Origin of the sequence: Psychrobacter sp. UBA3480 (assembly GCF_002377945.1) — a bacterium.
Taxonomy (GTDB): domain Bacteria; phylum Pseudomonadota; class Gammaproteobacteria; order Pseudomonadales; family Moraxellaceae; genus Psychrobacter.
Genome location: NZ_DFQV01000009.1, coordinates 103096 through 160766, shown reverse-complemented (window position 1 = coordinate 160766; position 57671 = coordinate 103096). Strand labels below are relative to the sequence as shown.

Here is a 57671-nt window from a genome sequence, read left to right as displayed (position 1 = left end):
GTCCTTCTTTTGGAATAAGCTTGTTACCTTCAAAGGTTACTTCAGCGATCGTTGGACGCTCAATGACGTCAAATCTTAGCTTGCCACCTTCGACACGGCTTTGAATATCAGCAAAGTTCTCAGTTGCATATAGCGCCTTAATACTGGCAGCTAAGCTACTATCATTCACCGTATCGCCTACCGTAACAGGTAAGACCGGATAGAGGCTATCAGGGGTTAGGCGTTGTAAGCCATTAAAACCGATGTCAGTTACTACAAATTCTGCAGCCTGTACTGGCATACTCATCATCGCTACAACTAACGGCAACCCAGCCGCGCTCATAATTAAAGGCGTACGCATAAACACTATCCGTCAATAAAAAAATTGCTTAAGTTAAGTTAAAAGGCACGTATTGTTTAACCCGTGCGCATAAAGTTATAAACCCATGCAAGGGTAACTCAGAACACTTTATATAAATTGCATCACAAAATAAACTAAAAATTACGATTAGTACAGAGGCTGCGACACAGAGTAGCATGCCTATCATAACAATAATCAGCCTATAATAGGCGTAAAACCATTAGTATATCGTGCTTTATCAGCCATATTGCTCATCAGCCGATCAAAATAGCCGGCTGATGTCATTACCAATTGCTAACACCATGAAACCTGCCAGCAAGAGTAAACCGATATTTAGACCGACCATTTGCACACCTTCAGACAGTGGCTTACCACGAATCAGCTCGATAAAATGATAGACAATATGACCACCATCTAATACTGGAATCGGCAAAAGGTTTAAGACGGCAAGACTCAAGCTAATTAGCGCCGCTGTCGATAATACCATTTGCCAACTGATATCAAAGCTTTGTTTGGCGACCTTAGCAATAGTAATTGGCCCTGATAAATTGTCTAAACCAATCATACCTGACAGCATTTTCCCCATCGAGCTTACCGTCATTACTGCTAGCTGCTCAGTCTTTTCAAACGACTTAACTAACGACTCACTAGGACCGTAGACCACGGTAGTCTTGTAATCATCAGGAATCACAATCTCAGTCTGATCTACCATCGCACCAATCTGTCCGTAATCATTACCCAAGTTGTCTTTTTTACCTTGAGGCATAATCTGCAACTGTACAGACTTATCATCACGCAACACCGTAAAGTTCAATAGCGTTTCAGGATTATCACGGATGATACGTGTGGCAGTAATCCAATCTTCGATTGACTCATTATTAATAGCAGTAATGCGGTCGCCAACCTTTAGACCTTGGCGGCTAGCGGCACCATCGGGAGCCAAACCGCCTACAATCGGCGCAATCTGCGGCTGCCACGGCAACATACCAAAGCTGGTCAGTGCGTCTTTGCCTTGAGCCTTACCTTGCATAAACTGCGTAACTGGTGCTTGATAGGTCTTAGTCGACTGATTGGTTTGGGCGTCTGACTGCAAGGTAATGCTGACATTATCCGTCTCACCCATACGTCCTGCAAGGCGATAGTTAATACCTTCCCATGTCTGCACATCATGTCCATCAATCGCAACAATCTTATCACCGACTGGTAACTGTGCCATTGCAGCAGGCGTATCTGGTAGTACCTGTCCAATCTTAGTCGCCAACTGCTCAGATGGGGTCATAAATAGTACCCAAAATAGCGCGATAGCGATAACAAAATTCATGATAGGGCCAGCTGCAACGATAGCAATTTTCTTGAGCGGATGTTGCCGATTAAACGCAAGGTGCTGCTCATCTTTTGCGACATTACCTTCACGCTCATCTAGCATCTTCACATAACCGCCAAGTGGCAATGCTGAGATACGATAGTCGATGCCGCTCTTTTTACTGGTCCAACCAAAAACTTTAGGACCAAAACCGATAGAGTACGTTAGCACTTTGACACCGCAAAGCCGCGCCACAATATAATGTCCCCACTCGTGTAAGGCAATAAGCGGGCCTAAAACAAATATGGCGGCAAGAAGTGTTAGTAAAAACGTCATGATTTTTTCTCATTATTATCTCTCAGCATTTTTATTAACATCTTCGCTAATATCGTTTATCAATGTCATGTATCAGCTAAGAGACGCTTGCTATGATTATGTCAGCTTTGCTACCAACTTATCAGTCAAGTGGCGTGCAATCTTATCGATTGCCAATATATCTTCTATGTCAGCGGTTTCTTTCAATGGTGGCAGCTGTATGTCATTTAAGGCTTGTTCGTTAATATTAGCAATATCCGTCAAACGAATTTTCCCATCGAGGAACGCCGCCACTGCAATTTCATTTGCCGCATTAAGCACAATAGTAGCTTGTGTTCCAGCTTGCATGGCTTGGCGAGCCAAACGCAGGCAGGCAAATTTTTGTAGATCTGGCTCAATAAACTCTAAACCACTAAGTGCGAATAAATCTAATGGCTGCGAGCCACTATCAATCCGATCAGGGTAACTCAGCGCGTGCGCAATGGGCGTTTTCATGTCTGGACTACCCAACTGCGCCAAAAAGCTGCCATCGCTATATTCTACCATTGAGTGAATGATACTTTGTGGATGAATAACCACATTTATCTTATCTTCAGGCAAGTCAAATAAGTGACAGGCTTCTATCAGCTCAAGCCCCTTGTTCATCATCGTCGCCGAATCGACGGATATCTTTTGACCCATTGACCAATTCGGATGTTTGACCGCTTCTGCGACGCTTGCCTGCTGCATCTGCTCAAACGACTGCTGCAAAAATGGCCCACCAGAAGCTGTTAACCACAGTTTGCGGACACCATGATTTGACTGATGGATTTGCGTATTGTCTTGCTGAATAGCAAGTGGCAAGCACTGAAAAATAGCATTGTGTTCAGAATCCAGCGGCAGCAAAGTGGCTTTATGCGTCTTGACCGCATCGATCATGACCTTACCTGCCATAACTAAAGCTTCTTTGTTGGCCAATAAGATACGTTTGCCTGCACGTGCTGCTGCCAATGTAGACGGCAACCCTGCCGCCCCTACAATCGCTGCTACCACCGTATCAGTCTGCGAGTCAGTAGCGATATCTACCAATCCTGCCTCGCCTCCTACGACATCACTAGCAATCCCTGCGGCTTTAAGCCTGTTAGCAAAATCATCCACGGCTGACGTCGGCACACTGACGCGTTTCGGCAAAAACTGCTGACAAAGTGCAAATAGCTTATCTAAGCGATGATAGCCTGACAAAGCATAGACTTCATAAGTGTGCGGTTGCGCCGCTAATATTGCTAAAGTGCTATCGCCAATCGAGCCTGTCGCGCCTAGTACGGCGATGCGTTGCGTCATAACCATCAATGCCCATGATACTTAAAAATAATAAAAATAAAATATCGTCTGTTAACTATAAAATCACTGCTCTGATAACTTCGCTTGTCATACCAACGCATTGCTCGCTGTCTGACTTATACCAACATTATGGTGGACTGACTACAGAACAGGTTTAAATAGAACAGTGCTGCTATAAACCTTATACCACTATCAAACCAAGCTGCTGTATCGCCCAAAAACCAAGGGCAAATATCGGTGTGGCAGACAACAGAGAATCGATACGATCAAGGATACCACCATGACCTGGCAAGATAGTGCCTGAATCTTTTACATCAGCACGGCGCTTGAGCATTGACTCAAACAAGTCTCCAAGTACAGAGGCAAGAATAGTGATGGCCGATAACGCTACAAATGCGATTAACGGTACACCGGTCAGCTGTAATTTAAAGACGCTGATAGCTATCACAACTAACAGCCCTGTGACGAGGCCACCAGCCAACCCTTCCATGCTCTTATTGGGCGAAACATTGGGTGCCATTTTTCGGCGACCAAGCTTGCGTCCAACGAAATATGCGCCACTATCTGCACACCATACTAATAAGAACACATACAGCAGCCACCATGCCGACAGTTGCCAGAGATAGAACATCGCCGTGATAGATGCCGTCAAAATAACCGCGCCCATCATTGCCAGCTGGTTGCCGTACCACCTCGTTTGTGTCGGGAAAACTCGAACCCAAGACAGCGCCATCAGCCATATTACTAACGAAGCCACCCACCAAAACAACCAAGTTACCTTGAACATCAGTGAGAGTATAGTAAGCGCTAAAATCAATAGAACGAATACCGCAGGCTGGCGCCACTTAGGCATCAATTTAGCCCACTCATGAGCGGCGATAATGACCCCAATGGCCAACAGTGGTGCAAATAAAATAGGCGTTTGGCTCGCAAACATTGCAATACCAACGATAATAACGAGAACAATTGCCGTCTTAATTCGTTGCCACATACTTATCGAGCCTTATAATAATGAAGAACAGATGGTCAAAAAATGCATTATAGCAGCTAACTAACGATGGCCTAGTGATAGCATTCAATACTAATTCAAGCCGTTTATCATTGCATAAACCAACCCTATTGACCAGTTATACAATACTAACTGAACTGAACCGACTAAACTTATCTATCAACTCATTGCTCAGTGACCTTGCTGCTCTACCACTACCTGCTCGCTGGTTTTGCCAAAACGGCGTTGGCGTTTAGCAAACTCTGCGATCATCAAAGCCAGCTCTTCTGCTGTAAAATTTGGCCATAATGTGGGAGTGAAAAACAGCTCAGCATAAGCAGATTGCCACAATAAGAAATTAGAAATACGATACTCGCCGCCCGTACGTACCAGCATATCTACTGCCGGGGTATCAGCTAATTGCACGTAGTTACCTAACAGCTCTTCATTGACATCTTCAGCTTTTAATTCGCCAGCTTGCACTTGCTGAGCCAGCTGTTTTGCTGCATTTGCGATATCCCACTGCCCACCGTAGCTAATCGCAATTACCAGCGTCATCGCATCAAACTCTGCCGTCTTTTCTTCCGCATCAGCCATTAGCGTTTGTAATGACTCACTAAGTTGACTGCGATCACCGATGAAACGCAAGCGAATACGATACTCATTCATACGCGGCATTTGCTCATGAATCGTCGATGTGAGCAGCTGCATCAACAGTGCCACTTCACTAGGCGGTCTCTGCCAATTTTCACTAGAAAATGCAAATACGGTCAGCACTTCAATGCCTGTATTGACACAATACTCAACGATAGGATCGAGCGCGTCTTTGCCAGCCACATGCCCTTGACCGTGGCCCAAATCATTGGCCTTACCATAGCGATTATTACCATCCATAATGATGGCGATATGACGAGGAAGAATAGCGGGCGCCAAAACGGCTGAAGTGGACATAGGCGAACTTGCTTATTGTTGAGGTAAAATAATAATAAAGTGTGCAACAGCGATTAAAAAGCGCCATTTATATAATTCACTAACTTATCACAATTGCGTCGTTAGTTTTCAGTGCTCAGAATGCGATGAATCCAGTTCAATCAATCACATCTTTGGCTTGCCTTGAGATGGCTTCATATAGTTGATTCAGTTTAAAAGAGAGACAAGGCAACCGAGTGCAGATGTAACTGTGATACTTTAAGCGAGGTTAACGCTGTCACTCTTTTATAAAGGATTGACTATATCAGTCTACACAATAATAAACAGCCAATAGCTACAAAGTATTGGCTGCTCAATTACAGATAATCTACCGAACTGATTCTTGCTATAAATGACAAGTATATTAGTCTTAAACTTCCATCAAATCGCTTTCTTTTTTGCTTAAGCGAGCATCGATTGTTTCGATATACTTGTCAGTGATTTTTTGGATGTCATCGTTAGCACGGCGCTCATCATCTTCTGAGATTTCTTTCTCTTTGGCTAACTCTTTGATGTCATTCATCATATCACGGCGGATATTACGGATAGACACACGGCTGCTCTCTGCTTCTCCGCGAGCAAGTTTTTGCATATCGCGGCGGGTGTCTTCGGTCAACGCTGGCATTGGCACACGAATCACATCAGCCGTCATCGGGTTTAGGCCCAAATCTGCTTCGCGAATAGCTTTGTCTACTGCTTGTACCATCGTACGGTCAAACGGTTGAACCAATAACGTACGTGAGTCTTCAACGTTGACGCTGGCTACTTGGTTTAGCGGTGTATCAGAACCATAGTAGCTGACCATCACGCCTGACAACATGCCTGGGTGTGCACGTCCAGTGCGAACTTTACTGAAAGTACTTTCAAGCGCTTCCAATGTTTTTTGCATGCGTGCTTCGCCGTCTTGCTTAATCTCTTTAATCATTGTGTATCCTTATTTATCGTTACCGACAAATTTTTTATTTGCTATTGGGATATTAATTATTTATTGCTAATCGTTAGCTATTTACTGACGTTAATTACCAGTATCGCATCAATTAATGAAAAACTCGTGTACCTTCATTTTCACCCATAATGACATTCAACAATGCATTAGGCTTAGTCATGTCAAACACTTGTAGCGGTACGTTATGCTCACGGCATAATGCGATAGCCGTTAAATCCATGACGCCTAGCTTTTGCTCTAGTACTTCATCAAAAGTCAGACCATCATATTTGACTGCATCGTCATGCAGACTTGGGTCTTTGTCATAAACGCCATCGACCTTAGTCGCTTTTAAAATCAAACCAGCTTCGATTTCGATACCGCGCAAACATGCAGCGGTGTCAGTGGTAAAGAATGGGTTGCCCGTACCTGCGACAAAGATACAAACTTCACCGTTTTTAAGATAACGAATGGCATTACGACTGCTATAGCTTTCGGTGACTTCACCAATTGGCAATGCAGACATCAAGCGAGTTTTTATGTTGCGACGCTCAAGCGCATCACGCATCGCCAGTCCGTTCATAACGGTCGCTAGCATGCCCATCTGATCACCAGTAACACGGCCAACCAGACCTTCTTTTTGTAATTGCGCACCGCGATATAAGTTACCACCACCGACCACGATACCAACTTGGACACCAAGTCCACGCAAGTGAGCGATAGACAAGCTCATTTTATCAAGCACTTCGGTATCAATACCCATGTCTTTACTACCAGCTAAGGCTTCACCGGAGAGTTTTAGCAAGATACGAGCGTAACGCGGGTTTTTGTCAGACATGAGGTCACCTTGTTATCATGAAATTATAAAGAAAATTATCGGTAAAATACAAATCGAGTTTGGCCACAACGCCACACTTACAGCTAAGCGTATTAAAAAGGCTAAATTGCGCTAATTGTAGCAAAAACTGCCCGCCATTGGGCAATTTTCACTCGCATATCTTATTGGATATCTAGCCTTGATAACTGGCGAATAGATCGTATTCGCTAGCATCGTCGATAGTCACGGTTAAGAACTGCCCTACTTTGACTTGAGCGTTGATGTCATCAACATAGACATGACCATCAATTTCAGGTGCATCAGCATAGCTACGGCAAATAGCAATATTTTCATCGCTATCAATTTCATCGACCAATACCGTTAAAGTCTTGCCGACTTTTTCTTGTAGCTTTTGCGCTGAAATATCTTGCTGTAGCGCCATTAAACGCTCATAGCGAGATTGCTTGACGTCTTCAGGCACATGATCAGGCAAGTCATTGGCCACTGCGCCTTCTACTTCTGAATAAGTAAATGCGCCCACGCGATCGAGGCGTGCTTCAACTAACCAGTCAAGCAAGCACTGAAAATCTTCTTCTGTTTCGCCAGGGAAGCCAACCACAAAGGTCGAACGAATCACGATATCAGGACAGATATCACGCCACGCTTTGATACGAGCCAAGGTGTTTTCGCTATGCGCAGGACGTTTCATCGCCTTTAGGATACGATGGCTGGCATGCTGGAACGGAATGTCCAGATAAGGCAGTAGTTTCTTCTCAGCCATCAACTCAACGACTTTGTCTACGTGTGGATACGGATAGACATAATGCAGGCGTACCCAAATGCCCAAATCGTTCAATGCTTGGCATAAGTCATAAAACTTAGACTTGAGCGGCATGCCATTCCAAAAGCTGGTCTTGTACTTTAGGTCAAGGCCATATGCCGAGGTATCTTGCGAGATGATAAGTAACTCTTTCACGCCAGCTTTTTTGAGCGCCAGTGCTTCGTTCATCACATTATCAATCGGGCGCGATACCAAATCACCGCGCAAGCTTGGAATAATGCAGAACGTACAACGGTGATTACAGCCTTCTGATATTTTTAGATAAGCATAATGGCTTGGGGTCAGTTTGATACCCGCTTCATTAATCAAATCTATTTTTGGATCATAGTTGGCGTCCTGACTGCGATTTGGCTTAGGCACATGCTGCGCCACTGCCGTAATCACTTCGTCATAGGCATGCGCGCCCGTCACTGCTAGTACAGCCGGATGCATCTCACGGATTTTGTCCGCTTCTTTGCCCAGACAGCCAGTGACAATCACTTTACCATTTTTGCTAATGGCCTCGCCGATCGCATCAAGTGACTCTTGTACCGCTGACTCAATAAAGCCGCAAGTGTTTACCACGACCAAGTCAGCACCATCATAATCACTGGCCACTTGATAGCCGTCACGGCTTAGCTCAGTGATAATACGCTCACTATCTACCAATGCTTTTGGACAACCTAGTGACACAAAACCAATCTTTGGCGCCGCACTAACTGGCATCGTAGCAGTCGCATTGGCAGTCGTAACATCACTGCTTTGGGCTACACTACGGTTCTGATTGTGATTGGCTTTATGATGGTAAGGTTGTTTAGCATCTGTTTGACTGACATCTGCCTGACTCTGCGCTTGTACTATGGTAGGCGCGGCAGGATTGAAGATAGTGGCAGTGTCTTTTACGGCAGATAGAGGAGCTGTTGCTGTCGTATTCACTGACTCGGTAGAAGTTTTGGACATGGCTGACCTTGCTAGAGATAAATTGGCTGAGCGCATTGTACGTTTTTTTTGCAAAAATCACCAGTTTTGCCGCTCTATAGTCTTGATTTGTGGTTAAATATTATCTCAAGCATCTGACTTTTTTGGGCCCTACTGATGAACGCTGATTTTATAACCGCCAAAACAACCCCTGACCTCGCATTTATATCTCAGCATTTATTCACCGCTATTTTATGGGTTAACGATGAGCTATCAATCACACGGTTGAATGCTCAAGCCGAGCAGCTACTCGCCATTAGTAGCGGCAGACTAATCAATCAATCAATATTGACACTGCTCGCACCTGATGAATTAAAGACTAAAGATACTGCATTTATCGATAATGATAGTGGTGATATAAATGAAAACGAGGCTTCGAGCGAGCCAGCATATTCGTTGACGGAGCGCTTTGTGCAAGCGCAGAACTATCAGCAGCCTTTTATCGATCATGACCACATCATAAAAACACCGTTAAACGGTAATTTATCATTGTCAGTCGACTATAGCGTCACACCAGTCATCTATGAACAGCAGCCTTATTTTATTATCGAGATGTGGGGTAAAGATCGGCAAAGTCGTATTTCTGAGGAGCAGCGTCAACAGCAGCAATACACAGTTGCCCGTCATATGCTACGCTCGGTAGCACACGAAATAAAGAACCCTCTTGCTGGTATTCGCGGGGCAGCCCAACTGTTGCAACGGCAGTTTATTAAATTCAGCGACGCATCTACCACTAGCACCTCTAGTGTTGATAATGCTTTGACAACTACTAACATTGACGCGCAGCATGATTTGCAAAAAATGAATCAAAAACTGCGCAACTATACGGACATTATTATTTCAGAGACTGATCGGTTAACCCATCTTATTGGGCAGCTTCTGGGTTCCAATCAACTGCCAAACTGGCAAACGCTCAATATCCATGAGCCTTTAGAGCATGTCTTAACCTTAGTGACCAATCAGTATCCACAGGTAGTGTTACAGCGTGATTATGATTTATCATTGCCAGAGTTGTGTGCAGATAAGGATCAGCTGATTCAAGTGTTTTTAAACCTTATTAATAATGCTTGTGAGTCGATGACTGAGTTCGAACAAACGCTACAACAGAATAAAATCTCAGAGTCTCAAGAATCACCACAATCTGCCATACAAACTGAGGGCAATTCTGATTATCAACCGACATTGCATATTCAAACGCGGGTTGCCTTTCAGCATACGATCGTCGGGCAGCAGCACAAGCAAGTGATGCAAATTACTATTACTGATAATGGCTCAGGTATTGATCCAGCATTGATCGGTCAGATATTTTTCCCAATGGTCACTAGCCGTGCAGCCGGTACAGGTCTTGGATTATCCATCGTCCAAGATATTATCAGTCATCATCATGGTATGATTGATGTGAGCTCGACAAAAGAGCAAGAAGATAAGCAAACCCGATTTACGCTATATCTACCATTTACTCAACCCATCACTGAGACATAAAATAAATTATGAATTAAAGGCTGCTAAGTTTCATAACGCCAACTCCCAATCCCCAACTTACCATCAATAATTGCTGATTAGGCCCAATACATGACTGAATATAGCGACGACCTCCAACCTAAAAGCGATGATCAATCACCACAATCACAAATAGTAACTGTGAATAATGCACCCAGCGACCACCCTGCAACATTGTGGTTAATCGATGACGATGCAGCCCTACGTATGGTGTTGGCCGACACGTTTGAAGATGCTGGATTGACCGTTATCAGTTTTACTCAAGCACAAGCAGCATGGACTCGCCTTAACGATGTGTTAAAACAGCAAGAGTCAGCTGAGCAATTACCTGACGTCATACTGACCGATATTCGTATGCCAATGATGGATGGATTGTCTTTTAGCGACTGGGTCCATCAGCATTTCCCCAAAATGCCAATCGTAATTATGACGGCACATTCAGACCTGACCTCTGCTATCAATAGCTATCAGACTGGTGCTTTTGAATACCTGCCCAAGCCTTTTGACTTAGATGATGCAGTTGCAACGATTTATAAAGCCATCAATTATCAGCCCAATTTAGAAACAACGACTGTTTCCCTTTCTGATGAACCCAATACCAATACAACGTCTGACACGTCTACCGAAGACCTGATAAAACCTAAAGCCGCATCTTCTAGTAAGACAACCAAAGACAATAAGAACAAAAGTGCCGGCGTAACCAAAGATAATGGGAACCCTAGCGGCATCATTGGACAGTCTCCAGCCATGCAAACGGTGTTTCGTGCTATTGGCAGGCTGGCACAATCTCCCATTTCCGTCTTAATCACTGGTGAGTCTGGAACAGGTAAAGAATTGGTGGCCAGTGCATTGCACCAACACTCTCCGCGTAAACAGCAACCATTTATTGCGCTTAATATGGCAGCCATACCACATGACTTGATCGAGTCTGAGCTATTTGGTCACGAAAAAGGCGCGTTCACTGGTGCAACGACGATGCGTCAAGGCCGTTTTGAGCAGGCAGATGGCGGTACTCTATTTTTAGATGAAATCGGTGACATGCCTTTTAGCACTCAGACACGGCTGTTACGCGTACTGGCCAATGGTGAGTTTTATCGTGTTGGTGGTCAGCAGCCAATCAAGGTCGACGTGCGTATCATCGCAGCCACCCACCAAAACTTAGAAGAGCTGGTAAAACAAAGCCGATTCCGCGAAGACTTATTTTATCGCCTCAATGTCATTCGATTACCCCTACCACCATTACGTACACGTCCTGAAGACATTCCTGCATTAGCCCTCTACTTTATGCAGTCTGCCGCAGAGCAAATGAGTACTACCCCGAAGCATCTCCATCCTGCCGCATTGCAAATTATGCAGACGTTTGACTGGCGCGGTAATGTGCGTCAATTAGAAAACGTCTGCTTGTGGCTCACGGTGATGGCCACTGGTGATACGGTGATGGCGACAGACTTGCCACCAGAGCTACTTGAAAACATCTCACCTAATACGGTGCTTTATGAAGAGCATGGCTCATTGAAGGAAGATGCTCAAGAGCATTTGGCACAAAGCAGCGATGTACTAAAAGGCAGTGCGTTAAATAATCATCAAAATGATCGAAGTAACCAGTTGCCTAAAAGCCAAAGTTGGCAGCAAGCATTGGCTGATTGGGCTGAGCAGTCGCTAAACACGGGCGAAACTGATATTCTGCAAACAGCAACTCCTGAGTTCGAGCGCGTTTTATTGACAGCAGCACTCAATCATAGCGGTGGTAAAAAGATAGAAGCAGCAAGCTTACTCGGCTGGGGACGCAATACTCTGACACGCAAATTGCAGCAGTTGGAGATTTCTGCCCCAAGAGTACCCACTAAAGAATAAATAAACGCATAAAACACGATATTAAATTATTATTAATATCAATTACTTAAAATTAATATCGAAAATATTCAAAAATAATTGCAAATAGGGGTTGCCAAACAATTAAAACTCTATATAATAGCCAACCACTGAGACGCACTACCGAATCAGTTAACTATTTAGATAGCATTTGAGTTTAATTGCTTTTGATGATAGAGTAACGAAAATGGGGCTGTGGCGGAATTGGTAGACGCACCAGATTTAGGTTCTGGCGCCGCAAGGTGTGAGAGTTCGAGTCTCTCCAGCCCCACCATTTTCGGATAGTACATCTTAGACCAAATATCAAAACCTGCTTTTTAGCAGGTTTTTTTGTGTCTGGAATTTGGTGTTAAAACTATAAAATAACTCCCCAGATGTATTAATCTGTTTTTATGACCTTTCTAAGTCCTTCAACACCTCATCCATACTCTGATAGCGCCTCTCTACCCGCTGCATCAATGCTTTCATACACTTGCTATAGGCAGAACTAATTAATAGAAAGGTTTCCCTCACTATTATTGAATAATGCACTACGTTGATTTTTACGGAGGGTTTCACGTTGAATGATATTTTTTGCATCGACTTTTTCTAAAGGTAATCTTGTTTCGCGAGAAAGATCGCCATCGGCTATTAAAGACAAATAACGAGAACAACAAACTCTTAAAAAAGAGGTAAAGTTGCCAATATCATGATCAGCATCGAGAGATTCAAGGTATAGCTTAGTGATCAGTTGATTAACCGTCATTTGATCCCGAAATGACAACTCTTCTAATATATCCCAAAAAAACACTTCTAAACGAATTGAGGTGACAACTCCCTGAATTCGAAGTGATTTGGTTTTAGAGCTCCACAAGCTGTCGTCAGCCCTGATAAAAAGTTGGCACATATAATATCCTCTCTCGATACTAATTTAAGCTTATAGCAAGGCAACAAATTGCTTCAGCATAGCTGGATGTGCAGGCCATGCAGGAGCCGTTACTAGCTTGCCATCTGTAATAGCGCCATCCATAGGTAACTCGACATACTCAGCGCCAGCCATTTCTATTTCTGGCTGACACGCAGGATAAGCAGATACTTTTTTACCTTTCAATACGCCAGCAGCCGTCAGCATTTGTGGCCCATGGCAAACTGAGGCAATCGGTTTATCAGTATTTGCGAAATGCTGAATCATTGCAATGACCTTAGCATTCAAGCGCAAGTATTCTGGCGCACGTCCACCTGGTAAATACAAGGCATCGTAATCTTCTACATTGATATCAGCAAAAGACGCATTAAGAACAAAGTTATGACCGCGTTTTTCGGTATAAGTTTGATCACCTTCGAAGTCGTGTATTGAGGTAGCAATGCTATCACCTGCCACTCTATCTGGGCAGACCGCATTAACGTCATGCCCCATCGCTAGTAGCGCTTGGAACGGAACCATGTTTTCATAGTCTTCAACAAAATCACCAGTTATGATAAGTACTTTAGCCATGATATTCTCACTGTATTGTAATAAAACACTGTAATGAAATACGGGAACCCAAATTAGTTTATAGCGACTTCGCTTAAAATGAGCCTGAATATCCATTCAAACATAAAAAACAACGACTGGGTAATATGTGAATACTACAAACAATCACTTTTTGAAAATAAAATCATAAACTTAGTGATTGTCTAATAACTTTAAATCTATCAATATCTTATCCATCTCCTGATACCGTCTCTCTACACGCTTCGCCAATGCTTTTTCGACCATATATTGATAGTGACTATATTCTGCTGGTAACGTTGGAATGGGTTGTTGGCAATGCTGAATCGCCCACGCTTTCGATTTCTCATTGCTATTGGCGCTTACTTTAAACGGGCGTTTTCCTGTTAGTATCTCAACCATCATTACGCCAAACGCGTAGATATCACTTTGTACCGTTGCACTCTGACCTTGCCAGCGCTCAGGTGCGAGATACGCTGGTGTACCAGCAGGATTTGGTTGGCTATTAGCCCCCGTCATACGTTGTGCTAAAGCAAAATCAGTGAGTAATAATCTAGGAGGCAGACCATTACTCATAGTATCTGCAAGCCATTTATCGTCAGAACCTTTAATCAAAATATTGCTGGGCTTGATATCATTATGTAGCCAACCAGCCTGATGCAAATTAGCTATCAAGCATGCAGCCTGAGTGATGAAATGATGCTTTTGTGATGCTATTAGTGACAGGTGTTTTGAAGCGGTCAGCTGACTCACCAAGCTACCATTAGAGTAATAAGGTGTGACTACTATAACTAGGTGTTGCAACTGCTCTAGTATTTGGACGTTTAGACAATGATGCGCCAGTAGTGGCGGTGCGATAGTATTATCTGTGATTTTTAATGAAGCATTTACAGCAGCTAAAATATCCGCTTCATGAGTTAAATCAGAAGCGATAGGATAAGTGCCATCACTCAACTGCCATTTAATCATCACACTGCCAAATTGCGGATGCTGGGCACGTGTTAAACCTTGAAAGTAAGTATTTTCGATATGTTGCGTTTTGACATCTTGCGTTTGTTCTGTGCTTTGCTGAGCAATACGTTGATTCACTATTTCCCTAAAATATTGTGCGTCCAGTTCTTGGTTGATAATAGGTAATAGCTGCATCGCCTGCGCTTGCAAAGCTTGCGTAATAGACGGATTACTGGCACTATTTTCCATGGTATTGTTTCTCATAATATAGTGAGATTATTGCCTTCCCATTCGTATCATTTCCAAAGATAATAATAGCGCGAATAATGATTACAAGTACTACGATTAATAGGTACTAAGATTGTAGGCACTAAAATTTCAGCAGCGTTAATTGTATTTTTGGGTATGGTATTAAAGACAACCTTAACTGCTAGAGCCACTATGTCACAACCAACTATCCCGACCACGCCATCTGAGCAACCTACTTACACCCTACCCGCACCATTGCTAGATTTGCTCAGTCAGTACTTACAAGAGCGAGTCACACCAACTATTGAAATCGATCCAAGCCAGCTTGCTTATCGCTGGGTTGGTGGACGCACTGGTCACCTGCAGCCTTTGTCGGTCAACCTGTTTTTGAGCTTAGATGACTTGCATGGTATCGATACGCAAAAATCGAAACTGGTACAAAATACCCGCCAGTTTATTAAAGGTTACCCTGCCAACCATATATTGATGTCAGGCACACGCGGTGCCGGTAAGTCATCATTGATTCGCGCTTTGCTACAAGCCCATCATAGTGAAGGCTTGCGTATTATTGAGGTTGCGCGCGATGATCTGCAAGTATTGGATAAGATTCGTGCTGCTATTAATGCCCTGCCAGCAGATTGCAATTGCCGCTATATCGTATACTGTGATGACCTCGCTTTTAATGGTCAAGACGAAAGCTATCGTGCGCTAAAGAGCGTGCTCGATGGCTCGCTAGACTCTGAGCAAGACAAACTACTGGTCTACGCCACTAGTAATCGTCGTCGCCTGCTACCGCAGATGATGAAAGACAATGTCGATATCTATAATGGGCAGACGGATGAAGTCAATCCCTATGAGGCCATTGATGAAACCGTGTCATTATCAGATCGGTTCGGTTTGTCCCTTACTTTCCATCCTATGGATCAGCAGACTTATCTGCAAATCGTTCAGCATTATCTGAATTTAGAGCAGCAAAAAATCTCAGCTGATATAGATAATGATGCTAAGGACATTTTAGCAAGTCAGTCTATGCCTGATAAGATCAGAAAGGATGCGCTACGTTGGGCCTCAGAACGTGGTGGACGCTCAGGACGAGTTGCTTACCAGTTCAGCCGCTTTTGGAGTGGTGAAACACAATTGGCTATCGAAGACAGTAAGCGCTAGGTCATATTTAACGCTCAATTATATCTAAGCTTAGCCATATCTAATCACTGCGTGCAGAGCCTATATACTGCACGCGACTATCCTCTTGACTGTCCTTTTGACTGCCCTCTTGATTGCTTACTAATTCAATTGCACCATCAACCATATATTGGTCAAAATCTGCCGCCAGCCAGAGATTGCCTTTATAAATGTTCTCAGCATCTAAACGAATATGTGCCATGTTTGGTGTCTTGCTATTAGGATTATCAAAACCCTGATAACGGGCGCTAAAGTGCGTCAAAATTATATTTTTAAGTCCAGCCGCTTGGGCAAATTCGCCGAGCAATTGCGCACTGCTATGCATCGGATCATAGTTTGGGTTTTTGGCTTGAATCTTAGTCAGTACTTCATGGGTATAAGTCGCTTCATGCACCAATAAATCCGCATTGATAACGGCTTTGCTTAACAAATTTGGCGCATCATTGTCTCCTGCCACTACCACTCGCGTCCGCTGTATCTCATTGTCAACATAATCTACTGAGCGCAATTGTCTATTACCCTCAGTCGTGACATCTTCGCCTTGCTGTAACTTGCCCCATAGTGCACTGGCTGGAATACCATCAGCCACAAGCTTATCTGTATTAAGGAGGCGGCGGCTAATAGTCTGAGTAATACCAAAGGCATGAGAAGCAACCCGATGTGATAGCGGCGTGATATCAATATCAAGCTGATGTTGGTCGCTTAAGCTAATATTGACTTTGTTCGTATCACCTTGCTCAGCTAACACCTCTTCAATCGCTACAAAATTAAGAGCAAAAGGTAAATACAGCTCTGTAGTGGCGGTAATGGCTTCGAGCAGTGTCGCGATTGCTTTTGGGGCAATCAAAGTTAATGGCTCACGGCGTCCTGACATGGCAGCACTAGCTAATAGCCCTGGTAGACCATAGCAATGATCACCATGTACATGAGTGATGCAGATAGCAGCCAATTGATGTAAGGAGAGCTTAGTATGTAGCAATTGCTGCTGCGTGCCCTCTCCGCAATCAATCAGCACCCATGGACGCGATTTCTTACTCTGAGTGTTCCGTTGATGACTTCCTTGCTGTCCACCAGAGGTATGCGGATTCAGACACTCTATTGCCAGTGCAGTCACATTGCGCTGTTTGGTCGGTACACCTGCAGAGGTACCCAAAAAGGTTAGCTTTAGCATAATGATGCCTTTTATTTATCAGGAGTACTTTCTGAGAAGTACGAGAGCATCTCTTCATCCTAAATCAATGACAGAATAAGATAAACGAAGAATACGCCCTAGCTATGATAATTGGCATATCATGGTTTTTTGACCTTCAACCATTTGTCCACCATTGGCGGTGCACTCGTTTACCATATTTGATTCGTAAGATTTCCAACCACCATAAAAGCTCGCTGCACACAGAATTACCACTAGAATTTTCTGTGACCACGATTTGATAGAAACTTGTTGGCTATTAATCTGTTGTCTATTATTTTCTTGCATACTGGTATCTTGCTTATTAAGTGATGTTTTATTTGCTGACTGATTGTCATCTTTGTCTAGGCTATCTTGTTTCAGATGGTCTTTATTCGAGGTGTTTAAGTCTGTCATAACATTATCCTAAAAAAGGCTTTGTTTATTCATAAACAAAGCCTTTAGTCTACATGGCTACTTAAGCGTTGAGAGAGGATTATACCAGTATCCTCTAAAAATTCAGACGGCCACCCTTTTTTTCTGCTCGCTTAAAGGCATCTCGCTCTTCGCAGCGTTTGAGCCAGTTCAAAAGATTGGTATATTTACTCTGATCTAAACCTGCACCAGCATTGGCACCCAAGACCGCAAGATGCATTTGAATATCAGCGGCGCTAAATTCACTACCTGCAAACCAATGATTTTCATGTAGATGACGCTCCATCATATCTAGCATCTTCTCCAAACCGCTACTGATCATATTTTTTTCAATCTGACCTTGGATTTTTTTGCTGATAGGTTTAATTAGCATCGGCGACTGAGACACCACTTTTGTGAATACCAAACGCATGACCAACAGTGGCATTAATGAAGCCTCTGCAAAGTGTAGCCAAAACGTATAGGCTTCCCATGCTGCTTCGTTATTATCATCAGGTTTGAACTGCTTTTCTTTATCGTAGTGCTTAATCAAATACTCAATGATAAACCCTGATTCAATCAGCACACGATCGTCTTCTTCTAATATCGGCGCATTACCAATTGGATGCACTTGCTTTAGGCTATCAGGAGCACGGTATGCTTTATTGCGCTCATAGCAAGTCAGTTTATAATCGGCGTCGAGCTCTTCCAACAGCCAGATAATACGAAACGAGCGCGAGTTTGCTAAATGATGAAGATGTAACATAAACCGTCCTAGTTATATATTGTAGTAAATCAGCCATAATATCTCAGATATAGCGCCATACGTTCACTCAATCGTGGCCCTACTGCTCTCGATAATAGCGTAATTTCTACTTCTTTAATACTGTGAGTTGGCAGACATGCTGGAAAACCATGCCTACCGAATCGATACTATCTAAGACGGTATACTCTTCAACATCAATCTAAATGTAATGCTTCAATCTTGCGCGTCATTTTATCTATTTTTTGCTGATACTTCTTGATCTGACGGAATCGATGCGCGATTAGTACACCTTTGATACGGCGGTTTTTCAGGCGGCGACGTGGTGGAAAACTGCCTACTTGTGGCTCATTGTAGCCATGTAAACGGTCTTCACGTTTACGCGCCATATAACCCAATGCGCTATCAGCAATCATAATCAGCAGTGCGATGAAAATCATGCTGTACATCAGCATGGAGCCACCATCATGTAAGTTACGATCTAAAATTGCGATTGAGAAGATGAACAAGAATATTGGCTCAAGGTAGCACAAAGTCCCAAATAGTGAGACAGGCAGCTTCTGACTCGCTACCATTGTGAGTGACATTGCAGCGGTACTGATGATGCCTAATAACGGCAACAGATACCAAAGCTTGTGGTTGGTGATTGCTACTTCAAAACCACCATTCATATACAGCGCGACCAATACCACTGGTAACAACAATACAAGGTCTGAAATCAGACCAGTAATAGGCGGTACTGCCAACTTGCGACGCAGTAGATAATAAGGAGGATAACCCAAGCAAACAAATAAAGTCGCCCAAGAAATAGCACCATACTCAAAAATATCGTAAGCGATACCGAGACCTGCACATACAATAGCAGCCCACTGAAGTAAGCTCATGTCTTCGTTGTAAAAGAACCTGCCGACAACGATCATAATCATCGGATATAGGAAATAACCCAACGTTACCTCAAGCCCCAAGCCATTAACTGGCGCCCACATAAATATCCAGATTTGCGCGCCCAAAATCGGTGTGGGTAATATAAATAAAAACCACTCTTTTGCGTTCTTTAGTGTTTTTAGATAATCAAAAATGTGCTGCCATTGCTTTAGTACACTGACCAGCAGCACGAGACTAAAAAACATTGTCAGCACACGCCACGAAGCGACTTGCGTACCTGATAATGGTTGCAGCAGTAGACCAAATAAAAACAGTAATGAGTATAAAAAATTTGCAGCGACAGCGGTGATTGTACCCTGCGAGGTTTGGTTAGTAGTCAGCATCACAACAGCCTTTAAAGATTGGGGCACATCCATGGCAATTTTTAAAAAAAACAAAAGCCTCAGACGAGAACGTCTGAGGCTTTTGCATATAAGGTCGTCGCGCAATCTAAGTTGAACGCTTTTGATGTGTTAGGCTTACATCATGGTCGGCATTATGTCAAAGTCAGAATGAATAAGCAATGCCACTGTTCATCTAGTGTCTAAACTTTTAAATTGAGTAAATTTAATGCAGGTAAGTGCTTATTTTGCATCGAGTTGTTCAATTTTTTGCTGTATCTTATCCATCTTCTTTTGGTAACGACGAATCTTGCGAAAACGATGGGCTTTTAGCACGCCGTCGATACGCTGATTGATAAAATGACGACGCGGTGGGAAGCCGCCAATTTGAAGCTCTCTATAGCCATGCAAGCGGTCATTACGCTGACGAACGAGATAGCCTTTTATACTATCAGCCATCATGACCAGTAGCGCAAGCGTAATCATGCCATACATAAAGAGCGAACCACCTTCTTCAAGGCTTTGACTCAAAATGGTGATAGACAACACAAATAACAGCATCGGCTCTATATAACTTAATGCCCCAAACAGTGATACTGGCAGCTTGCTACTAGCAATCATCGTCAGCGACATCGCAAGCGCACTAAAAGCACCAAGCAGCGGCAATAGATACCAGAACTTCATATCTTGCACCGCAACATCAAAACCGCCCGTCATATAGAGCACGATGAGCACGACTGGTGTCAACAGTGTCAAATCAAACAACAACCCTGTAATGGGCGGTACAGAAAGGGTGCGGCGTAGCAGATAATACGGTGGATAACCCAAGCATACAAACAGTGTCACCCAAGATACTGAACCATACTGAACAATATCGTAGCCGATACCGAGTGCTGCAAATATCGCGGCAGCCCATTGAAAGATGCTCATATACTCATGGTAAAAGAATCGACCAAGCACAATCATCACTAGCGGCAATAAAAAATAGCCCAACGTGACATCGAGACCAAACCCATTGACCGGTGCCCACATGAATAACCAAATCTGCCCACCTAGGATTGGCGCAGGCAGTATAAATATTAACCACTCCTTGATTGTCTTTAGCGTCTTTATATAATCAAAAACACGTTGCCACTGCTTAGTCAAACTGACCAAAACTACCAAACTGAGCAACATCATGAGCACACGCCATGACGCTACCTGCGTCCCTGTTAAGGGCAGCATAAACAGTCCAAACAAAAACATCATCGAGAATAAAAAGCTCGATGTTACCGAAGCAACCGTTCCCTGAAAAGTTTGATTGGTCGTAAGCATAACAACAGCCTTAAAAAATAGAACCTTATTTACAGTATTGAAAAAATGAGAGTTAAAAAACAAAAGCCTCCGACGATAACGTCAGAGGCTTTTTTCTAGAAAAATGCTAAGAGACTAGACTCAAAAGCTAATTACCAAGACTATTACTCGTCATCGTCTTATGCATAGTTAGTCTATTATAGATTGTCACTTGGTTTATGATCGTTTGCAATATCAATCGCATCATCGACGTCGGTAGTTGCAGTATTGTCAGTTGTCGCATCAATATCTATCTGCTCCTGACCTGCCACCTCAAACGTACCGTCTTCTCTCATGGCATCGATAAGCTCGTCATCACTTTCTTCGTGCTCAACACGCGCCATGGCAACCAGTTTTTCGTCTTTTGACAGACGAATCAGTGTCACGCCTTGCGTATTACGACCAGAGCTAGCAACATGCTCAACTGGGGTACGAACCAACGTACCTTTATCAGAGATTAAGATAATATCATCAGTAGAGTCAACCTTAGTCGCTCGTACTAACGCGCCATTACGCTCGCTGGTCTTGATAGCGATCACACCGCCACCACCACGATTTTGCGTATTGAACTCATCAATAAAGGTACGTTTACCGAAGCCATTTTCACAAGCAATCAAGATTTCACGTACGTCATCTTCGATAACGACTAATGATTTGATAAATTCATCAGTAGCCAGACGCATACCGCGGACGCCTTTTGCCGTACGGCCCATCGCACGCGCATCATTCTCATCAAAACGAATGGCTTTACCACTTGAAGCAAACAACATCACTTCTTGGCTACCGTTAGTGATACGAGCGCTGACCAATTTATCACCATCTTCTAGTCCAACCGCAATCAAACCGTTCGAGCGAATATTGGCAAACTGCTTCAGCTCTACCCGCTTCACTGTACCGTTGGCCGTGGCAAAGAATACAAAAGGTGGCTCTGCTTGGTTGCTATCTTCTACCGAATCGTCATCATTGCTTACTTCTGATACCTCACTTACTACTGATGTATCTTCCACGATTTTTGGAATTGGCAATATCGTCGTAACGGTTTCGTCGCTATTTAGACCAATTAGATTGACCAATGGACGACCGCGAGCACCACGACTGGCAATCGGTACTTCAAAACCACGTAAACTAAAGACGCGTCCACTATCAGTGAAACACAGTACCGTCGAATGCGTTGATGTCACGACTAAATGATCGATTACATCATCTTCTTTCATTGCTGTGGCAGACTTACCTTTACCGCCACGTTTTTGTGCTACATAGTCGTCAATCGGCTGAGTTTTGGCGTAGCCAGTACGCGATACCGTCATAACGACCGTTTGCTCAGGAATAAGGTCTTCGCGACTAAAGTCCATACGTGAATCGATAATATCGGTACGGCGCTCATCACCAAAGTTATCACGAATCTCAATCATCTCATTAGAGATAATTGCCATCAGCTTATCAAAATCACCAAGAATAGACTCTAAATGCGCGATTTCACGCAGTAAGTCTTGGTACTCTTCGGTCAATTTATCTTGCTCAAGACCAGTCAAACGATGCAATTGCATATCTAAAATCGCATTGACCTGCTCGAGTGACAAGCGATAACGCTCTTCGCCTTCGATCAGACCAAACGGCGCTTTAGGATCTTCGCCATCGATAAACTCAGGACGTACTGACTGACTACCAGCAGCTGTGAGCATCGCAACGACGCTACCTGAACCCCATGTATTATTTAATAGACTTTCACGAGCCAAGCCACGGTTTGCAGAGGCTTTAATCGTCGCGATAATCTCATCAATATTGGCTAGAGCAACCGTCAGACCTTCGAGTAAATGACCACGAACGCGAGCTTTGTTCAATTCATAAATCGTACGGCGGGTCACCACTTCTTGACGATGACGGACAAATGCAGCGATAAGCTGACGCAAGGTCAATAGTTTTGGCTGACCATTATCGAGTGCCACCATATTGATACTAAAGCTAGACTCTAGTGGCGTTTGTAGAAATAGGTTATTAACGATAACTTCAGCTGTCTCGCCGCGACGCAAGTCAATAGCGATACGCATACCATCTTTATCAGACTCATCACGAATTTCGCTAATGCCTTCGATTTTTTTATCACGAACCAGCTCTGCGATACGCTCAATCAGTTTGGCTTTGTTGGCCTGATAAGGTACTTCGGTAAATACGATGCGCTCACGATCACGGTTGACGCCAGAATTGCTCATCGGCTCGATATGATAACGACCACGAATATGCAAACGGCCTTTACCCGTACGATAAGCATCTAAAATGCCCGCGCGGCCATAGATAATACCGCCCGTAGGAAAATCAGGACCTGAGATATGCGACATCAGCTCTTCGGCTGAAACTTGTGGGTTTTCAGCATAGGCCAGACAAGCATTAATCACTTCGGTCAGATTATGCGGGGCCATATTGGTCGCCATACCAACGGCAATACCCGTCGCACCATTGACCAATAGGTTAGGAATACGCGCTGGCATCACGCTTGGCATGCGCTCAGAGCCGTCGTAGTTGTCTTCCCAATCGACCGTGTCTTTGTCCAAATCAGCAAGCATCTGGTGGGTCAGTTTGGTCATACGTACTTCGGTATAACGCATCGCTGCCGGAGGATCATCATCGATCGAGCCAAAGTTACCTTGACCATCAACCATTGGATAACGCAAGCTGAAATCCTGCGCCATACGTACGATGGCATCATAGACTGCACTATCGCCATGTGGATGGTACTTACCGATAACATCACCAACCACACGTGCTGATTTTTTGTACGGTTTATTATAATCGTTTGATAGCACGTGCATGGCATACATCACGCGGCGGTGTACAGGTTTGAACCCATCACGCACATCAGGCAGCGCACGCGAGACGATCACGCTCATCGCATAATCCAAATACGACTGCTTTAGTTCATCTACGATGCCAATAGGACTGACCGATTCGCTCATATACACTCCTTCACTCACATTTTTTTCTAACGTTGACACATCGCTTATGGCACCCATAGATCATATAAAAATACTGCCACATAAATGGGCAGTCATGACCAAAATAGATACCATAAAAAAACACTGCTACACGTGCAAAACAATAGGAAAATAGCGATAGTTTTAATGTTTAATAAAAGAAGCTATTTTAGCACAAATTTGCTGATTTAGGGGGTTCTGACCACCATTAAAATCAAGCTAGGCGGTTCATTTGCAGTGATATTTTGAATTATTGACACACGCTAAAATAATTCTAATGGCAGGTTTTTTTTGATTGGCTGATTTTGCCATTTTTACAGACGAACTTACCATCTGCTGAGCAATGAGATACCCCGCCCATTTTACCTGAACAAGGCGTATTTCGAGCTTGGGCTTGGCTCGTAGATGTGAAGGCAAATACTAGGGCGAGTAGCGCTGTGCTGATTGATTTCATTGTTTATTCTCCGTATCTGATGGATATTAAATAGAAAAATACTATACTCATTCAGTACAGCTCGACAAGATTTATTTTGATTAACTGAGTAGATACTTATATTTCTATCTACAGTTCAACACGACATTTAATTTAACGCTAAAATCTTGAGCATAGAGCTCATATGTGGTTTGCATATAAGCTCTATCGACCAAACAACTAGGATGATGAAGATATTTAGCCAATACAACAACACCTACAACTGTCTCTGACGTGAAATGATTATTGTTATGGCCATATTGTTTTCATAAGCAGACTGTATTTCAAAATCATAATGTTTTCAAAATCATATTATTTTAATGAGCACATTATGATTTAAACCACTTTGATGCAGCTATTTTTTGAGTGATACTGGACAAAAAATTTCTAAACGCTACACTACCTCATCTTTTATAGCACTTACATAACGACCTAACAGGCTACTATTACTATGGATATCATTCTTGCAATTGTTTGGATTTTAGCAATGGTGCTATACAGCTTTTCGAGCGATTACGTTGCTAGCTTTCCTAACCATAACAATCGCGCTGTCCCTTATGTCCGTTGGGGAGCACTTTTAGTCGCTATGGCTTTATCAGCATATTTATCAAAAGCCTATCAAGAAAATTTACAAGGCAATGGTATGTGGGTGTTTGTTATCGTGGTATTTGTCGTTATTGTATTAGCGAAGGTCGTTTTTAAATGGGTAATTAACAGACGCCTGAAACGCTAGTTAATACTGAATAGTTTTATTAATTTGACCCTCTTAATTATTGATTTAAATACCTATGACAACTAAACATCAAGATAGTCAGCCTGACTCAAACCTTTCTATACCAGCAGAAAACGAGCGAGCAGATCGTAGCTTCGATGCTATCGCCGATCATTTTGAAAAGAAAGTGTATGGTGGTTTAAAAGGCGAGATTCGATTGGCCGTATTACGACGTGATATTTTTGAATATAGCGCGCAGATGAGTGAGGCACTCGGGCGACCTTTACGTATCTTGGATGTAGGTGCAGGGCTTGCACAAATTGCGATAGAACTTGCTGCTCAAGGTCATAGCGTAGTCATCAATGATATATCAGCAAATATGCTTGAGAAGGCGAAAGCGAGCGCAGAAAAAATTGATAAAAAGCTAGATATCACATGGTATGTTTGCCCTTATCAAGCGCTTGAGGAAAAACTGGCTCAGGCAGAGGCAGAAAAATTTGATTTGATTATGTCGCACGCGCTACTTGAATGGTTGGCAGAACCAGCGGCAGTCATGGACTTTTTTGATAAGCACTTAATAGATGGTGGCGCGCTATCCGTCTGCTTCTATAATCCAGCGAGTTTTGATTATCGTAACCTTATCATGGGGAATTTTAACTTACTCGATAGCTTACTTGATGGTAACGATTACAAAGCGGACAATAAGAAAAGCCTCACCCCCAACCATCCCGTGGCCAAAGAAGAGGTCGAGTCTTGGCTCAAAGCGCATAATTATCAGACGGTACGTAGCAGTGGTTTACGAGTGTTTCATGACTATGCACCACTCAAACGTGGCGGTCATAACGATCCAGATGCAGTGATTAGGATGGAGTTACGCTACTCACAGTTAGAGCCGTACAAGTGGCTTGGGCGTTACTTACACATTTTGGCTAAACGGTAAATTTAGAAGATTGCCCAAGAATGATGAAGGCTACTAAACCTCTTCATCCATTCTCGATGATCTATCGTATTCTGACCAAGTAGTGGCATTGATGTCTTTTTCATCAAAGACTACGACATGCTCAAGTAAAGGCAGAATGCCAATATGCGAGCCGATTGCATGATTATGATGGCTCGCAACCAAGGATAAGACAGTCTGTCCGTCGTCTAACTGCAGACGGTATAAATAGTTGGCACCGCGAAACACACGTCCAATAACTAAAGCTGTCTGTGTACTGTCGTCATCATGAATAATATCATCAGGGCGCACGAGTACTTTAATGGGCGTGCCATTTGGATAATCATATTCGCAGTACTGTGGCTGGCCTGATTCGTCATAGACTTCCATGCGGCGATAGATATTACCTAGCGCTGTCTCAACATGACCTTCTTTGATAATGCCGTCTATCATCGCGCCTTCGCCTACGAATTCAGCGACAAAAGGACTGACAGGCTCATGATACAGCTCGCTTGGTCGCGCCCACTGTACCAATCGTCCTTTATCCATTACCCCTACTTTATCCGCTAGCGCAAACGCTTCATTTTGATCATGAGTGACCAAAATCGCTGTGGTATTAGTACGTTTGAGAATATCACGGACATTCATTGCCAATGACTCACGCAGTACCACATCTAGATTAGAGAATGGTTCATCAAGTAATAGTAGTTTTGGTTTGGGTGCTAGCGCTCTTGCAAGAGCCACACGCTGCTGCTGACCACCAGAGAGCTCATTAGGACGTTTATCCGCATGCTCAGTCAATTCGACTAAGCTTAGCATCTCAGCCACACGTGCTTTTTTGTCAGCAGCTGACCATTTATTGAGACCAAAGGCGATGTTCTTTACCACGCTTAAATGACCAAAAAGCGCATAGTCTTGAAACACCATGCCCATGCCACGTTTGGCTGGCGCAACTGCGAATGATTGGCGAGCAGTTTTTTCTGTTAGGCGTTGATTGTTTAGGTAGATAGTGCCGCCGCGACTTTGCTCCAGTCCCGCGATTGCTCGAAGCGCTGTGGTCTTTCCGCAGCCGCTATAACCTAAGAAGCAACCAATCTCGCCTTGTTCTAGCATCAACGATAGACCATTGACGACGATAGTATCATCGTAGCCTACGATGAGATTTTGCACACTAAAGTAAGGATCTGTCGCGATATGTTTCTCAGTATTTTGTTGTGAGGTACTGCTCTGCTCTACAGTTTTATTCAGCTGAACTGGATTGATTCTATTTTGTGACAGTGGTGATTTTGCTACAGGCATGTGGTTAGCCCGAGCCTTTTCTGACTTAGAATTTGTAGAGTCGTTCATTGAATCAGTGTACATAGACGGTACCAGTTCGCTATTAGTAAGTAAAACCATCGATAAAACAGAGCAAATTATAATATAGCTGACACTACGAGTGTGCTGTTAAACTTATACCAAATTATTGCTATTAACTTTGTTGCTATTAGCTGTGTTTATCGCTTTGACGCAGTAGTATCCAGACAGGAAGCAAGCCAACTAACACGATTAGCAAACTCGGCAATGCGGCTCGTCCCCACATACCTTCGCTCGTCATTTCAAATACTCGTACCGCAAGCGTATCCCAGCCTTGACGCCGTGTCATCAGCGTAATGGGCATCTCTTTCATCACTTCGACAAAACCCATCAATAATGCAGTCAATACGCCAGGGCTAAGCACAGGTAGCATTACATGACGCCATCGCTGATAAGGACTGTCACTCAGTAATTTTGCAGCAGCTTCTTGATTGACTGTCAATCGCTGCAATTGTCTGTCAACTGGCTGAAAACTCACTGTCATAAAACGCGTCGATAACGCCAATAGCATAACAATGACACTGCCAGAAAGCACTTGCTGTGAGGTGATACCAAAGGCAATCATTTGATTATCAAGCCATGCAATAGGTATAAATATCCCTACCGCCAACACAGTCCCCGGTACGACATAGCCCAAATTGGCTAAAGTGGTCATTAGCTTAGTCGATTTATCAGGATACTGCCGTTTAATCCACGCAATGATAATGGCCAAAAAGGCAATGAATAGCGTGGTCATACTAGCAATCATGAGGCTGTTGGTGACAAAATCAATGTAACGTGCATCAAAATCTTGGCGAAAATTAAGTGCTGTCCAATAGATAAGCTGCAAGAAAGGAATTAAAAAGGCGATTAAAAAAATGAGCGTACACAGCAGTGTCATGGCGAGCTTGGCAGGTTTACTGGCGTCAAAGCGTTGGCTGCTACCTTGGGTAAGTGAACTACCACGCTTCGCTTGCCAATACTGCTCAAACAATACCACAATAAATATCACACCAATGAGCAAGGCTGCTAGCTGCGCGGCAGTGGTTAGACTAAAGAAACCAAACCATGCTTTATAAATGGCGGTAGTAAAAGTATCGACATTGAATACCGATACTGCACCGAAATCCGCTAAGGTTTCCATACTGGCTAGCAACAAGCCGCCAATGATCCACGGTAGTGCTTGCGGTAGCGCCAGACGAAAAAATACACGGCTACGACTCAAACCAAGCATCTGCCCCGCTTCTATCGCTCGCCTGCCTTGTGACAAAAATGCCTGACGCGCTAGCAAATATACATAAGGGTAAAACGCCAACGATAATACCAATCCTGCGCCCCATACATTCCTTATCGACGGTATGGCAGTACTGATACCAGAATCGCGCAACGCGGTCTGTAGCGGCCCACTAAAATCAACAATGCCGATAGTGACAAATGCCAATACATAAGCAGGGATGGCAAGTGGCAACATCAACGCCCACGAAAAGAAACGCTGACCAGGGAAACGGTACATACTAGTGACCCAAGCCAGAGCAGTACCAATAGTGCCTGAAACGACAGTCACCATAAGCAATAAAATCGCCGTGTTTTTGAGCACTTGCGGCAGTACATAATCTGCCATGTGTGTCCAAATCTCTGCCACTGGCTGTGTCCAAGACAGCAGCACGATTAAAATCGGTACTAGCATAAACAACGAAATCAGCCCTAAGACTGATTTCGAGATAATACGTTTACGAAGGGCGTGGTCTTGGCTGACAGTCTGCTGGTCATTAACACCGTCATTGACAGTATCGTTTTGACTAACAGACGCATCTGGCGTTGTGATCATATTATCATTACCGTGTCATACGTATAGAGACCTTGTAAGCTTATACCAACCTCAAAATCGTCATTACCCAAATAACTGATCTGTAATAACTAACCTTTGAACCCATTCTTTAAAAGCTGTTGTTTAAAAGCTATTGTTTAAGAACTATTGTCTCGAAGTTATGATTTTGCGATTGGTATCAGTATTACTGGCGATCCCTTATTTATAACCCGCTTTATCCATCATTTGGATAGCTTGAGTTTGTAGTTCACCGAATTTCTGTACATTGATATCGTCTTTTTTGAACTCACCCCATGATCTGAGCATGTCTGACTCATCGATACCTACTTTTACTGGGAATTCTTTGTCAGAACTGGCATAAAGACCTTGAGCTTCGTCAGATGACAACCACTCTATCAGTTTAAGCGTACCATCTGGATTGTCTGAACCTGCAACCACGCCAGCGCCTGAGATGTTTACGTGCGTACCAGTCGTATCTTGGTTTGACCAGAATATCTTAACAGGGAAGTTGGGGTTTTCGTCCAATAGACGACCATAGTAGTAGCTATTGGCGATACCCACTTCACACTGACCAGCAGCGATAGCTTCTAGCATCGCAACGTCATCACTGAACACGTCAGTCGCTAGGTTATCAACCCACCCTTTGATAACCGCTTCGGTCTTCTCTTCGCCCAAATGCTCCATCATGCTAGCAACAAGCGATTGGTTATAGACCTTTTTAGAGGTGCGTAAGCATAGTTTGCCTTTCCATTTTGGATCGGCCAAATCTGCATAAGTAGACAACTGGTCGGCAGTAACTTTGTTTGGGTCATAAAAGATAGTACGTGCACGTAGTGACAGACCTGTCCACTGACCTTTTGGATCACGGTATTTTGCAGGGACGTTAGCTTCTAATACATTAGACGATACTGGTTGTAATAGGCCTTGCTCTGCAGCCTGCCATAAGTTACCAGCATCAACGGTCAATAGCATATCAGCTGGAGTATTCTGACCTTCAGCTTGCAAACGCGCCATGAGTGGACCTGTTTTGTCCGTGACCAACTCAACTTTTACGCCTGTTTGCTCAGTATAGCGATCTAACAGTGGCTTAATTAGCTGCTCATTACGTGATGAGTAGATAGTAATCGTCTGACCATCAGCAGTCGTAGCTTCGTCATTTGCTGCTTGCTGCTCAGCACCTGTTTCTGTTGACTCTACTTCTACGCTTTCTTCTGTGGTTGAAGAATTACTACAACCCGCCAGACCCAACATCATGCCAAATACGGCTGCAGGTAGGATAAGCTTCGTAGAGGTTAGATTAGCGCTGATAGCGTTCAATGACATGGTTTTCCCCATAGTAATGCTATAAAAAAAGTAAGACGGATGGTGAGACAAAATAACAGTGATTATAACGATGACTTGCTAAGCGCTAGCAGTAATCAGGCCATAATATATCAAAGCAACATACTAATGGAAGTGAGATTAATTATCAATACATTTGTTTAACTGGTAAATATACCTGTGATGAGTCTTTAGCATTGATTTTTAAGAACTATTTTTTACCAGCTCTTCCAATAGTTTGGTCTAGTGACGCGTTTTAGTGTCAATCTAAAGCAACCATTGCCCTAAAATCGCATTGACCGCAGCTTCTGTTCGCAAGATACGAGAGCCTATATGTACAGGCGTGCAGCCTTGTGCTGACAGTAGCTCTATCTCATAATCAATCCAGCCACCTTCAGCGCCTATGCAGACTATACTCGGTAGCTCTCGTGATGGTTGCTGTTGTAAAAATTCCGAAAAGGACTGCTGACTGTAGGGATGCGCGACTATCGCTCGCTTGCTCATTAAGCTTGCCAGTGTGTCTTCAACAAATGGCTTAAAACGTTTTTGTAGCCTAATACTAGGAACAATCGTATCGATGCTTTGCTGTAGACCTTCTAATACAAACTCGTCAATCCGCTCAAGCATTGGACTTTGCCAATAGCTTTTTTGGGTGCGGTAGCTATTGATAAGAATGATATCGCGTACACCAAGCGCCGTCATATCCATGATCAATCGCCGTAGCACCTTAGGACGCGGTAACGCCAAAATGACAGTTAAGTCCAATTTGGCTGGCGGCGCAGTATTCAACTGGACGTTACCTAGCCGAATACTGTCAGCGGTAATATCTTCGATAACAGCAGTACCAAGATTGCCACCGATTTGGCCAATTTTAAGCGTATCACCGACTTTTGCGCCCAGCACTTTAGTCACATGGCTGACTTGAGACAAGGCATCGATGTGCGCTGTGTCTGATGAGAAGTTTTTAGCGGGCAATAATATACAGTTCATAAATTATCTTGGTTAGAAGACATCTCGATTGCATCTTCAATCATAGTAAATTGGCGAGTCAATACCGCCTGCTGCTGTATCGTCATTTGCTCGCCAGCTTGCCCTGCCTGCACGGCCAATGGCAAATTGCGTAGCCAAGTCTCTAGCTGCGTATAAATGCTCGCAGCGTCTTCACGGTTATAAGCTGTTTTTTTGCGAGAGGATTTTTTATTCACCTTTAACTGATCATCACTGACTATCTGTGCATCCGAACTACTTGAGTTATTTAACTCGATTGGACGATAGAAGTCATTATTTGGCTGATATACAGCACCTACGCTAGCCAATTTATCTATCACGCTTTGGCAAGACTGAGTATAACGACCCATCAGTACAGGCGTAGCCACACTTGCAGGCTCCACTGGATTATGCCCACCAATATCTACCAGCGAGCCGCCCACAAATGCTACATTTGCCAATGTATACCAAGTCATCATCTCACCCATGCTATCTGCTAGATAGACTTGCGTATCTGCACCAATCATGTCTTCATCACTGCGCCGAGCCATATTTAACCCAGTTTTCTGAATGAGATCTGCTACTTCGTCAAAACGCTCAGGATGCCTAGGCACGATAACAAGCAACGTATCTGCTAATGTCGCTTGAGACAGTAGTTGCTGCTGCAATGACAACGCTGCTGCCTCTTCGCCATCGTGAGTACTCGCAGCTACCCACACAGGACGATCTGCTATACCAAACTCTGCTCGCAGATCAGCTTTCTTACTATGAATACTATTAGCTTCTACCGCTTTGTCATCAGTTTTGGACGCATTAATTACCCACTTTAATGAGCCTGCTACGCGAATTTGGGCGCTACTAGCCCCTAGTTGCCTAAAGCGTTTAGCAGAGTCGCTGTCTTGCGCAATAATTAAGGAGAGGTTTTTCATCATACTGGCGCTGACTGCACCAATTTTTTGATAGCTCTGAAAAGAAGAAGCAGATAGTCGACCATTGACCAGAATACTTGGGATACGATGCTGAGATAATTTGGTCAAGATATTTGCCCATAGCTCTGTTTCTACAAACAGTGCAGCGATAGGCTGTACGTGCGTCAAGAAAGTCTCGATAACAGCAGGACTGTCGACTGGCACATAGCTGTGACTCATCTGACCTTGAGCTATCTGTTCTGCAAAACGACTGGCGCCACGAGCAAAACCTGTCTGAGTCGTATTGGTCAACCATATCTGATAGCCATTAGCCAATAACATATCTAATAAAGGCGCAACCGTATTGGTTTCGCCTAATGAGACTGCATGGCACCAAATTACCCCTTTATCGCTATCAGCATTGACCACTGGACGCAGTGGATACTGCTTACCAAAACGCTGCTCGATTTCCTGCTGATAATTGTCGTTTTTATGAGATCGACGCCATACTTGCAGACGATATAGTGGCTTTAGCAGCCCAATAAGAGACTGATAATATAAAGGTGTCTCATATACCGCTCGACTAGGCGATGATACAGGGTCAATTGGATTTGCAGAGTGGTCAGACGAAGTATTAGATGATGGCATGGAACAGCCCAGATTAGTTATGAATCAAACAATAAAAGGGTAAATGTAGAGCGCGCCAATTCTACCTGAATTTAAGCTGTAACAATAAGCTTTTAAAAAGTTACTGAGTAAATAGTTATTAGATAACGATTGTTAGATAATGATTATTATCAATAAAGCGACTGCGATGATTGCGCCAATTAACAGCTGATAACGCTTGGTGCTATGCTGCTCTTGCTTCTGTGTGGTCAGCAGCACTTGTGCTTGCTGCCATTGCTGAACCAGATTGGCCGCTTCTGCATGACCATTATCTGCTGCTTGCTCTAACCAGTATTTACCGCTATCTATATCTTGGGATACCCCTACTCCTTGGTAGTACATTTTACTGAGTAGACGCTGAGCACGGCTGTCGTTTTTGCTAGCGGCTTGATTGACCCATTCTACGCCAGATTTTTTTTGATTGTCACTGTCCGCTGTCAAACCTTCACCTAACAATTCATACATGGCTAAACGTAGCATAGCCGCTGTATTCCCATCTTCAGCAGCCGCTTGTAGTAATAGCAGCGCTTTGTTTTTTGCTGCGATATGATCATCTGAAAATATAACTTGGCGACGAGGCTTGTTCTGCTTGGCAATATGCTGCTCGAACTGATCTAATACTTTGCGTGCTTGCTGATATTGCACATCACGAGTTGGTTGTGGCACCGTTATCTCATCTAACTCTACGAGCAGTTGCGTAAACATCTCTGGCGTTGATGTGTTTTTTACAGGTGACGCAGGCTTGACTGTTGGTTGTGCTACTTTAGTCAGCTTAGGCTCTATAGAGCTCTCAGACTCAGGGGACTCAGTTATAGTATCAAGCATAGCAGACTGAATTGCGCGACTCTCACTGTCAGTTACAACTGCATTAGCTTGATTATACTCAGCTTCTATCGACACTTCCTCTGGCTTGTTAAGAGGAGCATTTAATTGACTAGTACCGACATGCGTATTTGAATCTGCGCTCGGAACGATGCTTCCAGTGACTTGATGAATGGTTGCTTTATGTATTATTGCTTTGTTTGTTGTTACTTTATCCGCTGTTAATTCGGAAACTGAATGGACATCTTTGTTTAAAGTAGTTGGTAGTCTAAGGCTAACCGCTTGATATAACCCGCTCTCTACTTGCCCGCCTTGTACTGCGTCAAACTGCCGATCAATATGACCAAACAGACGCAGCCCTATTGATTCTAGTGCAAAAAACAAGCGTTCTTTGACCACGCTATCATCGTAACCAACAGCCATATGCTGATAAAAATCATCGGTGATCAACGTTAGCTCAGGGTAACGTTTACGCAGCTCAAACTGACCATACCAATGTGGCTTGCTTTGCCACTGCTGCGCCAATACACGACCTGCATAAAACGCCAAAAATACCATAAAATTACGATAGCGCTCATCGACCAGCAACGTCGTCTCATCCCATATACCGCTCTTGATCATATCTCGGCGCACTTGGGACAATAGCGTATCGATACGCTGTAAACTTTCAAGAGAGTCGTCTAGCGTACAAGCGCGCAGCTCAGTTTCGTAAGCGATACCGCCTGCAATAGGACGCTCAGCCAAGAAGTCTTGCCAATAGCCTTCTGCAATATAGTCCAGTGGTGTTAAAGGTGATGCAGACATAGACAGGCGAGACCTCTTTACAGATAGATAAACCAAAAAAGCATAGGCTATAAAAGTGCTACGACTAAGATGATAGAACAATACTAGTAGATTACCTTACCCTAAAAATCCGAGTGCTACAATAAAGGACTGAACAAGCGCACGACATTATCAAACAAGCGTTTTGATCCGTGACGCTGTTGCCACTCATCACTATCCAAGATTCGGCAGTTTTCTAAATAGACTTCCTGACAGTCCGCTACTTGGGCGACCATTTCTGGCGTATAAATCGCTAAGCTGACTTCCATATTTAGATAAAAGCTGCGCATATCAATATTGACGGTGCCAAATAAACAGTAGTCATCATCGATAACCACTGTTTTTGCATGTAGCAAACCACCTCTAAACAAGGCAATCGTTACCCCAGCATCCAATAACTCTTGATAATAAGCCTGAGAAGCGTGCTGTACCAGAAACGAATCAACCTTTTCAGGAACAATAATCGTCACATCAACGCCGCGCTTTGCTGCTATCGTCAGCGCGCCCGATAGGGATTCATCAGGGACAAAGTAAGGTGTGGTAATACGGATGCGCTTATTGGCACGATGAATCACGGTAACTAACGTATTATAAATCACATGAGCCGTTAGCTGCGGTGCTGAAGGTATTAGCTGCGCTAAGACTTTGTCCACGACAGGCATCTTTGGTACGACAATCGAGGTGGCACCTATATCTGGCTGCTCATGATCATCAACCGTATCCGCCAATACCTTCACTCGGCTATTTAGATCATTGATGGTCGGATGCATCACATATAACTTACGGGTGTAATTATTAACCCGCTGATGCAGCTCAGCAAGATTGTCATTACTTTCAGCACCAATATCGGTAACAATTACCTTGGCCATCGCTGTATTGATACTAATTGAGTGCTGGCTAGTCGTTCGTAGCGCCACATCAATCCATTGACCAACGTTTTTATTTTGCTTAAAAAACCTCGGATCAACCAAATTAAAGCTACCGATATAGCCAATATGTTCATCGATAACCACCATTTTACGATGATTGCGCAAATCAGAACGTTTAAATAGCGTCTTAAACAACCCTACTGGCAATGACTGATGGACATAAACCCCTGCTTTTTCTAATTTACGGTGTACGCTACTGTTAATAAAGCTAAAGCTACCCACACTATCGGCCAATATATGACACTCTACGCCGCGCTGAGCCGCTACAGATAGCGCCTCTATGACTTCTAACACCTGTCCTTTTGGATAGACAATATAAAACTCCATGAGGACAATACGCTGGGCGGCATGAACATCTTCAATCAAACGCTGAAAAATAGAAGCAGGATCCGTCAACAGCTGCATTTGATGATTGGGAAATACACCAAACCCGGTCCAGCGCGTTCCTATTTGGCTAACACCGCGGTAGTTGGCTGGTAATAAGTCCTGCCCTTTGTCAAAAATCAGATGCTCACGCCTTGCCATATCATTCATTAAAATGCTGGCTTGATCTACGCGTTCACGATAGCGCCGCCCAATCATCGGCTCACCGAGCAGAATGTAAGCCACAAAACCAAATACTGGTAACGTGTAAAGCACCGCAACCCAAGCAATAGACACACCAATATTGCGCTGCACAGAAACCACGCGCAGTGTCATTACTATCATAAGTACAATATGCAGCACCAGACCTAGACCCGCTAAGTCTCCCCAGGTCCAGCTAGTAAAAGTATCTTTAATAGTAAAAGTGTTTATATTGGCCTCCATCAACCGTGTTCAACGAATAAAGCATCCATAGTATAGTAGCTTTTCACCTCTAAACAACAAATAATGATAATAAGTATATTTTTAGAAATGCTATATAATACATAGCTTTGAGTGCTATTTTTGATAGATTACAAGTGCGATTTATAATTATTTTCTAAAAACATTAAAATAATATTTGACACCCAACAGTAAATCTATATAATACACACCCACAGCAGCAGAGCTTAGTGACAAACTAAAGAGCTCAGTTGATGTTGAATAAATTGCTTAGCAATTGTTCGAAGGGTGATTAGCTCAGTTGGTAGAGCGTCTGCCTTACACGCAGAATGTCGGCGGTTCGAATCCGTCATCACCCACCACTTCTTAGCAAGTGGCTAAACAAGCTAAGAGACCTAAGCAGCGGTAGTTCAGTTGGTTAGAATACCGGCCTGTCACGCCGGGGGTCGCGGGTTCGAGTCCCGTCCGCTGCGCCATATTTAAAACGAATTTAGACTTTCGAGTTTAAGCAAGTTTCGCCTCAAGCATTAGATTGTTTGAGGTTTTTTTGTGTCTATAAAACAACTCATTATTATAGCTTTCATGCTTTATGTCTTCTCGTTAGAAGCAGCTTATTCCTTATTATGATATACGACTTAAAATAATTAACAGACGCTTTATCTTGAAGAATGAGCGACTTCTTTAGCTTAACGTGGCAAAATGATAATTTGAGCACAACTAATAAAACCTCCCAAACTTTAATCGCTATAACATACATAATGTTGATTAATGCAATAACAACAGGCTTATTAACAAGTGCAACAGATTCGTTAGGTATAGCACTATCAACAACTATAGCTATATTGTTTAGCAGTGTAGTCTCAATTAATATTATGATGATAAATACAGCACATACTGGTAGATTCAATTGATAAAAGTACTCAAAGGACAGCTATGTTCTGGATATATACATTACTCTTGTTGATGGTTCTAGTTGGTATTTACACTATCTCTGCACTGATTTTCGATTTTTACATACTAATCAATGCTAGAAGAATTTGGGCTGAGGTAGTAGAAGTTAATACTATTGAAAAATCAGTCTCAGGGCTAGAAGATTACAGTTTATTTACTTTGAGGATAAAGTATTCTTATACCGTAAATAGCAAGGAATATACTTCTACTAGTATCAATGCTTTTTTTGACTTTACTAGAGAAAGTAAAACAGATATTTTAGAAAATATAAAAATTACTGACAATCATATAAAAATTTACGTATTAAAATCATTTCCACAAATATCTATGACAAGCCCTCTCAAAGTAAACAAGAAAATCTTAGCTATTGCTATAACTATAGGTATCATCCTTCCAAGCATTTTGAGTTATCTTCTCATAGAGAACCAAACTATTTTTGATATATTATCAAGTGTTCTTAATTAGACTAACGTTAATACATGAAGAGTTGTATTTTATTGGAAACGATAGTCATAGATGCATAAGAGCTCTCTCTGGGAAAGAGGTTTTTGATACATAATGATCTGAGTTATGAAGCTTACATTAGATTCTTGCTAAAATCCCTATTGTGGGTAGGACTCATGTTTTTATTAATTGTTGGTTGATTATTATCATAGATACAATAGGCGCATGTTTTAGTGCTATGAACGTTGACTTATTCGGCTCACACTAGCGATTAACGCTACCATCACTACACCCATAATAATCAAAATACCAGACATCATATGCGCCGCCTCATAGTTAAGGGCCTCTACTTGCTCATATATCGCAATCGATACTACTTTAGTTTCGCCTGAGATGCTGCCGCCTATCATCAGTACAACCCCAAACTCCCCAATGGTATGAGCAAAGCTTACCAAACTACCCAAAATAATACCCACGCGCGCTTGCGGTAAAGCCACTTTCATAAACCGTCGCATACGACTTGGTTCTAGGAGATGAGCGACTTCCGTGACACTTTGCGGAATACGCAAAAACTGTGCATAGACAGGCTGTATATAAAAAGGCAATGAGTAAATAATAGAACCAATGACCAGACCTTCAAAGGTAAAAATTAGCGGGCTAATATTATGTTCGCTTAACCATTTACCGATACCCATACTAGGACTGAGCAGTAACAGTAGATAAAATCCAATCACGGTAGGTGGTAGCACCAGAGGCATCGCAATGATGCCCATGAGCAGTACCTTAAGACGTCCTATTGCTTTTATACGGTTCGGCTTAGCCAACCAGTAAGCGATAGGCGTTGCAAATAGTAATAGACATAAGGTAGTCACACAAGCGAGCTTAATGCTCACCCAAAATGGACTGAGCATATCTGACATAAGAGACTGGTCGATCATATAATGTCACTGCTCGTTCTGTGATGAGAGGATTTAGGGTCTGTTGAACATTCAAGTAACCCTAGTCTAACGTATTACTGAACGGTCAGATAGCCTGCTTGTAAGAAGTGCTGCTGCCCTGCTTTCGAGCGCAGGTAGTCGGTGAAGTCTGCTGCTTGGTCAATGTTATTAACGATTATCCCATCTTGTAAGATAGCTGGATAAGACGTTGGCAGCAAAGTAATAAATTGCTCAGGCTTGGCTTTAATCGCAACAAGCTGAGACTGTGCTACAAAACCATAGTCCACACTACCCGTATGCGCATATTGAAACGCTTGACCGATATTCTCTGACTGTATCAAACTTTTCTGAGCATTCAACTTATCATACATATTTTGTGATTGCAGATAGGCTTTTGCAGAGGCACCATAGGGAGCAAGGTCAGGGTTCGCAATAGCTACCTTGCTGTCCTGAGTAAAGTCAGCACTGGTAAACACATCACCCAGCGATGTTGGCGTAAAATCGTCTAAAGGTTTGGTGACACTATAGAGTGCTAATTGACCTCTGGTATACGTAAAAGGCTTGGTTAGTTTATGCTCTTTACTAGTAACATCAGCTGAATTTTCATCAGCCAATTTAGCAGGAAAATCTTGATTGGCAGACAAAAATATATCATACGGTGCCCCTGCTTTGATTTGCGCATACAACTTACCAGAAGAGGCATAAGTAACTTCAATATCTGAGATACTTGAAACATTTTGGACAGATGAGCTGCTATCAGCCTGATAGCTATCAATAATATGAGGGAGTACATCAGATAAGTTAGCAGCCGCAGCGATACGCAAAGTCTGGGCTGGTTCAGTGGTATCAGCAGCAAGCGTCGTATTGGCGTCTTTGTCTTGCGTACACGCACTTAGTGACAATAGCAGACAAGCAGATACACAGACAGCAACTAATGACTTAACCATTATTGCTGAGCCATTTAGATGAGTCGTCTTCGTAGTATTCTTGCTTCCACACAGGAATATCCGCTTTGATGGTATCTAATATCCAGCGACAAGCATCAAATGCTGGATAACGATGCGCTGACACTACCCCTACCCACACAGCTACGTCGCCAATCTCTAACGCACCGATACGATGTATCGCAATAGCATGCGTAATTTCAAAACGCTTTTTGGCTTCTTCTACAATGGCGCGACCTTGATTGATGGCCAAATCCTCATAACCATAATAGGTAAGGCTATCAACGCTCGCGGCATTATTATGGTTGCGCACTCGCCCTTCAAAGCAAACAAACGCGCCGCAGCTGTCATTATCTAACGTACTTTTTAGCCTATCTTCGTCTATAGCAATATCTAGTAGCGCAAAACCATCACGCTCAGCGATAAGGTAAGCCTCGTCAGCACTACGTTTGATGCTCATTGAATGATCGTGGACATTGTCGGTCATTTTTCTTCTCTATTTATTATTTTTTCTTTGTAACCACTGAATAGCTACTGACACTGGATAGCCACTGACAAAATGGACACTAGTAAACGCTTATCTAACCACCAGCGACTGGCGTGATGAAAACCACGCTATCACCATCATTTATCTGGTCAGTCCATTTAGCAAAGTAGTCATTTACTGCAACACGTAGCTCCGACTGCGGACGGCTAAAGCGATGCTTTTGACTAAGCTGTTCGTATAGTTCAGTCAATGACGTATCTTGCTGTACGCTTACTGTCTCTTGCTGACAATTGGCCTCATCAGCCAAACTGGCAAAATACATGACATTAATATTCATCGTTGATTCGATATCAGTTGTCATATCGATAGCACTCATAAACCTCTCCATCTTATACAAGCTTCCTTGCTTGGTACTTAGCATATTTTTAATAATTGATTAATTGATTGACGACGCACTCTGCAATGTTGTCATTTTAAGCATGACTGTAATCTGACTTACCACCTGTCTTCTTAACCAAATGAATATTATCTATAACGATGTCATGTGATAGCGCTTTGGTCATATCATAGATAGTTAAGCAGGCTACACTGACTGCTGTTAGCGCTTCCATCTCGACCCCTGTCTTATGCGTAACCTTGACTACAGCACTAACCGTAATACTACTAAGCGCGTCGTTGTACTCAAAGCTCAAACCTATCTTGTCTAGCGGTAGTGGATGACAAAGCGGTATAAGATCATGAGTGCGTTTGGCCGCCATGATACCAGCGATATGAGCTGTTTGCGTGATGCTGCCTTTTTTGGTCATCCCATCAGCCGCTTTAATCTGCGCATAAATCTCACTGGGAAAGCGTACTTGTCCAGTGGCATTGGCTTCTCGCATCGTTGCTGTCTTACCGCTGACATCGACCATGGTAATATCACCATCACTATCTAAGTGAGATAAAGTAGATTGCTGATTTATCTGAATGCTGTCACTCATTTATATAACCTTTCTTATGTGATATTTTTATTATTTTGGTAGAGCAGCAAATGCCTGCTTAAAATCTTCAGGCGTATTGAAGTTGGTTAGATTCTGCCACTCTTTGGTAAATGGTACGGAGTGTACAAAAGGTTGAATAAACTGCACCACTCTACGCTGTCCGCTATCTATATAGTTTTTCAAATCACGCTCAATGCTCAACTGATACAGCCCTAATAATGGATATAAGTGACTATCATCTTTTAAGCAAATTACTTTTTTGTCAGCAGCAAGGCTCATTTCACATTGTAATTTCTGCCACAAGTCAGTTGCTGGTATTAAGCTATCACAGCTGATAACCAGTAACCACGATGCTTGTACGTTTTTTGATACGTCTGAATCATTCAAGCTGATCAAATTGTTCAATGTTTGTAAGGCTGATTCGATAGCAACCAATGCACCGCCAGTTTTGATCTGCTCATCATGCTTGTTAGAGTCAATATCAACATCATAATCAGCAATATGAATAATAGGCACATTAGGGCTTTCTGAATGGATATCTAAACCAGCTTGAAAGCCGCGACCATTATCTGCAATCAATATAGGAACTTGTAACTTACTCGCATGGCGAACATGATAGTCTAGCAGCTGCTCACCTGACGGTAGCGTCAACATAGCCTTAGCCGTTCCCATGCGCTTGGATGCCCCGCCTGCCAAGATAACCACACCTGCCAAACCATCCAGATTATTTGAGCAATCTGTTACTATGCTATTACCTGTCAGGCTTGACTGTATATTACTCATAGCTCAATTATTTATAACTCAATCATGGCTAGGATTTTGTGCCAAAAAATGCGGCACGAAATTGCACGGACGAGTACGACTATCAAACTGATCCTTTAAGATATTTTCCCAACCCGTACGGCAAGCACCAGAAGAGCCTGGTAGACAGAATATACCCGTACCATTGGCCATGCCAGCAACTGCTCGCGATTGTACGGTAGACATACCGATTTCATCTTTTGAGATTAGACGGAACATTTCACCAAAACCATCGATTGATTTATCAAACAGTACACTCACAGCTTCTGGCATACTATCTCTGATGAAGAACCCTGTGCCGCCTGTAGTAATGACCGCATGAACGTCTGAATCAGCAATCCAGCCACTAATGACTGCGCGAATCTGGTAAATATCGTCGGTGATTAATTGACGATCTGCTAAATGATGCCCTGCTTCGGTCAAGCTATCTACTAAGTACTGGCCTGACGTATCTTCTGCCAGCGTACGGCTATCAGAAACAGTCAATACAGCAATATTAAGTGGTGTAAATTGTGTAGCAGGCTTACTCATAAATAATCCTTTATAGATGTCATTTTATAATTGTATTAAAGATCCGTTGTATCAAAAAAAGCTATGTTAAAAACGATTGCATTGGAAACCGTTTATATCAGCGTCATGATTGCAGACTCAAAACATCTTAACCACCGATTATCGATAGATTGTGCATGATGCCACTGTTAGAATCATGCAAATGATGATGCTCAGGCTTGATTGGCATAAAGCTATGTAAAGTGTTTACCAGTCCTTGGATATCGTCTTGCTGTAAGTATGGACGGATATCATAGTTGCCTTGATCAAACAGACACAAATGCACCTTGCCTTGGCTGCTTACGCGCAAGCGGTTACAGGTATCACAGAAGTGCGCGGCATATGGGGCAATCATACCGATACGACCGACATATTCAGGGTGACTGTACTCTACTGCTGGACCATCGGCACTACCGCGCTCGTGCGGCTGCCAGCCGTTTTCTAACAAGTAATCAGTGATAATATCAGACTGAGCATGCTGAGCAAAAAACAAATCGCTATTATCACTGGTCTGCATAAATTCGATAAAGCGATAGGTCACTTGTCTGTCTTTGACATAGTCGATCGCCGTGACTAAGTTCTCAAAAGCAGTCTCTGCCATCAAGACACTATTTATTTTCAGTTTGATATCAGTCGTTTCTAATAATGTATCCATGTCAGCCAATATCTGCGGCAAGGTATCAAAGCCTGTCATTTTATGAAAGGTAGCGGCATCGAAGCTGTCCATACTGATATTGAGCTGATCAAGTCCAGCAGCTTGCCAACTGGCTATATGTTTACCCAATTTATAACCGTTACTGGTCATCGCAACTGTCTCGATACCGTCAGTCTGCTTAATCGTTTCGATGATTTCGACAACATCACGACGAATAGATGGCTCACCACCTGTAATTCTAACTTTTTTAGTACCTACTTGAGCAAAGCCACTCACCAAGGTGGCAATTTCAGAGATACTCAGCTCATCATCAGGGCGCTTACCTTGATAGCCATTTGGCAGGCAATACTCACAGCGAAAATTACAGAAGTCAGTAATAGACAGACGCAAGTAGGTCAGACGCCGTGCAAACCCATCGGTTAGCGGCTGGTGATAGTCACTCATCTGCTCAGTAGGCACGACCAAGGAAGGCTCTATGTAGCCGTCAGATAATGCCGGTGCCAAGCTCGGTGAATACAGTTGCGGGCTATCTATTTTTTGTTTGTCATCTATGTTTTCATCAATCATATGTTACTGCCATCAGTACTGCTTACTATAAGCACTACTTTGTTATTCGTGTTTAGCATACCAGTGTAAGGTTGCTCTTCAGCTCTGTGCGACCACCTTACAATAAATTGGCAAACGATGAATTAGCGATGTAGCCAAGGAAACGGTTGTACAACGACGTCATTACCAGCTGCTACGTTCCCACTGTCTTTGTCCAATACAATAAAGCAATTGGCGCGGCTCAGCTGTTTGATTCTATGTGACTGCTGTCTTGAAAAGCACTCAACTTGATAATGACCTGTATCGTCTCGTGACAGTACGCCACGCTGAAAGTCTTTGCGGCCAGGAGATTTTCTGATATCACTGATAAGTTTGGCCTTAATAGTTAGCGGCATCGGCTGCTCTGATACGCTAGCACCTGACATTTGCCACAACGCAGGTATCACAAACTGTAGCGTACCCACAACCGTAGAAAGCGGATTACCCGGCAGGCCAAAATACAATACTGGCTTATCGAGATTTTTATTTAACTCGCCAAATACAAAAGGCTTACCAGGCTTCATCGCCACTTTATAATGGTTAATTTGACCTAGCGTTTCGATCACCGTGGTCAAAAAATCATAGTCACCAACTGAGACACCTGCAGTAGATATTAGTACATCACAGTCCTGCATGGCCTCATTGACTGCGACAGTTGTCTGCTCTAAGTTATCAGGGATAATGCCATAATCACGAATAATGATAGGCAGATCTGACAGCAGGCTTTTGAGCGTTGGAGTATTAGAGTTATATATTTGGGCTAGACTTTGTAGCTCATTACCAATAGCTACGAGTTCATCACCTGTTGCCAACACGCCTACGACAAGCGGCTGGAACACGTCAACATGGCTAATACCAAGGTTGGCGAGTAAGCTAATATCTGCAGGATTGAGTCGTTTACCGATTTTTAAAACGGCTTCACCAGACTCAATCTCTTCGCCCTGTGAGCGGATGTTATTGTCAACTTTGGCCGTTTGCGTGAGCATGATGTTATAAGGTTGAGATTTATCAACGGTCGCTTTGATATCTGCAAAATTTGTATTCTCTTGCATAATGACCGTATCACAGCAATCTGGTACGACTGCACCCGTAAAAACCCGTACCCCTTGCCCTGCCGCTGTCTCACCAGTATAAGCACTGCCAGCTTGCGACTCACCAACGATTTCGATAGTACTGTTTTCTGATAACTCACTACCTTTGGCAATCGCATAACCATCCATCGCAGATAGATTTTGCCGCGGCACATCAAAGGGTGAAGCAATATCTTGAGCCAATATATGGTTTAGGCTGCCCAGCAACTCTAGAGTGTTAACGGCTCTTTTTTGTAGTGGAAAGTCAGTAATATGATAATTATCTATCCGTTGCTGTATCGCAGCTTGTAGCTCTTCCATGGTAATCATAAGGTTACGCTCTTTCTATTGTTCTAATTATTTATAATCGAAACTGTTATTTAAAATGGTCACTAAAAACTATGAGTAAAAGTCATCGTCAAAAAACACATTATCTAGAGTCTATCATTCAAAGTATCAACTTTCTTGTATTAACCTTGTCCTGATAAGTTTTGAATAAAGCCAGATTGAACTGGTCTCAATATTTGATATTTATTGCATTGTCAATTGTGTTAAAGATGTCAGCAAAACCAGACATAGATTGAGACAAAAAAAGCACCTTGGCAAGGTGCTTTTTGTAGAACAAAGTAAATTATCGTTTGATAACTAATGGCTAATTAATAATGGCTAAGCACGATTAAAAAGAGCCGCTTTTATACAATGTATAAACACCGTCAGCCTACCTCACCATCCAGCCAATGAAGACGCACTGTTTTGAGTAATAAATCCATCTGGCGTTTGACCATTATCTGCTTGCCAGCGCTGGAATGCCATACGAGTATTGGTACCAACGATACCATCAGCGCCTTTGGTATCGTAACCCATACTAGTCAACCGACGTTGTAGGTTAGTCACTTGCGTAGTCGATAATGGACGCTCATAACGAGGCCAAGATTTTTGCAAACCGCTTTGCCCATCAATCGTTTTGCCTAGCAGACTAACGCCCAATGCATAGCTTGATGAGTTGTTATAGACTTTGATCACATCAAAGTTTGGGCTCAGCAATAATACTGGACCGTCTTTACCAGCGGGTAACCATAGCTCCATCTGAGTATTGGCATCTAAGTAAACGTCCGCTATCGTATCGACACCCATCGCCGCCCATCTAGCAGCAGGTTGTTTACTACCAACCACTGAGTAATCAAACGAGGCTGGCACAGTTGCTTCATAAAAAGGCGCTAAGCCACGAACCCAACCTGAGTTACTAAGATAGTTGGCCGTCGAGGCTAGTGCATCACCAGTAGCCCAAGGATTACGATGCCCATTGCCATCACCATCGACCCCTTGTTTGAGCCAAGTCTCAGGGATAAACTGGGTTTGTCCCATACCGCCTGCCCAAGAACCGTCGAGCTGTGACCATGATACGTCACCGCGTTGTAGCAGTGTCGCTAACGATAGCAACTGCGTTTCAGCAAACTCTTGACGACGACCATCATAGGCAAGGCTGGCAAGCGAACTTGGCAGATCGCTATTGCCGGTCACAGCACCGTACGATGACTCCATACCCCATATCGCAGCGATAATCTCTGCATTAACCCCATATTGAGACTCTAGCTGAGACAAATAAGCACGCTGCTCAGCAAATTTGCGCTTTCCTACACTGACGCGCCCACTTGATACCGCAGAATCTACGTATTCCCACGGCATCTTAGAAAACTCAGGCTGACCTGAATCTAATGAGATGACTTGCTGATTTAGATAAGCAGAATCGAGCAATCGACCAATTACTTGGGCATCATAGCCTGACGATATGGCACGCATAGAAAAGTCTGACTTCCAATCAGAAAAGCTACTGTAGCTAGGCTTGGGCGCAGGCTGCGGTTTTACGACTGGCGCAGGTGTTGGTTTGACCTGAACGGTTTGGGTTTGAGTAATCTCAACGCCGCCTTGACGAACAGGCTTACTTTGCATTGCCTGCTGGCTTGTACACCCGACCATCACTAATGCTGGCATAAGGGTGAGGTATTGCTTTTTTAATCTCATAAAAAATCTCAAACATGAATAAATAAAATGGCTCACAATGGCCAAGCTATCCGTAGCTATTATTTAAGTCTAACGCCCAAGTACGCTACGTGGGTCAATAGGATTACCATTTAAGCGAACTTGAAACTCTAAGCCTACCTCATTGGTCTGACCACTGCTGCCCATACTAGCAATACGTTGACCACGCTGTACTGTATCACCCTCTTGCACCAATAATTGGCTATTGTGCGCGTAGGCTGTGATGTAGTTATCACTATGACGAATCATAATTAGATTGCCATACTCTGGCAGACCGTTGCCTGAGTAAAGCACAGTTCCTGATTGGCTGGCAAGTACTGGATCACCAACCTTGCCCGCAAACCACATTCCCATATTGCCCGCAGCAGGGTCAATATTACGAGTCACTGGGTTGCGCGTAGGATAATCATAACCAGAGGTCGAGTTGGCAGTGGCTTCATAAGCTGGGGTTTGAGATTGGGTCACAGGTGGCGTATAAGTTGGCTGCGTTTGAACTGGGGCACTGTAGCTATTGTTACTTGCAGTGGTTGCTGCATTGCCTTGCCATAGTTTGAGCCATTGCCCACTATAGATAGTATATTTACTATCTAGATTGTTCATCGCTCCGATTTGGCGGTAGTTCAGACGATAGCGCGCTGCAATCTGGCTGACCGTATCGCCGCGTTGTACACGGTGATAGTTAGGGACGCCTTGCGCGTTAGTAATAATCTTAGGACCTGCTTGGTTTGCTGACTGATAGGTAGGCTTCGTTGCACAGCCGACGACAGATAGAGTAGCGACTGCCATAGTACCAATCAACGCGGCTTTAACAAGGTGCGATCCAGCTATGATTTTTTTCATACAAGGTTCCTATTCTTTGTGTTGCTCATTCATTGTTTAATCATTCAAAAGCTCTTAATGCCATACAAGAGTCTTTTGATATTCTCATAACACGTCAGTGTTTAATAAGCCGGTATGGATTATATCTTATAGAATTTATAGCGCGAGTGTTGATAATCTATCCAGCGCTGCCGTTGGCGTATGGTGTAGGCGTACTGGTGATAAACTGACATACCCTGCCGCTACAGCCTGATAATCTGTCATCACATCTTGCTTCGCTTGTACCGCATCTATTGAAGTCTCTAATGGTCGCTCATTTTTACCTTTTCGTAGAGACAACCAGTACGCATCTCGGCCGCGTGGGTCTATCATATGGCGTACTGGCTGAACAGCCTGCTTATGGCCTAGCGAGGTTATTTTTCGACCCTTAATATCATCGGCATGCTGCACTTCAGGAATATTAACGTTTAATACATGATAGGGCAAACTTTTGAGCATCTCTAAAACCGAAGTCTCAGTAAGCAGTTTGACGATTTCATATGCGGCCACTTGATAATCACTGGCTGATTCTTGCCCGCCGTTTTTGACACCTCCGCCTACCAAAGACGTTGCTATAGCAGGGATACCAGATAGTTGCGCAGTCAATGCAGCACCGAAAGTACCAGAGAACATCACATCCTGTCCAAGGTTAGCCCCTGAGTTGATACCTGTAATCACGCAGTCAAAGTCACTATCACGATATAACTCATGTATTGCTAGATAAACACAATCAGCTGGTGAGCCATTTACCGCTATAAATCCAGAAGGCAGCTGATGCGTATGCAGTGGTCTTGAGACACTCAACGCGCTGGCATAACCGCTTTGTTCATCGTTCGGGGCGACGACCACTACTTCACCAATCGTCGATAATGCCTGAGATAGTGCCAATAATCCTGGCGCATACACACCGTCATCATTACTAATTAAAAATCTCATTTCTGCTCAGTATATGGTTAATATTTTATTAGCTGTCTTTTTACATCTCTATTTGATAATTCTGCTATCGTGCCATGTCTGTTAAAGATAGCCATCAAAGAACGATGCCCATATCTAAAATGAAAACATGATACTCTAATTTTCCAATGACATGACGCCTTAGTCTAACGAAAAAGAGTCATTTTGATAGCATGGGCGATTATAACTGAATAATATAAAGACACTAACCCTGTCTTTAGCGAAGTATCATGCTCTTCTTATGCTAGTAATTATACGATGAAAATAGCGTAACAAGATCTGTGTCAAACGAATAACAACCAGTAGATTAAGCATTGCGTTACAATACGCAACACCCCACAACAATACAAACCGATGTACTGATACTGAAGTAACGTCATTAGGGTATGCTACTGATATGTTGCTAAAAAATGGTTTTGGCTCACAAGATATCTACACATAAATCAATATTTTATGTGACTTTTGTTTTTTTACCGATTAACATATGACCATTAAATAAAGACGAGCGAGTGTAATACTGAATGAATAAACAATCGATATTATCTATAGCTTCTGTGATAGCAAATACTGCCTCAAAAGTTGGGATTGCAGGACTGATAACGTCTGTTGCTATGCTGTCTCAAGCTTCTAATGCTGCGAATAACTCTGGCACTACCATTCCGCTAGACATGTCTGGTATTAACATTACCAAGCACGAAATTGCGGTGATGCAGGTACTATCAGAGATATGCCCACCAATGCTAAATGGTAAGCAAAAACAGCGGTTCTATAAGTCGTACACCGTACAGCTTCATGAGCTAATGCCTTCTCTAGAAGATCCAAAAGCGGCTATTCAATACCTATCTACACAGCAAGACTATCGCCAGATACTACAAGGTATTCGTAGTTGGACGATGGGATTCTCAAAGCAAGAAAACAAAGCACTATGTGAAGATTTGGCAAACGCGGATTACTAGAAGATTCATTAGTTTGACTCAACGACTAGCGTCATCTGCTTAGCTTATTAATAATATTGGTATCAATGATAATAAAATAAAAGCTATGTACTCTTTATAACATCGGTTAAGCAAACATTATCAACTGGTTGTCTAGGTATCTGTAGCATCAAAGCTTGCTGTCACTTTACTTGTTATTTACAAGCAGTGCAGCAGGCTTTTTTGTGAGCGTTAAATTTTTATTACAGAGACTGGTCAGATGCTAGTCAGAACAAATATATGATAGGTCTTCATTTTTCTTTTCAAACTTGCCTTATTTTTGCATTTATCGATTCCCCATCGGTAGTCATTTTGCTAAGATAAGGCGTTAATTTTATGTCTATTGTGTAGGCGTTACTATTTTCGTCGATACATTATTTTAAACACTGCATTTAAGACATGCTGCTTAAAATAATGTATGGAAATAGGTACAAAACATAAGCGATAGATACATTTGGTTCCATGATGCGGTGTAATGATATATGACAGTAAAGCGTGTAAAAAATCAGCTGATACAGCTGGTAGTTGGTGTAAGTATCTCGATGAGTGCAGTAGTGGCAAACGCAGCCATTCAACCACCTGAAATGGACAATACTGCCTATGTGTTGATGGACTATAACACTGGCGAAATTTTGGCTCAAAAGAACGCCAATGAGGCGCTGCCGCCAGCATCTCTGACTAAGATGATGACCAGTTATATTATTGAGCAACGCTTAGCATCAGGCGACTTGAAAGAAGATGAACAGGTATTGATGAGTCCAAACGCGTGGTGCCGTGGTAGTAGCAGCCAATCTTGTATGTATGTGCCTGTGAACAAAACCGCCAGCGTCATCGATATGCTACGCGGTATTATCATTCAATCAGGTAATGATGCATCAAAAGCCATGGCTGAACATATTGCTGGTAGCGAAGCCTCGTTTGCAATCTTGATGAACGAACAAGCGCAAAAAATTGGCATGGAGAACTCTAACTTTGTCAATGCTACCGGTATGCCTGATGAAGGTCATTTAGCATCTGCTTTGGATTTGTCTAAACTTGCTCGCGCTATTATCAAAAACAGTGGCGACTACTATAGTATCTACGCAGAAAAAGAGTTTACTTATAACGGTATTACCCAAGGTAACCGTAATGCTCTGCTGATTACTGACCCAACCGTTGATGGCTTAAAAACGGGCCACACTGATGCGGCAGGCTACTGCTTAGTAGCATCAAGCAACCGTGAAGGCATGCGCCTAATCTCTGTCATTATGGGTACCAAGAGCCAACAGGCTCGCGCCGATCAGTCACGCGAACTACTTAACTGGGGTTTTGGGCACTTTACAACGGTTACTAAGGCGCCTGCTGGACAGTTCGTTAGCAAGCTTCCAGTATGGTTTGGAGAAGCTGACGAGGTAGAACTGGCAACTGGCGACAACTTGCAAATTCTAACCAGCAAAACCCAGAAAAATAAAATCACTACAGTGGTCGATATTCCTGAGAGCTTAGAAGCACCGATTAAAAAAGGTCAGGAAGTTGGTAAAATGATGGCTGTAATCGATGGTAAAGCGGTAGCCTCAGTTCCAATTATCGCAACCAATGATATCGAACAGTCAGGCTTTATGAGCCGTACGTGGGAACATATCGTACGCTGGGTAAAAAATCTTTTCTAAGAGAATCCTTTAGAAAGCAATTCTAGCTAAAAACTGTTTAAAAAAAGACGCCTTAAAATGGGCGTCTTTTTTTTATACCTATTTTAGGTCTAAAGTGCTTTGATACTGAAAAGTCGAAAATACGAGAAATGCTACCTAGCAAAATAAACCTAACTAGGAACACCGATTTAGTAGAATCGTACTACATCTAAACCAACCATTGTTTTAATAAGTCGCTTAACGCTTTGTCTTTATAAGTAGCAATATGACAATAGTCAACGCCAGCTGCTTTTAAACCATACTCAAAACTGTCTACATAGCGCGCCCGATGCTGCGGATACCAATATACCAATAACGCCCGATGCTCGCTCTTACTACCCTCATCGCTTTCATACTGACGAATGCGTTTGGCCAGCATCTCAGCTTTTTCTGGGAAAACATCTTCAGCAAACATGACCATGTCAACTTTCTGCTTACGCATCTCCTCTATGACGAGTTGGTTACCTTGGCGACAAATAATCGTAGCTCCTAGGTATTCCAGTTCCTCTAACAAGGAGCCTGTCTCATGATAGTAATAATAAATAATCGTTAGGCCAGACAATAAGCGCTGCTGTTTTGATTGCTGTTGATTGGGCATCGCTATGGTCAGTGTAAACTGTGTACCTACACCAAGCACACTATCAACATCTATAGTAGCACCCATAAGCTGTGCCATTTGTCTAACGATAGGTAAGCCAACCCCTGAGCCTTCATACTGGCGAGTTTGCGACGAATCCACCTGAAAGAACGGGTTAAATATATCGTCTAGGTGCTCATTATCGATACCAATACCCGTATCTTTCACGCTAATCTGCCAGCGATTACTCTTATTAAAATGTGTCAGTTGCGACGTAATCGTAACTTTTCCAACAGGCGTGAACTTAATCGCATTATTGAGCAGTATCGATAGTATCTGATGTATTTTTTCTGAATCACCATATAGGCTATAGTCTATATGATGAATATTACTAATCAGCTCTAGCCCTTTTTGCGTAGCTGTATTTTCAAACTTAGCTAGCAGATCAGCGATTAACTGTAATGGGTTAAACTCATTTTTATGAATTCTTATTTGACCTTTTTGGATCTGGTTCAACTGTATAATATGATCTAAAGACAATACCAATTTATCACTACCACTACTGATAATCTCTACCGCGTCTTTTTGCTCTCTGTTTAGCGCCTCGTGATCCAATAGTTGTAACCCACCTACAATTGCATTCAATGACGTTTTTAACTCATGAGAAATCATGCTTTGAAAGTTATGCAATTGCACATCAAGTGACATATCTTTATTGTGCAATTGCTGTTCAAAGGCCGCAAGGGTTTCATAACCTTGCCGTGCTTCTTGTAAACGGTTGAACAACACAATTAATGCTTTTTTGATTTGGGTCAGTTCTTGAAAATTAAATTGTTGCGGAATGACTGGTAATTGCTCTAGATTTGCGTTGTTTATGACAATGTCACAAACATCAGTTAATACTTCAATATCTTTAACTGGCCAATTAAGCTTTCTAAAAATATATAAGGCAAATATAACAATCATTACCACTGTTGTTAGCCATAACCACAGGATATTTTGGAACCAATGTAAACGTAGCAATTCTACGTCCATCGTAATATTAATATAACCAATCAATGTGCTATTTTCGGTAGCTATATCAGTCGTCTCATCTGGCACTGACGATTCGCTCATAATGTTTGATAAAGTCAGTGCTAACTGTTGATTGGAATCGGTCTTATCAGATGCCACAATACTGGCATCGAGGTCTTTACTAATCACTGGATAGTTGAAACTGACCGTATGCGCAAATAAAGCATTTTTCCAATCAGCAAGCGACTGGTCTATATCTTCAATTGGCTCAGAGGTGGAATAAAAAACAATACTTTGAATAGTCGGCTCATTTTCTAACAAGATATTAACTTGCTCAGCCACAACATCTGCGCCATCTGCAGTCGATGCGCTAGTCGTTAGTAGCGATGCCAATTGTTGAATATGCTGTTCTTTTTCTTGATAGTGATGCACTAAACCATAAAGAAAAGGCAATAAAAAACCTGCCAGTACTGCCAATACGACAGCTTGTATGACAGAACGCCAGATAAGTACGGGAATGGTTTGAAACGAACGGTTGTTCATATCACTCTACTGAGTCGCGTGCAGCTTTCATTTATAGTACAGGTATTTTAAAGATGTGATAAGTAAAACATTTGAGTATTTTTGAAGCATTGAGACAGCTATTTATAGGCCCAAACTATAGCGTATTAATAGAAAAATGTCATCGCGCTATCGAACGCGATGACATTAATCATAAAGCTAAAAATATAAAGCCTAAAATACAAGGATTAGCGAGGCTTTTTATCTTTGGTAGTAAATTTCTGTGATCTATTACGCTCACGTTGACGCAATTGCTGAGCTTTTGCCTTAGTCGGCGTATCGCTCTTATTCGCATATGGATTGTCATTTTGCTTCAAGATAACGTTAAGCGGTGTGCCTTCTAGCTTAAACACTTGACGGAATTGGTTCTCTAGATAACGCTGATAGCTCTTAGGAAGCGCACTGGTTTGGTTACCATGAATAACAATAACGGGTGGATTGTGACCACCAATATGCGCATAACGCAACTTAATACGACGACCAGCAACGGTCGGTGGCGGGTTGGCCGTCACAGCATCTTGCAAAATCTGGGTCAAACGGTTGGTCGATACTTCAAACATCGAAGATTTATAAGCACGTAAGATAGACGGATATAAATTACCGACACCTGTACCATGCAATGCTGAAATCAAATGTATTTTTACATAAGGAATAAAGCTAAAACGGCGATCCATTTCAAGCTTGATATAGTCTCTTTGATCTTGCGTTAGACCATCCCACTTGTTGATCGCAACGACTAACGCTCGTCCAGCGTCAAGCGCATAACCAATCATATGCAAATCTTGATCTACGATACCTTCGTGAGCATCAATAACAATCACGGTTACGTTAGAATCTTCAATCGCTTGCAAGGTCTTGATGACAGAGAATTTTTCTACTTTTTCATCGATTTTACCACGGCGACGTACACCCGCAGTGTCGATCAAGACATAGTCTCTGCCTTCACGCTGATAGGGAATATAAATACTATCGCGCGTCGTGCCTGGCATATCGAATACCACTACTCGGTCTTCGCCAAGCAGGCGGTTGACGAGCGTCGATTTACCAACGTTTGGACGACCGATAATGGCAAGCTTTAAGCCTCTTGGCTCTACTATGTTTTCTTGCTCAGGCATATCAGCCGTTAGCACTTCAAGCAAATTGCCCACACCGCGACCATGACTGGCTGCCATCGGATACGGCTCGCCCAATCCTAGTGCATAGAACTCGGCAGGCGCTGCATCATGTACACCGTCGACTTTATTAGCAACAACATAGACCGGCTTGCCTAACGTATGCAAAAACTTACCAATTTCAGCATCAGCACCAATCATACCGGCACGAGCATCAACGACGAATACAATAATATCTGCTTCATGGATTGCTGTATGCGACTGCTCAGACATATAGTCATCGATATTACCGCTACCGTCGTCAGCTTCACCGATACCACCCGTATCTACAACGATAAAGGATTTGTCTTCATAAGTTGCATCACCGTACTGACGGTCACGAGTCAATCCTGAAAGGTCAGCGACCAATGCCTGCCGACTTTTTGTGAACTGATTAAATAAGGTGGATTTACCGACGTTTGGACGACCAATTAAGGCGACCACAGGCTTGATACTCATGGGTTACTCTCAGTGAAAGGCACAATGACGGTCAGTACAGTTATTCTTATAACCAGTGACATAACAATAGTAATAGATATGCTGCAATTGACCGTTAATTAAAATGAATGATAGAACAATAGCAAAAATAATAGATGGCTATTTTACGATTAAAAATAGTATATAGGATGGCTTCATTATACCTATTATACATAAATAAGTAGTATATATGGATAGCACATCGGTCGCATAGAGTACGCGAAAGCCTGTATTTAAACAAGCAATTTACACAAGGCACTAAACGCTGACTAAGCAGCGTTTGTGTTTTATAAATGATACTCAAGAATAGGCTTAAGGGCTATAGTGAAATATTACACTTCGTTAATCACCGATAAGCACCTATCTATATAGTTATTAGCGCACTAACTGCCAGATAGCAACTTGTCCTGACGTACTTTGAGTCATTAAACGGCTACCTTGAACTTGCAAGTTGGTCAACGCACCTTTTGTCTCTACACGACTGACAATGCTACCCGTAGCAGGGTTAAACAAGTGCACTACGCCATCGAAATCACCAATGGCGATATAGTTGCCAATCATCACAGGATTGGTGAGATCACGATAAGCCAATTCGTCACTTTCCCATAGCGTCTCACCACTGTTGCGATCATAAGCAACTACTTTGCCATCTAGACTGGTAGCGATAACTTGCTGAGGATTTACCGCCAGTGATTTGAGACTTGCAATTTCATTGACGAACATCACCTGACGTGAGGCCAAATCAATACCTAATAGCTGACCACTATAGCTGATCGCAAACAACTGATTTTTATCTACGATAGGTTTGCCATCGACATCGCTCATGCGCTCAACTTCACTACTACCAGCGCCTACGCCAACACGTCTTGACCATAGCGGAAGACCGTTATCGACAGTAATCGCATGCAGGCGACCATCAGCTGTCGCCAAAAGTGCCGTCTCATTGTCTAATAAAGTTGGCGCAGCGCTACCGCGAACGCTGATAGCAGGTACTTGAGTTGCGAACTGCCATACTGACTGTCCGGTTTGCAGCGACAGACCATGTAAGAAACCATCATTCGCTGATAATACCACACGATTATTGGTAATTAGTGCTGGCGTCAAAACCGAACCTGATAACTGCTGTTGCCAACGCTTTGCACCAGTCGTGCTATCAAACGCCATGACCTTGCCACCACGAGTACTAACGATAGCTGTCTGGCTCAATGCATCTACTGCAACACCGCCGGTAATTTGATCGTCAACATTGATGGACCATACACGCTCACCTGCACTATTAAACCCTGACAGTTCGCCACCGCGTGATGCCGTAACGATTTGACCATTGGCATAGCCAACTTGCAAATCTAGCGGATCCTTTTTGCTGGCTTTTTTGTTGCCAACATCGGTACTAAAAACAGGCTGTAGTACGCTAATCGGCTGAGCGATTTGTACCAATTTTACCGGATCATTAACGACCGGCTTAATACCGCGATTACATCCAATCACTGCCGTGCTCATTACTGCCAGTACGGCCACATGCATGACTGTCTTTTTGATAGTCTTGGTGTTTAACATTTTGCTAGAGCGAATAGATTGAGTCATTGTATGTTCTCACTACAGATAAATTATTATTAATTGGTAAATTGGCCAACGGCAAATTAGTAATCATTAGGTTATATTAAAAAAAGAGCTTTGGATGATTACCAACTCTCAATACTATCCTACTGACTTACTGCCCTGCTTCGACAGCGACTTCGTTCGAGGTATCCATCACTAGCGACGGCTCAGGAGCAGATGGCTCTTGAATAAGACTGGTTTGCTCAGCAATCGGCTCAGCCGTGATACCTAAGCTCTCCATCTTTAATGCCAATACTGCACGCGTTTCTTGACGGCTACGTAATAGCTCCCACGCATTGCTATAAGATTTAATCGCTGAGTCTTTATTGTCTTGTGCTAAGTAAATATCCCCTAGCAGCTCCTGCTGACTTGCTTCAAACGAGCTTGGCATGTCATTGTTTGCTTCTGACAGTGCAGCATCTGTATCACCTGCGGCCAATAACGTTTTTGCATAGCGTAAACGAGTAATCGCTTCTAGACCGGCATCACCCAAATCGATGGCCAATGCTTTTTTGAATGTCTCAGTCGCTGCTGCAAAGTCATCATTGTCTACTTGTTGACGTGCTTTTATCATCAGCGCTTGCCATGCATAAACCGACTCACCGTGCGTACTGACCAAAGTATCAATATCTTTGTCTAGCTGGCTACGACTTTGGGTAAGTGCTTCTTGAGCCTCTGCCTCTAAATCTGGGTTTTGCGAGGCCAATTTAACCTCTTCGTTTAGCTGCTGAATATCAGCATATTGATCGGCGGCGACGGTATCTACTCGCGCATGATTGTTTTGCCAGTATGTCCAACCAAAGTAGGCGGCCAGTGCTAACAAAATCGCAGTGACGATATAACTACCATATTGCTTTAGCGCTTGCATGGAGTTATCTGCATTCGGCGAATTAGGTGTCAGAGCCATATATATTTACCTGATAAAATTTACATTAAATTGCT

At 43.0% G+C, this 57671-nt stretch carries 49 protein-coding genes and 3 tRNA genes (1 of these 52 running past the window's edge); 11 read left to right on the top strand and 41 right to left on the bottom strand.

Going from position 1 to position 57671, the window contains the following annotated elements; translation table 11 throughout:
- From bamA to rimO, 8 genes are all read right to left on the bottom strand, one after another.
- Positions 1-340 carry the 5' end (the start) of an outer membrane protein assembly factor BamA gene (bamA, locus tag B2863_RS03390; RefSeq protein ID WP_296207503.1) on the bottom strand. 2060 nt of this gene lie to the left of the window's left edge, so the window shows 340 of its 2400 coding nt (coding positions 1-340); its start codon is at positions 338-340; its stop codon lies off the left edge, out of view.
- A gap of 262 nt (positions 341-602) precedes the next feature.
- Positions 603-1979: an RIP metalloprotease RseP gene (gene rseP, locus B2863_RS03385; RefSeq protein WP_296207502.1), complete on the bottom strand. Its 1377-nt coding sequence runs from the start codon at positions 1977-1979 to the stop codon at positions 603-605.
- Between the two features lie 96 nt (positions 1980-2075).
- Positions 2076-3284 carry a 1-deoxy-D-xylulose-5-phosphate reductoisomerase gene (gene ispC, locus B2863_RS03380; RefSeq protein ID WP_296207500.1) on the bottom strand — a complete coding sequence of 403 codons (1209 nt, stop codon included), beginning with the start codon at positions 3282-3284 and terminating at the stop codon, positions 2076-2078.
- 175 nt (positions 3285-3459) lie between these two features.
- Positions 3460-4269: a phosphatidate cytidylyltransferase gene (locus tag B2863_RS03375; protein WP_296207499.1), complete on the bottom strand. Its 810-nt coding sequence runs from the start codon at positions 4267-4269 to the stop codon at positions 3460-3462.
- 189 nt (positions 4270-4458) lie between these two features.
- Entirely contained in the window at positions 4459-5217 is a 759-nt protein-coding gene (uppS, locus tag B2863_RS03370; protein ID WP_296207497.1) for a polyprenyl diphosphate synthase, read from the bottom strand.
- A gap of 388 nt (positions 5218-5605) precedes the next feature.
- Positions 5606-6160 (bottom strand): ribosome recycling factor, encoded by a 555-nt coding sequence (gene frr, locus B2863_RS03365; protein ID WP_296207495.1) that lies wholly within the window; start codon positions 6158-6160, stop codon positions 5606-5608.
- 112 nt (positions 6161-6272) lie between these two features.
- Positions 6273-6998: a UMP kinase gene (gene pyrH, locus B2863_RS03360; protein ID WP_057759121.1), complete on the bottom strand. Its 726-nt coding sequence runs from the start codon at positions 6996-6998 to the stop codon at positions 6273-6275.
- Positions 6999-7170: 172 nt separating this feature from the next.
- Positions 7171-8757: a 30S ribosomal protein S12 methylthiotransferase RimO gene (gene rimO / locus B2863_RS03355; RefSeq protein ID WP_101206179.1), complete on the bottom strand. Its 1587-nt coding sequence runs from the start codon at positions 8755-8757 to the stop codon at positions 7171-7173.
- A 135-nt stretch (positions 8758-8892) separates the two neighbouring features.
- Here rimO and B2863_RS03350 point away from each other — a divergent pair, with 135 nt between their 5' ends.
- The 3 genes from B2863_RS03350 to B2863_RS03340 all read left to right on the top strand — a co-directional run bounded on the left by B2863_RS03350 (position 8893) and on the right by B2863_RS03340 (position 12421).
- Positions 8893-10257, top strand: coding sequence for a two-component system sensor histidine kinase NtrB (locus B2863_RS03350; RefSeq protein WP_101206180.1), 1365 nt, complete (start codon positions 8893-8895; stop codon positions 10255-10257).
- A 90-nt stretch (positions 10258-10347) separates the two neighbouring features.
- Complete coding sequence (locus B2863_RS03345) at positions 10348-12129, top strand: sigma 54-interacting transcriptional regulator (RefSeq protein ID WP_101206181.1); 1782 nt, start codon at positions 10348-10350, stop codon at positions 12127-12129.
- Positions 12130-12336: 207 nt separating this feature from the next.
- Positions 12337-12421: transfer RNA gene (locus B2863_RS03340), tRNA-Leu, on the top strand.
- A 213-nt stretch (positions 12422-12634) separates the two neighbouring features.
- Here the strand turns inward: B2863_RS03340 and B2863_RS03335 are convergent.
- From B2863_RS03335 to B2863_RS03325, 3 genes are all read right to left on the bottom strand, one after another.
- Entirely contained in the window at positions 12635-13033 is a 399-nt protein-coding gene (locus tag B2863_RS03335; protein ID WP_296207493.1) for a ribbon-helix-helix domain-containing protein, read from the bottom strand.
- Positions 13034-13063: 30 nt separating this feature from the next.
- Positions 13064-13624 carry a DJ-1/PfpI family protein gene (locus B2863_RS03330; protein WP_296207570.1) on the bottom strand — a complete coding sequence of 187 codons (561 nt, stop codon included), beginning with the start codon at positions 13622-13624 and terminating at the stop codon, positions 13064-13066.
- Between the two features lie 168 nt (positions 13625-13792).
- A complete protein-coding gene (locus tag B2863_RS03325) occupies positions 13793-14818 on the bottom strand; it encodes a serine/threonine protein kinase (protein WP_296207492.1) in 1026 nt (341 codons plus the stop codon).
- A gap of 192 nt (positions 14819-15010) precedes the next feature.
- On the opposite strand from B2863_RS03325, the gene B2863_RS03320 reads away from it, so the two are divergent.
- Positions 15011-15982: an ATP-binding protein gene (locus tag B2863_RS03320; protein ID WP_296207490.1), complete on the top strand. Its 972-nt coding sequence runs from the start codon at positions 15011-15013 to the stop codon at positions 15980-15982.
- A 40-nt stretch (positions 15983-16022) separates the two neighbouring features.
- Here the strand turns inward: B2863_RS03320 and B2863_RS03315 are convergent, their stop codons facing one another.
- From B2863_RS03315 to B2863_RS03285, 7 genes are all read right to left on the bottom strand, one after another.
- Positions 16023-17171: a ribonuclease Z gene (locus B2863_RS03315; RefSeq protein ID WP_296207488.1), complete on the bottom strand. Its 1149-nt coding sequence runs from the start codon at positions 17169-17171 to the stop codon at positions 16023-16025.
- A 102-nt stretch (positions 17172-17273) separates the two neighbouring features.
- The gene (locus B2863_RS03310; protein ID WP_296207487.1) at positions 17274-17585 is read right to left on the bottom strand and encodes a hypothetical protein; all 312 of its coding nucleotides are present in this window, start codon (positions 17583-17585) and stop codon (positions 17274-17276) included.
- 94 nt (positions 17586-17679) lie between these two features.
- Positions 17680-18348, bottom strand: a complete 669-nt coding sequence (locus tag B2863_RS03305) for a glutathione S-transferase (RefSeq protein ID WP_296207485.1) — start codon at positions 18346-18348, stop codon at positions 17680-17682.
- 194 nt (positions 18349-18542) lie between these two features.
- Positions 18543-19613 carry an EamA family transporter RarD gene (gene rarD / locus B2863_RS03300; protein ID WP_057759099.1) on the bottom strand — a complete coding sequence of 357 codons (1071 nt, stop codon included), beginning with the start codon at positions 19611-19613 and terminating at the stop codon, positions 18543-18545.
- Between the two features lie 240 nt (positions 19614-19853).
- Positions 19854-20924 carry an EamA family transporter RarD gene (gene rarD / locus B2863_RS03295; protein WP_296207482.1) on the bottom strand — a complete coding sequence of 357 codons (1071 nt, stop codon included), beginning with the start codon at positions 20922-20924 and terminating at the stop codon, positions 19854-19856.
- Between the two features lie 176 nt (positions 20925-21100).
- A complete protein-coding gene (gene gyrA / locus B2863_RS03290) occupies positions 21101-23893 on the bottom strand; it encodes a DNA gyrase subunit A (RefSeq protein ID WP_296207481.1) in 2793 nt (930 codons plus the stop codon).
- Positions 23894-24185: 292 nt separating this feature from the next.
- Entirely contained in the window at positions 24186-24365 is a 180-nt protein-coding gene (locus B2863_RS03285; RefSeq protein ID WP_296207479.1) for a hypothetical protein, read from the bottom strand.
- A 469-nt stretch (positions 24366-24834) separates the two neighbouring features.
- On the opposite strand from B2863_RS03285, the gene B2863_RS03280 reads away from it, so the two are divergent.
- Both B2863_RS03280 and B2863_RS03275 read left to right on the top strand, forming a co-directional pair.
- Complete coding sequence (locus tag B2863_RS03280) at positions 24835-25116, top strand: hypothetical protein (RefSeq protein ID WP_101206189.1); 282 nt, start codon at positions 24835-24837, stop codon at positions 25114-25116.
- A 55-nt stretch (positions 25117-25171) separates the two neighbouring features.
- Positions 25172-26035 (top strand): methyltransferase domain-containing protein, encoded by an 864-nt coding sequence (locus B2863_RS03275; RefSeq protein WP_296207478.1) that lies wholly within the window; start codon positions 25172-25174, stop codon positions 26033-26035.
- 33 nt (positions 26036-26068) lie between these two features.
- Here B2863_RS03275 and B2863_RS03270 read toward each other — a convergent pair whose 3' ends face one another.
- From B2863_RS03270 to B2863_RS03240, 7 genes are all read right to left on the bottom strand, one after another.
- Positions 26069-27394: an ABC transporter ATP-binding protein gene (locus tag B2863_RS03270; RefSeq protein ID WP_296207477.1), complete on the bottom strand. Its 1326-nt coding sequence runs from the start codon at positions 27392-27394 to the stop codon at positions 26069-26071.
- A 124-nt stretch (positions 27395-27518) separates the two neighbouring features.
- Positions 27519-29195 carry an ABC transporter permease gene (locus B2863_RS03265; protein ID WP_160021612.1) on the bottom strand — a complete coding sequence of 559 codons (1677 nt, stop codon included), beginning with the start codon at positions 29193-29195 and terminating at the stop codon, positions 27519-27521.
- A 198-nt stretch (positions 29196-29393) separates the two neighbouring features.
- A complete protein-coding gene (locus B2863_RS03260) occupies positions 29394-30518 on the bottom strand; it encodes an extracellular solute-binding protein (protein WP_296207476.1) in 1125 nt (374 codons plus the stop codon).
- Positions 30519-30782: 264 nt separating this feature from the next.
- A complete protein-coding gene (locus B2863_RS03255) occupies positions 30783-31505 on the bottom strand; it encodes a 16S rRNA (uracil(1498)-N(3))-methyltransferase (RefSeq protein ID WP_296207475.1) in 723 nt (240 codons plus the stop codon).
- The gene (locus B2863_RS03250; RefSeq protein ID WP_296207473.1) at positions 31502-33058 is read right to left on the bottom strand and encodes a 3-deoxy-D-manno-octulosonic acid transferase; all 1557 of its coding nucleotides are present in this window, start codon (positions 33056-33058) and stop codon (positions 31502-31504) included. The genes B2863_RS03255 and B2863_RS03250 overlap by 4 nt, the downstream gene beginning before the upstream one ends.
- Before the next feature lie 132 nt (positions 33059-33190).
- Entirely contained in the window at positions 33191-34702 is a 1512-nt protein-coding gene (locus B2863_RS03245; RefSeq protein WP_296207471.1) for a tetratricopeptide repeat protein, read from the bottom strand.
- A 116-nt stretch (positions 34703-34818) separates the two neighbouring features.
- Positions 34819-36456 (bottom strand): cardiolipin synthase, encoded by a 1638-nt coding sequence (locus tag B2863_RS03240; protein ID WP_296207469.1) that lies wholly within the window; start codon positions 36454-36456, stop codon positions 34819-34821.
- 283 nt (positions 36457-36739) lie between these two features.
- Between B2863_RS03240 and B2863_RS03235 the strand changes: the two genes are divergently transcribed.
- The 3 genes from B2863_RS03235 (at position 36740) to B2863_RS03225 (ending at position 37869) form a co-directional block, all read left to right on the top strand.
- Positions 36740-36815 (top strand) — tRNA-Val (locus B2863_RS03235).
- Positions 36816-36852: 37 nt separating this feature from the next.
- Positions 36853-36929 (top strand) — tRNA-Asp (locus tag B2863_RS03230).
- Positions 36930-37386: 457 nt separating this feature from the next.
- Positions 37387-37869, top strand: a complete 483-nt coding sequence (locus B2863_RS03225) for a hypothetical protein (RefSeq protein WP_057759076.1) — start codon at positions 37387-37389, stop codon at positions 37867-37869.
- A gap of 215 nt (positions 37870-38084) precedes the next feature.
- Here B2863_RS03225 and modB read toward each other — a convergent pair whose 3' ends face one another.
- The 12 genes from modB to surE form a co-directional block, all read right to left on the bottom strand.
- Positions 38085-38786, bottom strand: a complete 702-nt coding sequence (modB, locus tag B2863_RS03220; protein WP_296207467.1) for a molybdate ABC transporter permease subunit — start codon at positions 38784-38786, stop codon at positions 38085-38087.
- Positions 38787-38860: 74 nt separating this feature from the next.
- Positions 38861-39733 (bottom strand): molybdate ABC transporter substrate-binding protein, encoded by an 873-nt coding sequence (modA, locus tag B2863_RS03215; protein WP_296207465.1) that lies wholly within the window; start codon positions 39731-39733, stop codon positions 38861-38863.
- Positions 39726-40217: a molybdenum cofactor biosynthesis protein MoaE gene (locus B2863_RS03210; RefSeq protein ID WP_296207463.1), complete on the bottom strand. Its 492-nt coding sequence runs from the start codon at positions 40215-40217 to the stop codon at positions 39726-39728. Before B2863_RS03210 ends, modA begins: the two co-directional genes overlap by 8 nt.
- Before the next feature lie 94 nt (positions 40218-40311).
- Positions 40312-40593 (bottom strand): MoaD/ThiS family protein, encoded by a 282-nt coding sequence (locus B2863_RS03205; protein ID WP_296207461.1) that lies wholly within the window; start codon positions 40591-40593, stop codon positions 40312-40314.
- A gap of 97 nt (positions 40594-40690) precedes the next feature.
- Positions 40691-41197, bottom strand: coding sequence for a cyclic pyranopterin monophosphate synthase MoaC (gene moaC / locus B2863_RS03200; protein ID WP_296207459.1), 507 nt, complete (start codon positions 41195-41197; stop codon positions 40691-40693).
- A gap of 30 nt (positions 41198-41227) precedes the next feature.
- Positions 41228-41980, bottom strand: a complete 753-nt coding sequence (mobA, locus tag B2863_RS03195; protein ID WP_296207457.1) for a molybdenum cofactor guanylyltransferase — start codon at positions 41978-41980, stop codon at positions 41228-41230.
- 18 nt (positions 41981-41998) lie between these two features.
- Positions 41999-42529, bottom strand: coding sequence for a molybdenum cofactor biosynthesis protein B (gene moaB / locus B2863_RS03190; RefSeq protein ID WP_296207455.1), 531 nt, complete (start codon positions 42527-42529; stop codon positions 41999-42001).
- Positions 42530-42656: 127 nt separating this feature from the next.
- Complete coding sequence (gene moaA / locus B2863_RS03185) at positions 42657-43769, bottom strand: GTP 3',8-cyclase MoaA (protein WP_296207453.1); 1113 nt, start codon at positions 43767-43769, stop codon at positions 42657-42659.
- Positions 43770-43891: 122 nt separating this feature from the next.
- Positions 43892-45187: a gephyrin-like molybdotransferase Glp gene (gene glp, locus B2863_RS03180; protein ID WP_296207451.1), complete on the bottom strand. Its 1296-nt coding sequence runs from the start codon at positions 45185-45187 to the stop codon at positions 43892-43894.
- Between the two features lie 393 nt (positions 45188-45580).
- The gene (locus B2863_RS03175) at positions 45581-46879 is read right to left on the bottom strand and encodes a lytic murein transglycosylase (protein WP_296207450.1); all 1299 of its coding nucleotides are present in this window, start codon (positions 46877-46879) and stop codon (positions 45581-45583) included.
- A 69-nt stretch (positions 46880-46948) separates the two neighbouring features.
- The gene (locus B2863_RS03170) at positions 46949-47737 is read right to left on the bottom strand and encodes a peptidoglycan DD-metalloendopeptidase family protein (RefSeq protein WP_057759055.1); all 789 of its coding nucleotides are present in this window, start codon (positions 47735-47737) and stop codon (positions 46949-46951) included.
- A 135-nt stretch (positions 47738-47872) separates the two neighbouring features.
- Entirely contained in the window at positions 47873-48691 is an 819-nt protein-coding gene (gene surE, locus B2863_RS03165) for a 5'/3'-nucleotidase SurE (protein ID WP_296207449.1), read from the bottom strand.
- A 539-nt stretch (positions 48692-49230) separates the two neighbouring features.
- Here surE and B2863_RS03160 point away from each other — a divergent pair.
- Together B2863_RS03160 and B2863_RS03155 are read left to right on the top strand one after the other, a co-directional pair.
- Positions 49231-49665 (top strand): MCR_0457 family protein, encoded by a 435-nt coding sequence (locus tag B2863_RS03160; RefSeq protein WP_057759051.1) that lies wholly within the window; start codon positions 49231-49233, stop codon positions 49663-49665.
- A gap of 500 nt (positions 49666-50165) precedes the next feature.
- The gene (locus B2863_RS03155; RefSeq protein ID WP_101206208.1) at positions 50166-51332 is read left to right on the top strand and encodes a D-alanyl-D-alanine carboxypeptidase family protein; all 1167 of its coding nucleotides are present in this window, start codon (positions 50166-50168) and stop codon (positions 51330-51332) included.
- 187 nt (positions 51333-51519) lie between these two features.
- Here B2863_RS03155 and B2863_RS03150 read toward each other — a convergent pair whose 3' ends face one another.
- From B2863_RS03150 to B2863_RS03135, 4 genes are all read right to left on the bottom strand, one after another.
- A complete protein-coding gene (locus B2863_RS03150) occupies positions 51520-53484 on the bottom strand; it encodes a sensor histidine kinase (RefSeq protein ID WP_296207448.1) in 1965 nt (654 codons plus the stop codon).
- Between the two features lie 206 nt (positions 53485-53690).
- Complete coding sequence (gene der, locus B2863_RS03145) at positions 53691-55112, bottom strand: ribosome biogenesis GTPase Der (RefSeq protein WP_057759046.1); 1422 nt, start codon at positions 55110-55112, stop codon at positions 53691-53693.
- A gap of 393 nt (positions 55113-55505) precedes the next feature.
- The gene (gene bamB / locus B2863_RS03140; RefSeq protein WP_296207446.1) at positions 55506-56714 is read right to left on the bottom strand and encodes an outer membrane protein assembly factor BamB; all 1209 of its coding nucleotides are present in this window, start codon (positions 56712-56714) and stop codon (positions 55506-55508) included.
- 127 nt (positions 56715-56841) lie between these two features.
- The gene (locus B2863_RS03135) at positions 56842-57636 is read right to left on the bottom strand and encodes a YfgM family protein (protein ID WP_102078151.1); all 795 of its coding nucleotides are present in this window, start codon (positions 57634-57636) and stop codon (positions 56842-56844) included.
- Between the last annotated feature and the right edge of the window lie 35 nt (positions 57637-57671).

Coding starts and splice junctions, on each gene's coding strand:
- rseP (WP_296207502.1), bottom strand. CDS start 1,979: ATGACGTTTTTACTAACACTTCTTGCCGCCATATTTGTTTTAGGCCCG.
- ispC (WP_296207500.1), bottom strand. CDS start 3,284: ATGGTTATGACGCAACGCATCGCCGTACTAGGCGCGACAGGCTCGATT.
- B2863_RS03375 (WP_296207499.1), bottom strand. CDS start 4,269: ATGTGGCAACGAATTAAGACGGCAATTGTTCTCGTTATTATCGTTGGT.
- uppS (WP_296207497.1), bottom strand. CDS start 5,217: ATGTCCACTTCAGCCGTTTTGGCGCCCGCTATTCTTCCTCGTCATATC.
- frr (WP_296207495.1), bottom strand. CDS start 6,160: ATGATTAAAGAGATTAAGCAAGACGGCGAAGCACGCATGCAAAAAACA.
- pyrH (WP_057759121.1), bottom strand. CDS start 6,998: ATGTCTGACAAAAACCCGCGTTACGCTCGTATCTTGCTAAAACTCTCC.
- rimO (WP_101206179.1), bottom strand. CDS start 8,757: ATGTCCAAAACTTCTACCGAGTCAGTGAATACGACAGCAACAGCTCCT.
- B2863_RS03350 (WP_101206180.1), top strand. CDS start 8,893: ATGAACGCTGATTTTATAACCGCCAAAACAACCCCTGACCTCGCATTT.
- B2863_RS03345 (WP_101206181.1), top strand. CDS start 10,348: ATGACTGAATATAGCGACGACCTCCAACCTAAAAGCGATGATCAATCA.
- B2863_RS03335 (WP_296207493.1), bottom strand. CDS start 13,033: ATGTGCCAACTTTTTATCAGGGCTGACGACAGCTTGTGGAGCTCTAAA.
- B2863_RS03325 (WP_296207492.1), bottom strand. CDS start 14,818: ATGGAAAATAGTGCCAGTAATCCGTCTATTACGCAAGCTTTGCAAGCG.
- B2863_RS03320 (WP_296207490.1), top strand. CDS start 15,011: ATGTCACAACCAACTATCCCGACCACGCCATCTGAGCAACCTACTTAC.
- B2863_RS03315 (WP_296207488.1), bottom strand. CDS start 17,171: ATGCTAAAGCTAACCTTTTTGGGTACCTCTGCAGGTGTACCGACCAAA.
- B2863_RS03310 (WP_296207487.1), bottom strand. CDS start 17,585: ATGACAGACTTAAACACCTCGAATAAAGACCATCTGAAACAAGATAGC.
- B2863_RS03305 (WP_296207485.1), bottom strand. CDS start 18,348: ATGTTACATCTTCATCATTTAGCAAACTCGCGCTCGTTTCGTATTATC.
- rarD (WP_057759099.1), bottom strand. CDS start 19,613: ATGCTGACTACTAACCAAACCTCGCAGGGTACAATCACCGCTGTCGCT.
- rarD (WP_296207482.1), bottom strand. CDS start 20,924: ATGCTTACGACCAATCAAACTTTTCAGGGAACGGTTGCTTCGGTAACA.
- gyrA (WP_296207481.1), bottom strand. CDS start 23,893: ATGAGCGAATCGGTCAGTCCTATTGGCATCGTAGATGAACTAAAGCAG.
- B2863_RS03285 (WP_296207479.1), bottom strand. CDS start 24,365: ATGAAATCAATCAGCACAGCGCTACTCGCCCTAGTATTTGCCTTCACA.
- B2863_RS03280 (WP_101206189.1), top strand. CDS start 24,835: ATGGATATCATTCTTGCAATTGTTTGGATTTTAGCAATGGTGCTATAC.
- B2863_RS03275 (WP_296207478.1), top strand. CDS start 25,172: ATGACAACTAAACATCAAGATAGTCAGCCTGACTCAAACCTTTCTATA.
- B2863_RS03270 (WP_296207477.1), bottom strand. CDS start 27,394: ATGTACACTGATTCAATGAACGACTCTACAAATTCTAAGTCAGAAAAG.
- B2863_RS03265 (WP_160021612.1), bottom strand. CDS start 29,195: ATGATCACAACGCCAGATGCGTCTGTTAGTCAAAACGATACTGTCAAT.
- B2863_RS03260 (WP_296207476.1), bottom strand. CDS start 30,518: ATGTCATTGAACGCTATCAGCGCTAATCTAACCTCTACGAAGCTTATC.
- B2863_RS03255 (WP_296207475.1), bottom strand. CDS start 31,505: ATGAACTGTATATTATTGCCCGCTAAAAACTTCTCATCAGACACAGCG.
- B2863_RS03250 (WP_296207473.1), bottom strand. CDS start 33,058: ATGCCATCATCTAATACTTCGTCTGACCACTCTGCAAATCCAATTGAC.
- B2863_RS03245 (WP_296207471.1), bottom strand. CDS start 34,702: ATGTCTGCATCACCTTTAACACCACTGGACTATATTGCAGAAGGCTAT.
- B2863_RS03240 (WP_296207469.1), bottom strand. CDS start 36,456: ATGGAGGCCAATATAAACACTTTTACTATTAAAGATACTTTTACTAGC.
- B2863_RS03225 (WP_057759076.1), top strand. CDS start 37,387: ATGTTCTGGATATATACATTACTCTTGTTGATGGTTCTAGTTGGTATT.
- modB (WP_296207467.1), bottom strand. CDS start 38,786: ATGATCGACCAGTCTCTTATGTCAGATATGCTCAGTCCATTTTGGGTG.
- modA (WP_296207465.1), bottom strand. CDS start 39,733: ATGGTTAAGTCATTAGTTGCTGTCTGTGTATCTGCTTGTCTGCTATTG.
- B2863_RS03210 (WP_296207463.1), bottom strand. CDS start 40,217: ATGACCGACAATGTCCACGATCATTCAATGAGCATCAAACGTAGTGCT.
- B2863_RS03205 (WP_296207461.1), bottom strand. CDS start 40,593: ATGAGTGCTATCGATATGACAACTGATATCGAATCAACGATGAATATT.
- moaC (WP_296207459.1), bottom strand. CDS start 41,197: ATGAGTGACAGCATTCAGATAAATCAGCAATCTACTTTATCTCACTTA.
- mobA (WP_296207457.1), bottom strand. CDS start 41,980: ATGAGTAATATACAGTCAAGCCTGACAGGTAATAGCATAGTAACAGAT.
- moaB (WP_296207455.1), bottom strand. CDS start 42,529: ATGAGTAAGCCTGCTACACAATTTACACCACTTAATATTGCTGTATTG.
- moaA (WP_296207453.1), bottom strand. CDS start 43,769: ATGATTGATGAAAACATAGATGACAAACAAAAAATAGATAGCCCGCAA.
- glp (WP_296207451.1), bottom strand. CDS start 45,187: ATGATTACCATGGAAGAGCTACAAGCTGCGATACAGCAACGGATAGAT.
- B2863_RS03175 (WP_296207450.1), bottom strand. CDS start 46,879: ATGAGATTAAAAAAGCAATACCTCACCCTTATGCCAGCATTAGTGATG.
- B2863_RS03170 (WP_057759055.1), bottom strand. CDS start 47,737: ATGAAAAAAATCATAGCTGGATCGCACCTTGTTAAAGCCGCGTTGATT.
- surE (WP_296207449.1), bottom strand. CDS start 48,691: ATGAGATTTTTAATTAGTAATGATGACGGTGTGTATGCGCCAGGATTA.
- B2863_RS03160 (WP_057759051.1), top strand. CDS start 49,231: ATGAATAAACAATCGATATTATCTATAGCTTCTGTGATAGCAAATACT.
- B2863_RS03155 (WP_101206208.1), top strand. CDS start 50,166: ATGACAGTAAAGCGTGTAAAAAATCAGCTGATACAGCTGGTAGTTGGT.
- B2863_RS03150 (WP_296207448.1), bottom strand. CDS start 53,484: ATGAACAACCGTTCGTTTCAAACCATTCCCGTACTTATCTGGCGTTCT.
- der (WP_057759046.1), bottom strand. CDS start 55,112: ATGAGTATCAAGCCTGTGGTCGCCTTAATTGGTCGTCCAAACGTCGGT.
- bamB (WP_296207446.1), bottom strand. CDS start 56,714: ATGACTCAATCTATTCGCTCTAGCAAAATGTTAAACACCAAGACTATC.
- B2863_RS03135 (WP_102078151.1), bottom strand. CDS start 57,636: ATGGCTCTGACACCTAATTCGCCGAATGCAGATAACTCCATGCAAGCG.